55 protein-coding genes (1 of these 55 running past the window's edge) are annotated in these 56,954 nt (G+C 60.0%); 35 read left to right on the forward strand and 20 right to left on the reverse strand.

The window, feature by feature from the left end; translation table 11 throughout:
* The first annotated feature begins 269 nt into the window (after positions 1–269).
* The 4 genes from ATY80_RS16650 (at position 270) to ATY80_RS16665 (ending at position 4,151) form a co-directional block, all read left to right on the forward strand.
* Positions 270–1,307 (forward strand): IS110 family transposase, encoded by a 1,038-nt coding sequence (locus tag ATY80_RS16650; RefSeq protein ID WP_088693483.1) that lies wholly within the window; start codon positions 270–272, stop codon positions 1,305–1,307.
* Positions 1,308–1,692: 385 nt separating this feature from the next.
* Entirely contained in the window at positions 1,693–2,523 is an 831-nt protein-coding gene (locus ATY80_RS16655) for a polysaccharide deacetylase family protein (protein ID WP_088693484.1), read from the forward strand.
* 95 nt (positions 2,524–2,618) lie between these two features.
* On the forward strand, positions 2,619–3,545 hold the full coding sequence (locus ATY80_RS16660) for a Gfo/Idh/MocA family oxidoreductase (protein ID WP_088693485.1): 927 nt from the start codon (positions 2,619–2,621) through the stop codon (positions 3,543–3,545).
* 60 nt (positions 3,546–3,605) lie between these two features.
* The gene (locus ATY80_RS16665) at positions 3,606–4,151 is read left to right on the forward strand and encodes a GrpB family protein (RefSeq protein WP_088693486.1); all 546 of its coding nucleotides are present in this window, start codon (positions 3,606–3,608) and stop codon (positions 4,149–4,151) included.
* Between the two features lie 6 nt (positions 4,152–4,157).
* Here the strand turns inward: ATY80_RS16665 and ATY80_RS16670 are convergent, their stop codons facing one another.
* Together ATY80_RS16670 and ATY80_RS16675 are read right to left on the reverse strand one after the other, a co-directional pair.
* Complete coding sequence (locus ATY80_RS16670; protein ID WP_088693487.1) at positions 4,158–4,607, reverse strand: DNA polymerase III subunit chi; 450 nt, start codon at positions 4,605–4,607, stop codon at positions 4,158–4,160.
* The gene (locus tag ATY80_RS16675) at positions 4,604–6,097 is read right to left on the reverse strand and encodes a leucyl aminopeptidase (protein ID WP_088693488.1); all 1,494 of its coding nucleotides are present in this window, start codon (positions 6,095–6,097) and stop codon (positions 4,604–4,606) included. Before ATY80_RS16675 ends, ATY80_RS16670 begins: the two co-directional genes overlap by 4 nt.
* Positions 6,098–6,320: 223 nt before the next feature.
* Here ATY80_RS16675 and ATY80_RS16680 point away from each other — a divergent pair, with 223 nt between their 5' ends.
* The 7 genes from ATY80_RS16680 to rsmA all read left to right on the forward strand — a co-directional run bounded on the left by ATY80_RS16680 (position 6,321) and on the right by rsmA (position 14,769).
* Positions 6,321–7,052 carry a phosphatase PAP2 family protein gene (locus ATY80_RS16680; protein WP_088693541.1) on the forward strand — a complete coding sequence of 244 codons (732 nt, stop codon included), beginning with the start codon at positions 6,321–6,323 and terminating at the stop codon, positions 7,050–7,052.
* A gap of 100 nt (positions 7,053–7,152) precedes the next feature.
* The gene (gene lptF / locus ATY80_RS16685; RefSeq protein WP_088693489.1) at positions 7,153–8,331 is read left to right on the forward strand and encodes an LPS export ABC transporter permease LptF; all 1,179 of its coding nucleotides are present in this window, start codon (positions 7,153–7,155) and stop codon (positions 8,329–8,331) included.
* Entirely contained in the window at positions 8,328–9,416 is a 1,089-nt protein-coding gene (lptG, locus tag ATY80_RS16690) for an LPS export ABC transporter permease LptG (RefSeq protein WP_088693490.1), read from the forward strand. The genes lptF and lptG overlap by 4 nt, the downstream gene beginning before the upstream one ends.
* Entirely contained in the window at positions 9,416–11,773 is a 2,358-nt protein-coding gene (locus tag ATY80_RS16695) for an LPS-assembly protein LptD (RefSeq protein WP_088693491.1), read from the forward strand. The genes lptG and ATY80_RS16695 overlap by 1 nt, the downstream gene beginning before the upstream one ends.
* A 187-nt stretch (positions 11,774–11,960) precedes the next feature.
* The gene (locus ATY80_RS16700) at positions 11,961–12,911 is read left to right on the forward strand and encodes a peptidylprolyl isomerase (RefSeq protein WP_088693492.1); all 951 of its coding nucleotides are present in this window, start codon (positions 11,961–11,963) and stop codon (positions 12,909–12,911) included.
* A 5-nt stretch (positions 12,912–12,916) separates the two neighbouring features.
* A complete protein-coding gene (gene pdxA, locus ATY80_RS16705) occupies positions 12,917–13,942 on the forward strand; it encodes a 4-hydroxythreonine-4-phosphate dehydrogenase PdxA (protein WP_088693493.1) in 1,026 nt (341 codons plus the stop codon).
* Positions 13,942–14,769: a 16S rRNA (adenine(1518)-N(6)/adenine(1519)-N(6))-dimethyltransferase RsmA gene (gene rsmA / locus ATY80_RS16710; RefSeq protein WP_088693494.1), complete on the forward strand. Its 828-nt coding sequence runs from the start codon at positions 13,942–13,944 to the stop codon at positions 14,767–14,769. Before pdxA ends, rsmA begins: the two co-directional genes overlap by 1 nt.
* A 128-nt stretch (positions 14,770–14,897) precedes the next feature.
* On the opposite strand, the gene gmk is transcribed toward rsmA, so the two are convergent.
* From gmk to fabD, 7 genes are all read right to left on the reverse strand, one after another.
* Positions 14,898–15,563 carry a guanylate kinase gene (gmk, locus tag ATY80_RS16715; RefSeq protein ID WP_088693495.1) on the reverse strand — a complete coding sequence of 222 codons (666 nt, stop codon included), beginning with the start codon at positions 15,561–15,563 and terminating at the stop codon, positions 14,898–14,900.
* A gap of 3 nt (positions 15,564–15,566) precedes the next feature.
* Positions 15,567–16,454, reverse strand: a complete 888-nt coding sequence (locus tag ATY80_RS16720; RefSeq protein ID WP_088693496.1) for a YicC/YloC family endoribonuclease — start codon at positions 16,452–16,454, stop codon at positions 15,567–15,569.
* Positions 16,455–16,469: 15 nt separating this feature from the next.
* Positions 16,470–17,705 (reverse strand): endolytic transglycosylase MltG, encoded by a 1,236-nt coding sequence (mltG, locus tag ATY80_RS16725; RefSeq protein ID WP_088693542.1) that lies wholly within the window; start codon positions 17,703–17,705, stop codon positions 16,470–16,472.
* A gap of 113 nt (positions 17,706–17,818) precedes the next feature.
* On the reverse strand, positions 17,819–19,081 hold the full coding sequence (gene fabF, locus ATY80_RS16730; protein WP_088693497.1) for a beta-ketoacyl-ACP synthase II: 1,263 nt from the start codon (positions 19,079–19,081) through the stop codon (positions 17,819–17,821).
* A 93-nt stretch (positions 19,082–19,174) separates the two neighbouring features.
* Complete coding sequence (locus ATY80_RS16735) at positions 19,175–19,411, reverse strand: acyl carrier protein (protein ID WP_003547058.1); 237 nt, start codon at positions 19,409–19,411, stop codon at positions 19,175–19,177.
* 292 nt (positions 19,412–19,703) lie between these two features.
* The gene (gene fabG / locus ATY80_RS16740; RefSeq protein WP_088693498.1) at positions 19,704–20,441 is read right to left on the reverse strand and encodes a 3-oxoacyl-[acyl-carrier-protein] reductase; all 738 of its coding nucleotides are present in this window, start codon (positions 20,439–20,441) and stop codon (positions 19,704–19,706) included.
* Between the two features lie 29 nt (positions 20,442–20,470).
* A complete protein-coding gene (fabD, locus tag ATY80_RS16745) occupies positions 20,471–21,415 on the reverse strand; it encodes an ACP S-malonyltransferase (RefSeq protein WP_088693499.1) in 945 nt (314 codons plus the stop codon).
* Positions 21,416–21,621: 206 nt separating this feature from the next.
* On the opposite strand from fabD, the gene ATY80_RS16750 reads away from it, so the two are divergent.
* The 6 genes from ATY80_RS16750 to rplI all read left to right on the forward strand — a co-directional run bounded on the left by ATY80_RS16750 (position 21,622) and on the right by rplI (position 27,348).
* Positions 21,622–22,665 carry an aldo/keto reductase gene (locus ATY80_RS16750; RefSeq protein ID WP_088693500.1) on the forward strand — a complete coding sequence of 348 codons (1,044 nt, stop codon included), beginning with the start codon at positions 21,622–21,624 and terminating at the stop codon, positions 22,663–22,665.
* A 197-nt stretch (positions 22,666–22,862) separates the two neighbouring features.
* The gene (locus tag ATY80_RS16755) at positions 22,863–24,638 is read left to right on the forward strand and encodes an adenylate/guanylate cyclase domain-containing protein (protein WP_088693501.1); all 1,776 of its coding nucleotides are present in this window, start codon (positions 22,863–22,865) and stop codon (positions 24,636–24,638) included.
* Between the two features lie 255 nt (positions 24,639–24,893).
* Positions 24,894–25,352 carry a 30S ribosomal protein S6 gene (gene rpsF / locus ATY80_RS16760; protein WP_088693543.1) on the forward strand — a complete coding sequence of 153 codons (459 nt, stop codon included), beginning with the start codon at positions 24,894–24,896 and terminating at the stop codon, positions 25,350–25,352.
* A gap of 12 nt (positions 25,353–25,364) precedes the next feature.
* Positions 25,365–25,613 (forward strand): 30S ribosomal protein S18, encoded by a 249-nt coding sequence (gene rpsR, locus ATY80_RS16765; protein ID WP_004680498.1) that lies wholly within the window; start codon positions 25,365–25,367, stop codon positions 25,611–25,613.
* Positions 25,614–25,767: 154 nt separating this feature from the next.
* On the forward strand, positions 25,768–26,751 hold the full coding sequence (locus ATY80_RS16770; protein WP_088693502.1) for a DUF2232 domain-containing protein: 984 nt from the start codon (positions 25,768–25,770) through the stop codon (positions 26,749–26,751).
* 21 nt (positions 26,752–26,772) lie between these two features.
* Positions 26,773–27,348: a 50S ribosomal protein L9 gene (rplI, locus tag ATY80_RS16775; protein WP_088693503.1), complete on the forward strand. Its 576-nt coding sequence runs from the start codon at positions 26,773–26,775 to the stop codon at positions 27,346–27,348.
* A 60-nt stretch (positions 27,349–27,408) separates the two neighbouring features.
* Here the strand turns inward: rplI and ATY80_RS16780 are convergent, their stop codons facing one another.
* The 3 genes from ATY80_RS16780 to ATY80_RS16790 are packed head-to-tail and all read right to left on the reverse strand — an operon-like array spanning position 27,409 to position 30,620.
* Positions 27,409–28,473 (reverse strand): HlyD family secretion protein, encoded by a 1,065-nt coding sequence (locus ATY80_RS16780; protein ID WP_088693504.1) that lies wholly within the window; start codon positions 28,471–28,473, stop codon positions 27,409–27,411.
* Positions 28,474–28,489: 16 nt separating this feature from the next.
* Positions 28,490–30,166, reverse strand: coding sequence for an MFS transporter (locus tag ATY80_RS16785; protein ID WP_088693505.1), 1,677 nt, complete (start codon positions 30,164–30,166; stop codon positions 28,490–28,492).
* 10 nt (positions 30,167–30,176) lie between these two features.
* Complete coding sequence (locus ATY80_RS16790; RefSeq protein ID WP_088693506.1) at positions 30,177–30,620, reverse strand: MarR family transcriptional regulator; 444 nt, start codon at positions 30,618–30,620, stop codon at positions 30,177–30,179.
* Positions 30,621–30,961: 341 nt separating this feature from the next.
* On the opposite strand from ATY80_RS16790, the gene ATY80_RS16795 reads away from it, so the two are divergent.
* A complete protein-coding gene (locus tag ATY80_RS16795; RefSeq protein ID WP_088693507.1) occupies positions 30,962–32,458 on the forward strand; it encodes a replicative DNA helicase in 1,497 nt (498 codons plus the stop codon).
* Positions 32,459–32,489: 31 nt separating this feature from the next.
* On the opposite strand, the gene ATY80_RS16800 is transcribed toward ATY80_RS16795, so the two are convergent.
* The 3 genes from ATY80_RS16800 to ATY80_RS16810 form a co-directional block, all read right to left on the reverse strand.
* A complete protein-coding gene (locus ATY80_RS16800; RefSeq protein WP_088693508.1) occupies positions 32,490–32,792 on the reverse strand; it encodes an AzlD domain-containing protein in 303 nt (100 codons plus the stop codon).
* Positions 32,789–33,493 (reverse strand): AzlC family ABC transporter permease, encoded by a 705-nt coding sequence (locus tag ATY80_RS16805; RefSeq protein ID WP_088693509.1) that lies wholly within the window; start codon positions 33,491–33,493, stop codon positions 32,789–32,791. Before ATY80_RS16805 ends, ATY80_RS16800 begins: the two co-directional genes overlap by 4 nt.
* 70 nt (positions 33,494–33,563) lie before the next feature.
* Positions 33,564–34,385, reverse strand: a complete 822-nt coding sequence (locus ATY80_RS16810) for an AraC family transcriptional regulator (protein WP_088693544.1) — start codon at positions 34,383–34,385, stop codon at positions 33,564–33,566.
* Between the two features lie 179 nt (positions 34,386–34,564).
* Between ATY80_RS16810 and alr the strand changes: the two genes are divergently transcribed.
* Positions 34,565–35,731, forward strand: a complete 1,167-nt coding sequence (alr, locus tag ATY80_RS16815; protein WP_088693510.1) for an alanine racemase — start codon at positions 34,565–34,567, stop codon at positions 35,729–35,731.
* A 4-nt stretch (positions 35,732–35,735) separates the two neighbouring features.
* On the opposite strand, the gene ATY80_RS16820 is transcribed toward alr, so the two are convergent.
* Entirely contained in the window at positions 35,736–36,371 is a 636-nt protein-coding gene (locus tag ATY80_RS16820; protein WP_088693511.1) for a LysE family translocator, read from the reverse strand.
* Positions 36,372–36,521: 150 nt separating this feature from the next.
* Between ATY80_RS16820 and radA the strand changes: the two genes are divergently transcribed.
* From radA to ATY80_RS16840, 4 genes are all read left to right on the forward strand, one after another.
* Positions 36,522–37,925 (forward strand): DNA repair protein RadA, encoded by a 1,404-nt coding sequence (gene radA / locus ATY80_RS16825; RefSeq protein ID WP_088693512.1) that lies wholly within the window; start codon positions 36,522–36,524, stop codon positions 37,923–37,925.
* A 93-nt stretch (positions 37,926–38,018) separates the two neighbouring features.
* Positions 38,019–38,648, forward strand: a complete 630-nt coding sequence (locus tag ATY80_RS16830; protein ID WP_088693513.1) for a CvpA family protein — start codon at positions 38,019–38,021, stop codon at positions 38,646–38,648.
* A gap of 171 nt (positions 38,649–38,819) precedes the next feature.
* Entirely contained in the window at positions 38,820–40,310 is a 1,491-nt protein-coding gene (gene purF, locus ATY80_RS16835) for an amidophosphoribosyltransferase (protein WP_088693514.1), read from the forward strand.
* Between the two features lie 78 nt (positions 40,311–40,388).
* Positions 40,389–41,129 (forward strand): SDR family NAD(P)-dependent oxidoreductase, encoded by a 741-nt coding sequence (locus ATY80_RS16840; RefSeq protein ID WP_088693515.1) that lies wholly within the window; start codon positions 40,389–40,391, stop codon positions 41,127–41,129.
* A 7-nt stretch (positions 41,130–41,136) separates the two neighbouring features.
* Here the strand turns inward: ATY80_RS16840 and ATY80_RS16845 are convergent, their stop codons facing one another.
* The gene (locus tag ATY80_RS16845; RefSeq protein WP_245306851.1) at positions 41,137–41,886 is read right to left on the reverse strand and encodes a GH25 family lysozyme; all 750 of its coding nucleotides are present in this window, start codon (positions 41,884–41,886) and stop codon (positions 41,137–41,139) included.
* A gap of 356 nt (positions 41,887–42,242) precedes the next feature.
* Between ATY80_RS16845 and cysS the strand changes: the two genes are divergently transcribed.
* The 6 genes from cysS to cimA are packed head-to-tail and all read left to right on the forward strand — an operon-like array spanning position 42,243 to position 47,667.
* The gene (gene cysS, locus ATY80_RS16855; RefSeq protein ID WP_088693516.1) at positions 42,243–43,634 is read left to right on the forward strand and encodes a cysteine--tRNA ligase; all 1,392 of its coding nucleotides are present in this window, start codon (positions 42,243–42,245) and stop codon (positions 43,632–43,634) included.
* Positions 43,631–44,107 carry a GFA family protein gene (locus ATY80_RS16860; protein ID WP_088693517.1) on the forward strand — a complete coding sequence of 159 codons (477 nt, stop codon included), beginning with the start codon at positions 43,631–43,633 and terminating at the stop codon, positions 44,105–44,107. Before cysS ends, ATY80_RS16860 begins: the two co-directional genes overlap by 4 nt.
* A complete protein-coding gene (locus ATY80_RS16865; protein ID WP_088693518.1) occupies positions 44,104–44,592 on the forward strand; it encodes a GFA family protein in 489 nt (162 codons plus the stop codon). Before ATY80_RS16860 ends, ATY80_RS16865 begins: the two co-directional genes overlap by 4 nt.
* Entirely contained in the window at positions 44,589–45,065 is a 477-nt protein-coding gene (locus tag ATY80_RS16870; RefSeq protein WP_088693519.1) for a GFA family protein, read from the forward strand. The genes ATY80_RS16865 and ATY80_RS16870 overlap by 4 nt, the downstream gene beginning before the upstream one ends.
* The gene (gene pip / locus ATY80_RS16875; RefSeq protein ID WP_088693520.1) at positions 45,062–46,021 is read left to right on the forward strand and encodes a prolyl aminopeptidase; all 960 of its coding nucleotides are present in this window, start codon (positions 45,062–45,064) and stop codon (positions 46,019–46,021) included. Before ATY80_RS16870 ends, pip begins: the two co-directional genes overlap by 4 nt.
* A 29-nt stretch (positions 46,022–46,050) precedes the next feature.
* Positions 46,051–47,667 (forward strand): citramalate synthase, encoded by a 1,617-nt coding sequence (gene cimA, locus ATY80_RS16880; protein ID WP_088693521.1) that lies wholly within the window; start codon positions 46,051–46,053, stop codon positions 47,665–47,667.
* 3 nt (positions 47,668–47,670) lie between these two features.
* On the opposite strand, the gene ATY80_RS16885 is transcribed toward cimA, so the two are convergent.
* Positions 47,671–48,534: a methyltransferase domain-containing protein gene (locus ATY80_RS16885; protein WP_088693522.1), complete on the reverse strand. Its 864-nt coding sequence runs from the start codon at positions 48,532–48,534 to the stop codon at positions 47,671–47,673.
* Positions 48,535–48,642: 108 nt separating this feature from the next.
* Between ATY80_RS16885 and rarD the strand changes: the two genes are divergently transcribed.
* The gene (gene rarD / locus ATY80_RS16890; protein ID WP_088693523.1) at positions 48,643–49,557 is read left to right on the forward strand and encodes an EamA family transporter RarD; all 915 of its coding nucleotides are present in this window, start codon (positions 48,643–48,645) and stop codon (positions 49,555–49,557) included.
* A 9-nt stretch (positions 49,558–49,566) separates the two neighbouring features.
* On the opposite strand, the gene ATY80_RS16895 is transcribed toward rarD, so the two are convergent.
* A complete protein-coding gene (locus ATY80_RS16895) occupies positions 49,567–50,193 on the reverse strand; it encodes a TIGR00730 family Rossman fold protein (protein ID WP_088693524.1) in 627 nt (208 codons plus the stop codon).
* Between the two features lie 155 nt (positions 50,194–50,348).
* Between ATY80_RS16895 and ATY80_RS16900 the strand changes: the two genes are divergently transcribed.
* From ATY80_RS16900 to ATY80_RS29000, 5 genes are all read left to right on the forward strand, one after another.
* A complete protein-coding gene (locus ATY80_RS16900) occupies positions 50,349–52,328 on the forward strand; it encodes a LysM peptidoglycan-binding domain-containing protein (protein WP_088693525.1) in 1,980 nt (659 codons plus the stop codon).
* A 203-nt stretch (positions 52,329–52,531) separates the two neighbouring features.
* Positions 52,532–54,409, forward strand: coding sequence for an ABC transporter ATP-binding protein/permease (locus ATY80_RS16905; RefSeq protein ID WP_088693526.1), 1,878 nt, complete (start codon positions 52,532–52,534; stop codon positions 54,407–54,409).
* A 240-nt stretch (positions 54,410–54,649) separates the two neighbouring features.
* The gene (locus ATY80_RS16910) at positions 54,650–55,348 is read left to right on the forward strand and encodes a phosphatidylserine decarboxylase (protein ID WP_088693527.1); all 699 of its coding nucleotides are present in this window, start codon (positions 54,650–54,652) and stop codon (positions 55,346–55,348) included.
* Between the two features lie 17 nt (positions 55,349–55,365).
* Positions 55,366–56,214 carry a CDP-diacylglycerol--serine O-phosphatidyltransferase gene (gene pssA, locus ATY80_RS16915; RefSeq protein ID WP_088693528.1) on the forward strand — a complete coding sequence of 283 codons (849 nt, stop codon included), beginning with the start codon at positions 55,366–55,368 and terminating at the stop codon, positions 56,212–56,214.
* Between the two features lie 159 nt (positions 56,215–56,373).
* Positions 56,374–56,514: a hypothetical protein gene (locus ATY80_RS29000; protein ID WP_189637182.1), complete on the forward strand. Its 141-nt coding sequence runs from the start codon at positions 56,374–56,376 to the stop codon at positions 56,512–56,514.
* Here ATY80_RS29000 and ATY80_RS16920 read toward each other — a convergent pair.
* Positions 56,511–56,954 carry the 3' portion of a LysE/ArgO family amino acid transporter gene (locus ATY80_RS16920; protein WP_088693529.1) on the reverse strand. Its footprint extends 180 nt past the window's final position, so only the last 444 of its 624 coding nucleotides appear in the window; its start codon lies off the right edge, out of view — the gene reads right to left on this strand; the stop codon is at positions 56,511–56,513. The genes ATY80_RS29000 and ATY80_RS16920 overlap by 4 nt on opposite strands.

Raw genomic sequence — 56,954 nt, forward strand, 5'->3', positions numbered from 1 at the left:
TATATATTCGCTCATGGTTGTTCTCCAACTGATGTTTGGGCCCGGCATCCAGTCGTGAGCCCGTATTTCCATCTTATCGGGGAACAACCACCTTGCTATTCACTACCGTGACCAATCTGGCGCCCAGGGCGGCGGCTCGCTCCCGCGATTACCCCATGTAACGGGCGGAACCCAGCCAGCCAGGTTTGAAAGGCTGGTGGTCGTCCCTCACAATGATGGTGTCGCGGAGTCAGGAGTGGCCTGCTCCATAGCATCACGGAGAGACGACCATGAAGCAGTATGGCGGAATCGATGTCTCGTTGGAACACTCAAGTGTGTGCGTTGTGGATGCAGATGGCCGCATCGTGCGTGAAGCAAAAGTACTCAGCGAGCCCGATGCACTGATCGCCTGGTTTGGCGAGCACGACGTGGCCATGGAGCGGATCGGTCTTGAGGCCGGCCCTTTGTCGCAATGGCTTTACGCGGCAATGACAAAGGCGGGTCTGGCGGTCGAACTGATCGAGACGCGGCACGTGCGTGCCGCGTTCAAGACGATGCCGGTGAAGACCGACAAGAAGGATGCGCGAGGCATCGCGCAGTTGATGCGGCTTGGCTGGTTCAGACCGGTCCACTGCAAATCTCTTCCGGCCCAGGAGGTGCGCGCCCTGCTGACCGCCCGCAAGCTCATCCAGGGAAAGCTTCACGACATCGAGATGAGCATCCGGGGCATACTGCGCGGCTTCGGCCTCAAGGTAGGGCCGACGACGCAGCGCACCTATGCGGCACGTATCCGCGACCTGATTGAAGGACATCCGACCTTGGAGGCGATTGCCGCGTCGTTGTTGAAGGTCCGCGACGCACTTGCAAACGAATTTGCCGGGTTTGAGCGAAAGCTGCGTGCCATGGCCCGGCAGGACGATAACGCACGGCGGCTGATGACGACGCCCGGCGTTGGCGTCTTGGTGGCGCTGACATTCGCATCGGCGGTTGATGCGCCGGAGCGTTTCCGATCATCACGAGCGGTGGGGCCGCATTTCGGACTGACGCCGAAGAAGTACCAATCGGGCGAGACCGACTATAGCGGTCGCATCTCGAAGATTGGCGATGTGGGCGTACGAACCGCGCTCTACGAGGCGGCCAACGTCATCCTCACGCGACCGGTCAAAGGCTCGGATCTCAAAAGCTGGGCACTGGCGGTCGCCAGACGTGCGGGCCCCAGAAAGGCGCGTGTCGCGCTGGCCCGTAAGCTGGCGGTGGTGTTGCACCATATGCTCAGGGATGGAACCAACTTCATTCCCCACAAGGCTCAGGCAGCCATGGCCGCCTGAGCCGGAAGGAGACAACAGGACAGGTTTCGGGCGGGCACTGCCATCAGCCCCCCAGAGCAAGATCCCTTCGCCGGGACGAGGGATGGGCTAGGCCGCAGCTGTGGCAGCAACACTACGTGATTGCGCGTCGCTAGATTGGCCAGCCGGTCCTCAGCAGACCCCATAAAGCAGCGGCCAAGTGCCGACTGCGGACAGAAGCAAGCACTCGGCGAGGGATTAAGCTCACAAGGGATTGACTTAAGGCCCGTTACAGAAGCCACAGCTCTGAACGAGAGCCAATCGCACACCGTACTATTCGGTGCATTCCCGAACGATCGAAACCGATCGTTAACCATAATCATCAAGGTTGTCTCAACATTCATTACTGATTTGTTGAGCCCCTTTTATGCATCGCCTTGCTGTATTTTCCGGTCTCATCTTGAGCGTGGCCCTGGCCGGCTGCCAATCCACCAAACGGCCTGCGCCCGATAGCACGATCAAAACCTCTTCGATCGTCGCCCCGGAAGGCCGCCAGATTTCGGAGAGCGACAGTCGCCCGCTCCAAATGTCTCACGAGACCCGTCCGCATCACCTTGCCGGCCGAACACTGACGGTCGCGTCCATTCATGACCTGCATCTTGAGGACAAAGAAGTCATTCTCAGCTTTGACGACGGTCCAATTCCCGGCCGGACGGATCGCGTTCTCGCGACGCTGGACCAGTTCGGCGTCAAGGGCGCCTTCATGATGGTCGGCGAAATGGCGGAGTTGCATCCGGAGCTTGCACGCAAGGTTGCGATGGACGGCAACGCGATCGGCAGCCACACCTACCGGCACGAAAACCTGGCGACGCTGACCTTCGATGTGGCGATGAAGGAGATCACACGGGGAGAAGCTGCCGTGACCAAGGCGACCGGCGTTGATGTCAACTTCTTCCGCTTTCCATACCTTGCCGACAGCCAAAAGCTGCGCGCTGCCGTTGCAATGCGGGAGATGGTCGTGATGGATGTCGATGTGGACAGCAGGGATTACTTCACAACATCGCCAGCAGCCGTGACCAAGCGGACGATGGACCTGCTGCATGAGCGGGGCCGCGGTATCATTCTCATGCACGACATCCACAATCGCACGGCGACGATGCTGCCAACACTCCTTTCAAGGCTCGAGGCAGAGGGGTATAAGGTCGTGACGCTGCAGTTCAAGAAGCCGACTGCGCCCGCCGAGATGGCGTCTCTTTGATGGACTATCGACGCTTGCCCCCCGGTTTCTTTCTGCTAAAACAGGCGCAAAATAAATCATACTTTTGAGCGAAACACCGAACGCGAGCCAGCAGCATGTCACCTATTAACCTCGCCATCGTCGGCGTCGGCAAGATCGTCCGCGACCAGCACCTTCCCTCGATCGCCAAGAATCCCGACTTCAAGCTCATTGCGACGGCCAGCCGCCATGGCACCGTTGAAGGCATCCCGAGCTTCACGACGATCGATGCGATGCTCGACGCCGTGCCAGCGATCGATGCGGTTTCGCTGTGCATGCCGCCGCAATATCGCTACGAAGCAGCACATAAGGCGCTTTCCGCCGGCAAGCATGTGTTCCTCGAAAAGCCTCCGGGCGCGACACTCAGCGAAGTTGCCGATCTCGAAAGCCTCGCGGCGAGCAAGGGCGTCTCGCTGTTTGCAAGCTGGCATTCGCGCTATGCGGCCGCCGTTGAAGCCACGAAGTCCTTTCTCGCATCGACCACGATCAAGAGCGTTCACGTCATCTGGAAGGAAGACGTTCGCCACTGGCATCCGAACCAGGACTGGATCTGGCAGGCCGGCGGCCTCGGTGTCTTCGACCCGGGCATCAACGCCCTGTCGATCGTCACCCATATCTTGCCGGAGGCGATCTTCCTGACGGGCGCAACCCTCGAATTCCCGGAAAATCGGGATGCCCCCATTGCGGCGGATCTGCACTTCAAGAATGCTGACAACGTACCTGTTCATGCCGAATTCGATTGGCGACAGACCGGCAAGCAGAGCTGGGACATCCTCGCGGAAACCGAAGCCGGGCATGTGGAACTTGCTGAAGGCGGATCCAAGTTGTCGATCAATGGCGAACTGAAGTTCTCCGCCCCGGAAGAGGAATACCCGGCGCTTTACCGTCGCTTCGCGGAAATTGTCAAAGCCGGCAAGTCCGATGTCGACCTAGCGCCGCTTCGCCACGTCGCCGATGCCTTCATGCTCGGCAAACGCAAATTCGTCGACGCGTTTCACGATTGATACAAACGTGCCGAGCCTCATACTATTGTGAAGTCTCACGGTCTTCAAGGAAGGTTCGGCATGCGAGACGATCCGGCTTACGGTCTTGGCTTGAAGAATCTAACGGTTTCGCTCGCTGAGCCCAACGCCTTTTGGGAGCGTGCCTATGCCACCGAAGCGCAGGCCATCGGCCAAGCGCTCGGGGACATGGCAATCGACATTCAGCACGTCGGCAGCACAGCTATTCCCGGCATCAAGGCAAAGCCGATCATCGACATCGTTGTCGGCGTCAAACACTTCGATGACGGTCCGCGCTGCATTCCCGCCATGGAAGCAATCGGTTATGACTATGCCGGCAGCGACATTGTCCTCGACGACCACATTTTCGGCCGCGGCATAAAGGATGAGAGCCGCACCCATCTGGTCCATGTCGTGGAGTATCGCGGCGATAACTGGAACCGCATGATCGCCTTTCGCGACGCTCTGCGCGCCGATGCCCGGCTCGCACGCGCCTACGAGCAACTGAAGGTTGGATTGGCCAGCGAGCATGCGGAGAGGCGCGCGGAATATACGATGGCAAAGCGGGACTTCATCGACAACGTCCTGATGGCTTCCGGCCTGAACTAGTCAAATTCAGGCCTTCTTCTCCCATCGCCGTTCGGGCGTCTGCTGCCAGTATGTCAGGCTGTGCCCCTCGCCTTTCAGCTTCTTCCACTGCGCGCGGGCGCCCTCAAGCTGCTCCTGGTCGTATCCATCGAACATGAAGACAATCCGCTCGTAAGGATCGACAGCAGGCGGCTCTGCGCCATCGACGATAAATCGCACCGTCGCAGCATTCGCGTTTCCTTCGGAGATCGTGAGGAGAACTGGCTGATTTTCGGCCAGTTCTCCCTCATCCGTGCCATGCGGCAAGAAACTATCCTCGCGAAATGTCCAGAGATGCTGATCAAGCAAGTCGCGCCGCGCAGCATCCCTCAACTGCACAGAGACCCGCCAGCCGCGCTCGACGCTTTTTTCGAGCAGCGGCGGCAGGGCATCCTCCAGCTTGGATTCCGTCAGATGATAGAACAGGACTTCGGTCATGACTCGTAATTGTCGCGCACCAACTGGTCGAGCAGCCGTACGCCGTAACCGGATCCCCAAGACTGATTGATCTCATCCTGCGGCGAACCCATGGCCGTTCCCGCAATGTCGAGATGCGCCCACGGCGTCTCCTGCACGAATCGTTTAAGGAAATGCGCAGCGGTGATCGAACCCGCATGACGGCCGCCGGTGTTCTTCATGTCGGCGAACTTGCTGTCGATCATCTTGTCGTATTCCTTGCCGAGCGGCATGCGCCAAAGCTTCTCGCTGGTCGTCAGCCCAGCGGCGGCCAGCTGCTCAGAGAGCTCGTCATCATTCGAGAACAAACCGGCATGGACGTTGCCAAGCGCAACGAGAATGGCACCGGTCAACGTTGCCAGATTGATCATGAACTTCGGTTTGAAGCGGTCGTTGCAATACCAGAGCGCATCACAGAGCACGAGACGTCCCTCTGCGTCGGTGTTGATGACCTCGATCGTCTGCCCCGACATCGAAGTAACGATGTCGCCGGGACGCTGAGCGTTTCCGTCGGGCATGTTCTCAACCAGACCGATGATGCCAACCGCGTTCACCGCCGCCTTGCGGGCAGCGAGAACATGCATCAGGCCGGTGACGGCCGCGGCACCGCCCATATCGCCCTTCATTTCCTCCATGCCGGCAGCGGGCTTGATCGAGATGCCGCCGGTGTCGAAGACGACGCCCTTGCCGATGAAGGCGATTGGGCTTTCCCCGCTCTTGCCGCCCTTCCACTGCATGACCGCCAGCCGCGGAGGCCTAACCGAGCCTTGAGCCACACCCAAGAGGGCGCCCATGCCAAGCTTCCGCATGTCCTTCTCGGTGAGGATTTCCACCTCGACGCCAAGCTTTTGCAGGTCGCTTGCCTTGGCGGCAAATTCCACCGGACCCAGAACGTTCGGCGGCTCATTCACGAGATCGCGGGCTAAGTTGACGCCTGCTGCAACGGCTTCGGAGACTTTAAGGGCTTCTGCGGCATCGGTCGCATTTGCGGTAACGATCGTCACTGCCACCCGTCCATTACGGCTATTGCCCTCCTCGTCCTTCTTCTTGGTCTTGTAAGTGTCGAAGCTGTAGGCGCGCAAAAGCATTCCAAGCGCAAAATCCGCCGCCTCTTTCGCTCCGACACTGGCACCCGGCGCATCGACGAAGATCACGACCTTTTCGGCTTTCTTGATCTTAGACGCGGCAACGCCACCGGCTTTGAGCCAATCATGAGCGGTCAACTCCTCCGGCTTGCCAAGGCCGACAACGATAAGCCGTTCGGCCAGTGAACCCTCCGGAGCAACAAGATCCAATACAGTCGTCGCCTTGGCGGAGAAGCCCGCGATGTTTGCCGCTCTCGAGATCACCCCAACGGGGTCCGCGACCTTGGCCCCGGCGGCAAGATCTGCGCCGCCTGTCTGCAGCAGGATCGCGTAGCCACCGGCGATCTCGGCGGAGGTTGCAAATGAAATATCGAACTTGGCTGACATATCTTCTCCAGTGGGATTTTCCTAAATCCGCTCTATCCGATCATTTCGGGTTTCGCCCCCGAAAACAAGCCTTGGGCACTGTGATCTGGCGGCGACTATGAGTTGAGCCATTAACAGGATGTCATACTTGGTGCATATTCATCCCTGGAAGTCGACTTAACAGGAATTGACAATGATTTCCGCAGCGAGAGCGTCCCGCGAAGCCTCACTTTGGCGCGCACTTATGCCTAAGAGCCCCGCAGGTCGCGCGTTCGCCGCCGTGTTCTTTATATGGTGGGCGTTGCTTTTCCTGTTTAACGTGTTTCCGCAGATCGACATCTACGCGTCGACACATTTTTTTGTTCGGCAAACTTGCCAATATAAGGCAGCATTTAACGACAGTTGTGGATATTTCCCTTATCGCGACGATACCTACCTAGAGCTACTGAGAACATTCTGCTTCCGCCTGCCGTACGCAGTCGCGGCTGTGATGTTGTGGCGACTTGCTGTGTACTACAGTCAGTATGGCGCAACCTTCAACATGGAGCATGCGCGCGCGTACAAGGTGGCCTTGGGTTCGCTGATTATCGGCCCCGTGATCCTCACGAATCTCATTCTCAAGACATACTGGGGCAGACCGCGCCCGTCCCAAACGCTGGACTTTGGGGGCCATCTCGATTTCGTGCCGGCGGGCTCCATGGTCGGACGATGCGTATCGAACTGCTCCTTCATTTCCGGTGAAGCGGCTGGCGCCGGCTGGGTCTTCTGCCTTATCCTGCTGATACCGCAGCCGATGCGTTCGGCACTTGCATTGCCGCTTGCCGCGATCTCGTTTCTGGCGCCTACCATGCGGGTTGCATTCGGCGCGCACTATCTTTCGGACGTGGTCCTCGGATGGCTTTCGTCCGTTGTGGTGTTCACAGGTCTTCTTGCCCTTACCGATTCGCAACAGGGCGAAAAAAAAACTGAAATTTGAATGAATTTTCGACACCGGCTTGTCGCAAAAGCGAACCAAAGAGCGTAGATGGATTTCGCTGCGTAGCGGCATCGGTTCGCAATGGCGTTCAAGGGCATGAATGAAACTGCTTGAAACATATATACTCCGGCGTGTTGGCCAGATGTTTCTCGTTGCCCTGTTGCCGGTGCTCGCGATCATTTGGACAACTCAGGTTCTGCAGCGCGTTAATCTGGTGACCGATAGTGGCCAGTCGATGGGATCGTTTGCCAAGCTGGCAACGTTGATCCTTCCGTCGATCATTCCGATCGTGCTGCCGTTCGCGCTTGTCATCGGCGTCACGCAGACGCTGACGACGATGAACAACGATTCGGAACTGACCGTCATCGATGCGGCAGGTGCCAAGCGTGGCATCATTCTGCGCCCGATTCTTATCCTTGCCGCCGTCATCAGCGCCTTTTCGTTTCTGGTGGACAACGTCGTCGAGCCAAAAGCGAAGACCGGCGTTCGCCAGATGGTGGCAGCTGCCTATGCGGATCTGCTCTCCTCCGTTATTGAGGAGAAGAACTTCCGCCGTATCGATACTGGACTTTACGTGCAGATATCCGAGCGATTGGCCGGGCGCGTGCTCAAGGGCTTGTTCGTCGTGGACGAGCGCGATCCCGCATTCGAGCTCATCTACTATGCGCGCGAGGGCGCCGTTGACGAAAAGGGCACCTCACTCATCATGCATGATGGCGAGGTTCACCGCAAAACGCAGACCGGCGAAGTCTCTGTCATCCGCTTCGATTCTTATTCCTTCGATCTGTCCGATCTGACGCAGAATCGTGGCCAGGCAACGCTTCGTGCATCCGACCGCGAGCTTCCGTTCCTGCTCAATCCGGACCCGAACGACAAGGACTACATCTCTAAGCCCGGCAGTTATCGCGCCGAATTGCACCGCCGTCTGACGGATTGGGTTCTGCCGATGGTGTTTGCCCTGATTTCGCTTGCGATTGCCGGTGATGCGCGCTCCCATCGCGAGGCGCGACTGCATCCGATGGTGGCGGCGCTCATCTTTGCTTTTGCGATTCGTTGGGCGTCGTTCTACGCGGCCAATCAGATCGACACGAATCCGGAGTATATCGGCGTACTCTATGCGATTCCCGTCATCACCAGCCTCCTGGCAATCGCGTCTCTGTCGCATCACAAGCGCCTGTCGGTCCTCTCCGCAATGAGCGACCGCATCGCCGCAGCTTGGCAGAGATTGCAGACGCGCTTTGGCCGGTCGGCAGATCCCTCTGCGGGAGGCAGTGCATGATTTTTGGGACGCTCAGCCGCTACTTCTTCCGTCGCTATCTGCTGACCACAATGTGGTTCTTTCTCGGTGTGATCGGCATCGTTTATCTCGTGGATTTCAGTGAGACGGCCGGCCGCCTCTCCGGTCTTCCTGGCTACACCGTAACCGGCGGTCTGGTGATGACAGCCGTGCGCCTGCCGCTCATCCTCCAACAGACCGTTCCCTTCATCGCCCTCTTTGTGGGCATGACGGTTTTGATCGCCCTCAACAGAAAATACGAACTGGTCGTGACGCGCGCTGCCGGCATCTCGGTTTGGCAGTTCATGTCACCCTTCCTTGCCGGCGCGTTTTTGTTGGGCGTGCTGGTCATGACCGTTCTCAATCCGCTCGCAGCGTGGGGGCAACGCCAGGCTGCGATCGTCGAGAGCAACTGGCGGGGAGAAGGGTCAGCGCCGAATACCGCCCTGCAGGTTCCATGGATTCGGCAGATCAGCGGTGGTGACGATGCGATCATTGGAGCGCATACAGTTCTCGAGGACGGTACGCTGCTTATGGACGCGGTGTTCGTGCATTTCGATTCGACCAACCACATCATCCTGAGGCAGGACGCCGCGTCTGCAAAATTGGAAGATGGTTACTGGCTCCTTAAGAATGTTGTGGAGCGCCGTCCGGGTGAAGTCGCTACGCGCAAGGACGAGGTGCGTGTCCGCACCAATTTGAAACAAGATTTCGTCCAACAGAGGCTGACAGCCCCTGAAACTATTGGTTTTTTTGATCTTTCGAGCCGGATTGACGCCGCGAAATCCTTCGGGATTCCGACCAAGGCTCTCGAGACGCAATTTCATTCATTGTTGTCCCAACCACTGCTGCTTGTCGCCATGACTCTCATTGCTGCAACAGTGTCCCTAAAATTTAGCCGGTTCAACCAGTCGAGGTCGGTGATTCTGGGTGGAATCCTGTCAGGCTTCGTGCTTTATGTGGTCACCGTGCTTGTGAAAGCATTCGGAAGCAGTGGGGTTGTCCCGCCTTTCGTGGCGACGTGGATTCCGGTCACCGTTGCCTTGGCTTTGGGTGCAACAATTCTGCTTCATCAGGAGGATGGCTAGTGGCGGCAGGCGACCGCAAGACTCTTAGTAAACAGTTGGTTGCCCTGCTCGTAGGCGTGGCCCTGTCTACCTATTCCAACGGCTTTCCTGCCGCTTTCGCTCAGGACGCCCTACAAGGTTTCAAGCCAACCGTATCGAACGACCAGAAGCTGATTCTGTCGGCAAACGAACTCGTCTACAACAAGGACGCGCAGATCGTTTCCGCCATCGGCGGCGTGCAAATTAACTACGCCGGCTACAAGATGGTGGCGCAGCGCGTCGAGTATAATCAGCAAACCGGGCGCCTGATGGCGCTTGGCAACGTCGAACTCATTGGCCCCGACGGCAACCGCATGTACGCCGACAAGCTTGACGTCACTGACGACTTTGCCGACGGCTTCGTAAACGCGCTCAGAATCGAGACCGCCGACAATACGCGCCTGGTTGCGGAAACCGGCGAGCGTGTTGGCGGCACGCAGATGATCCTGAACAAGGGCGTCTATACTGCCTGTTTGCCTTGCGCCGAGAGACCGGAACGGCCTCCTTTCTGGCAGGTCAAGGCTGAACGCGTCATTCAGGACGGCGTCAAGCACACGATTCGCCTCGAGAAGGCGCGCTTTGAACTTCTTGGTCATCCGCTTGCCTACGTGCCGTGGATTGAAGTCCCCGACAACACCGTGAAGCGGAAGTCCGGCTTCCTCTTTCCTAGCTTTGTCACTGCGCAAAATCTCGGATTCGGCCTGTCCGTCCCTTATTACTACGTTATTTCGCCGAGCAGCGACCTAACGGTAACGGGCACGGGCTATACGACCCAAGGTTTCCTGCTGGACGCGGAATATCGCCAGAGATTCGAAAACGGCACGCATACATTGCGGGTGGCTGGTATCGACCAGCTCAGCCCGGGGACCTTCACGTCCGGCACCAGCGATGCCGAAAATGACTTCCGAGGCGTTCTAGCGTCCAAGGGAGATTTCAGGATCAATCCTCGCTGGGCGTTCGGCTGGGACGTTATGGCGCAGAGCGACAATAACTTTTCCCGAACCTATAGCCTTAAAGGGTTGGACAATTCGACACAAACGAACCAAGTCTACCTGACCGGTCTCGGCAAACGGAATTACTTCGATCTGCGTTCGTTCTACTTCGACGTTCAGGACGCCGACCCGAACGACGTCAAAGAGAAGCAGCAGGCGATCGTCTATCCGGTGATGGACTATCACTTTGTGGCACCGCAGCCGCTCGCCGGAGGTGAACTCTCTGCCGACGTCAACTTCACGAACCTGTCGCGTACCCATGACGACTTCTACAGCGTGGCGGGGTTCGACCGGTTCCGTGGTCTTGACGGCCAGACGTCCCGTCTGACGGGCGAGCTGGAATGGAAGCGCACGTTTGTCACGCCTGAGGGCTTCCTGATTACGCCGTTGCTCGCCGCGCGCGGCGACGCGTTGGCGCTGAACATGACGCCGCCGCCGACCTCTGGCACGTTTGTCTATGACGGCAATTACGACGACAGTAATGCAGCGACGCGTTCGATGTTTACCGCCGGCCTTGAAATGCGCTACCCAATCCTTGGTACGACCGCAAACAGCACGCACCTGTTTGAACCCATCGTTCAAGTCTACGCGCGGCCTGACGAACGCCTTGCCGGCTCTTTGCCGAACGAGGATGCGCAGAGCTTTGTGTTCGATGCGACCAATCTTTTCGAACGTGACAAGTTCTCCGGCTACGATCGCATCGAGGGCGGTACGCGCGCCAACGTCGGCTTCCAGTACACCGGTACGTTTGACAATGGCTACAAGCTGCACGGCATATTCGGCCAATCCTACCAGCTGGGCGGCCAGAACTCATTCGATACAGATGATCTGGTGAATGTCGGCGCGGATTCCGGTCTGGAGAGCGACGTATCCGACTTCGTCGGTCTCGGCGGCATCGAGACGCCGCAGGGCATTGCTCTTGCAGCATCCTACCGACTTGACGAAAAGAGTCTGGCTTTCCGTCGAGGCGATTTTACGGCCGGTTTCCAGAACGACAATCTCCAAAGCCAGTTGATCTACACGCACGTCTCGGCGCAGCCAGAATATGGCTTTGCTGAGGACAATGATGAGATCCAGGCCAAGGGAACTGTTAAATTCAAGGATTATTGGTCGGTATTTGGTGGCATAGCCTGGGATCTTCAGGATAACAGCATCGTCAGGAAGACATTCGGTCTGACTTATGAGGACGAATGCACGATCTTTACGATCGCATATAGCGAAAAGCGCGATACGACCGCCGAAACCGCTAGCGACTGGAGCATTGGTGCCAGGTTGACCTTCCGGACGCTGGGCGACATCAAGCTCGGTGGCACGGTAGACACCAATACCACCATCTACCAGAATTGATGGAGTGTTCAGTTGTACGGCGGAAGAAAGGGCCTTTCTTTCGCCGTAAGGCTATGCAGGACATTGTCACCAGTTGATATCTGGGGCATGTGCTGAACTTTCAGTTTAGAGCGGCAATGCCCGTTTGTCTCGAGAAGGTATGCGCGCCGCGACGTGAATGCGCGGCGTCAATGGGAAGGGTCGATAGATGTTTGGCGCCAAAAAAACCGTCAAAACGATGATTGCCGGGGCGGCTTTCGCAATGCTAGCAGCGTTTGTCTCACCTCAGGCGGGCGCAGTCTTTGCCGCAAGCGAAGTCAGAGTGGTCGTGAATGGCACGGCGATTACCAGCGGTGATGTCGCCAAGCGTCAGGCATTCCTTAAGCTCCAGCACCAGAACGCCGATGCCAAGGCCGCTGAAGAACAACTGATCGACCAGACGCTGAAGCAGCAGGAAATCGCGCGCGTGCGCATGTCGGTTTCCAAGGACGAAGTTGATGCATCGTTCGCGCGGTTTGCGACCGGCAACAAGCTGACAACCGATCAGATGACGCAAATTCTCGAACGCGCCGGCGTCGGTGTCGCGCATTTCAAGGCCTTCATCGCCGTGCAGATGAGTTGGCCGCGCCTCGTCAATGCGCGTTATGGCGCGAACTCCCGAATGTCGAATTCCGACCTCGTTGCCCGCATGATGGAGAACAAGCAGAAGCCGGAGACCACGGAGTATATTCTGCAGCAGATGATCTTCGTCGTTCCCGCCAACAAGAAGGGCATCGTCGGCAAGCGCAAGAGCGAGGCCGAGGCATCGCGTTCGAAGTATCCAGGTTGCGACCAGGCGAAGGTGTTTGCCGCAACGATGCGCGACGTCTCTGTGCGTGACCTCGGTCGCGTTCTCGCACCGGAACTTCCGACCGAATGGAAGCCGCTTGTTGAGCAGGCCAAAGGGAATACGACGGCCACACGCGTGACCGACAGAGGCGTCGAATACATTGCCATCTGCAGCCAGCGCCAGGTGTCCGATGACCAGGCTGCCGAAATGGTGTTCCGTCAGGAAGATCTCGACAAGGCGAAGGCAGGGAAGAACGCGCCTGCTGAGAATCCAAACGCCCAGAAATACATGGAAGAGCTGCGCAAGAAGGCGCAGATCATGCGTCCCTGAGCAAAATGACGATCTCATTCTCGCGCCCGCTCGCTCTCAGTCAAGGGGATCCGGCTGGTGTCGGCCCCGACATTACACTGCTGGCCTGGATGCGGCGTAGAGAGCTTGGCCTCCCTCCGTTCGTCTTTATTGGCGATCCTGATGTTTTGGCGTTGCGTGCCAATCTGCTTGGGCTGACGGTTGCTATTCGCGAAACCGACTGCGCCAACGCCAATGACGTCTTTGCCGATGCCCTCCCCGTGCTTCCGATACCTGCAGGCATCGAGGTTGTTGCAGGCGAGCCCCATGTCGCAACGGCGAAGGCCACCATCGCCGCAATCGAGAAAGCCGTATCGCTGACGATGTCGGGGGAAGCCCTTGGCGTCGTTACCAACCCAATCGCCAAGTCAGTGCTCTATGAGTCCGGCTTCCCCTTCCCTGGGCACACCGAGTTTCTTGCAGATCTTTCCGCACGGACAACAGGCCAAGTGGCCATGCCGGTGATGATGCTCGCCGGTCCGAAGCTCCGTACCATTCCGGTCACAATCCATATTCCTCTCAAGGATGTGCCTCAGGCGCTCACTGCGGAACTCATCATCGCGACCTGCCGAATTGCTGATGCCGATCTCAGGAATCGCTTCGGGATCGAAAATCCGCGCCTCGCTGTTGCAGGTCTCAATCCGCACGCGGGGGAAGACGGTACCATCGGCAAAGAGGATGAAGCGGTCATCAAGCCGGCCATTCAATTTCTGAGATCCGAGGGGATCAACGCAATCGGGCCGCTGCCTGCCGACACAATGTTTCACGACGAAGCCAGGGCGCGCTACGACGTTGCAATCTGCATGTACCACGACCAGGCCTTGATACCGGCCAAGGCGCTTGGTTTCGACGACTCTGTCAACGTGACGCTTGGATTGCCCTTCGTGCGTACGTCGCCCGATCACGGCACCGCATTCGGCATTGCCGGCAAGGGACTTGCGCGGGAAAGTAGCCTCGTCGCGGCACTGAAGCTCGCCGGTCACCTCGGACGCACCGCAGAGGGGCGCATTTGATGGCTGCCTTGGACGGGCTTCCGCCGCTTCGCGACGTCATTCAACGCCATGGTCTCGATGCACGGAAGGCCCTCGGCCAGAACTTTCTGCTCGACCTCAACCTGACGCAGAAGGTTGTCCGGACAGCCGGCTCACTGGAAGGTGTCACTGTTTTTGAAGTCGGCCCAGGTCCCGGCGGTCTGACGCGCGCCATCCTCGCACTGGGCGCGAAGAAGGTGATCGCCGTCGAGCGCGATTCTCGCTGCTTGCCCGCGCTTTCAGAAATCGCAGAGCACTATCCGGGGCGGCTCGAGGTCATCGAGGGCGACGCGTTGAAGACGGACTTCGAAGCTTTGGCGACCGAGGGACCGGTGAAGATCATCGCCAACCTGCCCTACAACGTCGGGACGCAGTTGCTGGTCAATTGGATCCTGCCGAAGCAGTGGCCGCCTTTCTGGGAATCGCTGACGCTGATGTTCCAGAAGGAAGTGGGCGAGCGCGTTGTCGCGGCTGAAGACGATGACCACTATGGACGTCTTGGCGTGCTCTGCGGATGGCGTACGAACGCGCGTATGGCGTTTGATATACCGCCGCAGGCATTTACGCCGCCACCGAAAGTCACGTCGACGGTCGTCCATCTGACACCGAACGAGAACCCGATCCCCTGCTCAGTCGCCGATTTGGAAAAGGTCACTCACGCGGCCTTCGGCCAGCGCCGCAAAATGCTGCGGCAAAGCCTCAAACCCCTAGGCGGCGAAGCCCTACTCAACAAGGCGGACATAGATCCTCAGCGACGCGCAGAGACACTTTCGGTTGCCGAATTCGTTCGGCTGGCAAATTGCCTCTAGGCTACGTGTCGGCCATCCCGCATCCAGAGCGATAGGTTAGACCTTCGGAGATAAGTGGATTCGCGCGACAGTTACTGGTCGGCCCGCCGACCTCGCCCGTAAGCATCATCGCTTCAAACCTGCTGATCTTAAAGCTTCGGCTCTTCCGTCAGCAGGCCGTTGACGAAGTCGAACAGGCCATGGCGGCGGTCGCGGCGGACGCGCTCCGCATTGACGATGCAGCTCACGTTGCGAAACGCCTCGTCCAGATCGTCGTTGACGATGACGTAGTCATACTCGCGCCAGCGTTCGATCTCGGCGCGGGAATTCAGAAGGCGCGTGCGAATAACCTCTTCCGAATCCTCAGCGCGACGGTGCAAGCGCGACTGCAGTTCGGTCATGGTTGGCGGCAGCACGAAGATCGAGACAATGTCGGCCTTCATCTTGTCCTGAAGCTGCAGCGCGCCTTGCCAGTCGATATCGAACAGCATGTCGCGACCTTCGGCCATTGCAGATTCTACTGGCTCCCGCGGTGTGCCATAGAAATTACCATGCACCTCCGCCCACTCGAGCAGATCGCCCGCGTCGCGCATCCTCTCGAACTGTGGGACGGTGATGAAGTGGTAGTGCTTACCCGCGATTTCGCTCGGCCGCTTCGCCCTGGTCGTGACGCTAACAGAGATTTCCAGGCTATGGTCGTCCCTGAGAAGGTTGCCGGCAATCGTCGATTTGCCTGCGCCAGACGGTGAGGACAGGACAAGCATCAGCCCACGCCGGGCGATTTTGGTGGGTGTGTTCGACTGGGCCGGGCTCATGTATCACTCCAGATTCTGGACCTGCTCGCGGAACTGGTCGATGACGACTTTCAGCTCGATACCGGCGGCGGTAACCGCCGCGGCATTCGACTTCGAGCAGATGGTATTCGATTCTCGGTTAAATTCCTGTGCAAGGAAATCGAGCTTACGCCCGATCGGGCCGCCCTTGGCAAGCAGGTCGCGAGCAGCAACCACATGCGCCTTCAGGCGATCGATCTCTTCACGCAGATCCGCCTTCGTGGCGAGCAGAGCGGCTTCCGCATGCAGCCTGTCGCGATCCAGCTTTGCCGACCCATCCATAAGCATTGCGACCTGCGCGGCCAACCGACCGGCGATTTCTTGCGGAGAGCGGGAGGGATCACGCTCGATCACCTGTGTCAGCCCCTCGATTGTCGAGACGTGGTCTAGCAGTATGCGCGACAATGCGGCACCTTCCAGCTCCCGCATCTGACGCAGATCGGCAAGGGCCGCAATCAGGCCTTCGACAATGTCGGAATCGCGCGCTGCGATGGCTTCGTCGCCGTCCTCACCATCCCGGAATTCGATGATGCCTCGGATGGCGAGCAAAGTATCGAGCTGCAATGGCGCCGGATCGATGATGCCGCCAAGCTGATCACGCAAGGCGAGCACGGCAGAGAGTGCTTCCTGGTTCAGGACCGTTTCGACGCGGCTCTCACCAGCAGAGATGGAGAGCGACGCCTGCATATTGCCACGGCTAAAACGCTCGCCCGCAAAGCGACGCACGTCATTCTCCATGCGCTCCAGCCCCGGCGGGAGGCGCAAGCGGAGATCAAGGCCTTTGCCATTGACCGAACGCAACTCCCAAGCCCAACGCCAGCGGCCGCTCGTGCCCTCACGCCGTGCAAAACCGGTCATGGACTGCAAAGCCATGCGAGCCTCCCAAAGTCAGTTGGTTTTCTTTTTCTTTTGGGCAGCGGGCGCAGCAGGCGTTTCCGGCTGCGTCTGGCTCTCGGGCTGCCCGTCTACTACGATATTCGGATCGGCGCCCTTGGCGGCCTCCAGTTGGCGCCAGCGCTTGACGTTGGCGTTGTGCTCCTCAAGGGTGGCCGCGAAAACATGACCGCCGGAACCATCGGCAACGAAGTAGAGATCCTGGGTCTTCCATGGATTGGCGACCGCCTCCAGCGCATCTCGGCCCGGATTGGCGATCGGTGTCGGAGGAAGCCCCTTGATGACGTAGGTGTTATAGGGCGTTTCCTTCTTGAGGTCCGATTGATAGATCGGGCGATCTGTCGGCTTTCCATCGCCACCGAACAGTCCGTAGATGATCGTCGGGTCGGATTGAAGGCGCATCCCCTTGCCCAGCCGGTTGAGGAAGACGGAAGCCACGTGCGCGCGCTCGTCGGGAACACCCGTCTCCTTTTCGACGATCGAAGCGAGGATGATCAATTCGTCTTTTGATTTGAGCTGCAGCGACGGGTCGCGCTTTTCCCAAACCTGATCGACCAGCTTCTGCTGTGCCGCTGCCATCTGCTCGATGATCTCAGCCCGCTTCGTGCCACGTGAGAACTTGTAAGTATCCGGACGCAAGCTTCCTTCGGCGGGGACAACTGCTGGCAGGTCGCCTTCCAGCACAGCATCCTCGTTCAGGCGGTTGAACATCTGGCGGACGGTGAGCCCCTCCGGAAACGCGACGGAATACAGGATCGACTTTCCGGATTTCAGCAGTTCCATGATGTCGTTCATGGAAGCATGTGCCTTGATCTCGTACTCGCCCGCCTTGAGGCTCTCGCCGTCACCCAGATGCGTCGCGGTAAGGTACCGGAAGATACGCGCGTCCGAGACGATGTTGTTGCGTTCGAGGCTTGCGGCGATCTCAGCAGCGCCGGCGCCGTTCCGCACGATGAAATTCGTGTTCGTCTCCAAGGGACCGGGATTCTGATAGGCGGAGATCGCATAATAATAAAGGAAGACGGCCGCCACGCAGCCAAGCACGACCAGCGTCATCAGGAAGTTCAGAAAAATGATAACCTGGCTGCGCGCCTTCTTCGAGCGCTTAGGTGGCTCGGGCACGCGCTCGGGTCGAAGCGCCTCGCTCGGCGACTTGGGAATGATCGGCCCGCTCTGTGTCTGCTGGCTCTCCTCGCCGATCGTCCCGTTGTTCTGGTTCGTATCGTTCACCGGCAATCCTCTAAACTTGGCCTCAAGTCCCGCTTCTTGCTAAGCAATGCGGCAAAATGCAGGTGGGGCCGCGCAAGGGTGCAGCCCCACTGCCAGAACGTCAACGCCTAAACTCAGGCGACGTAGCGGCGCAGCACCAGCGAGGCATTCGTACCGCCGAATCCGAATGAATTCGACAGTGCGACGTTGATCTCCCGCTGGCGCGCCTTGTGCGGAACGAGATCGATTGCGGTCTCACGCTCAGGATTGTCGAGATTGAGCGTCGGAGGCGCAACGTTGTCGCGGATCGCGAGCGTTGCGAAGATCGCCTCAATCGCGCCGGCAGCGCCAAGCAGGTGGCCGGTGGCAGACTTCGTCGACGACATTGAGATCTTGGAGGCGGCATTGCCAACCAGGCGCTCCACGGCACCGAGTTCGATCGTATCGGCCATCGTCGATGTACCATGCGCGTTGATGTAGTCGACATCAGCTGGCGTCAGGCCGGCGCGCTTCAACGCCATCGTCATGCAACGCTGCGCACCCTCACCGTCCTCGGACGGAGCAGTGATGTGATAAGCATCGCCCGAGAGACCGTAGCCGACAACCTCGGCATAGATCTTGGCGCCGCGAGCCTTGGCATGCTCCAACTCTTCGAGAACAACGATGCCTGCACCCTCACCCATGACGAAGCCGTCACGATCCTTGTCGTACGGTCGCGATGCCTTGGTCGGATCGTCGTTGTGCTGGGTGGAGAGGGCCTTGCAGGCGGCGAAGCCGGCCAGAGAGATACGGCTGACAGGAGATTCTGTGCCGCCAGCGACCATCACGTCGGCATCGCCGAACGCAATGAGACGGGCAGCGTCGCCGATCGCGTGAGCGCCGGTCGAGCATGCCGTGACCACCGAATGGTTCGGACCGCGCAACTTGTGGCGAATTGATACCTGGCCGGAAACGAGGTTGATCAGGCGACCGGGAATAAAGAACGGAGAGATGCGGCGGGGGCCCTTGTCGCGCAGCGTGTAGCCAGCCTCAACGATGCCTTCGATGCCACCAATGCCTGAGCCGATCAAAACACCGGTCGCAACCTGGTCCTCGTCGCTCTCGGGGTGCCAGTTCGCATCATCAAGCGCCATGTCGGCGGCTGCCATGCCGTAGATGATAAAAGGATCGACCTTGCGCTGTTCCTTGGGCTCCATCCAGTCGTCGACATTAAAAGTGCCGTCGGTGCCGTCGCCAACCGGAATACGGCAAGCAATCTTTGCGGGAAGATCGTCGACTTCGAACTCGGTGACCAGGCGGGCGCCGTTTTTTCCCGCAAGCAAGCGGGACCACGTCACTTCCGTTCCGCACCCCAAGGGCGATACCATACCGGTACCTGTTATAACGACCCGCCTCATCGACTGCATTCCCCCGCCTTTTATGTTTTTGGAGAACCATGCCAGAAATAAAAAGGGCGGACTCCGGGTCCGCCCTTTTTGAAACGCTCAGGATTAAGCCTGAGCCTTTTCGATAAACTTCACGGCATCGCCGACCGTCAGGATCGAGTCAGCAGCGTCGTCCGGAATTTCAACGCCGAATTCTTCTTCGAATGCCATGACCAGTTCGACGGTGTCGAGCGAGTCAGCGCCCAGATCGTCGATAAAGCTGGCGCTTTCGACAACCTTGTCGGCATCGACGCCAAGATGATCAATAACAATTTTCTTTACGCGTTCTGCGATATCGCTCATGTCGGTTTCCTCGACCTTATGTCCTGATCAGAATGCCTTGTGACATCCCTACCCTGTTTCAGCCTGCGGCGCGCCTTTAAAGCCACCCTCGGCAAACTCTTTGAACCCGGCTACCAGAAATGTCCCAGGCTTGCACAAAAGCCCGCCGGTCCGTCTGCTTTCTCGGGAGACTGTTCACAGTCATGGCCCGCTTAACACGGTTTAAGTCTGCCGCAAAGCCAGAAAATCAACCCCATCGGGTTGGTCAACACGCTATTGCGGGGAAAACGGCCTCGAAAGGCAGTTTCCCGTTTCAGATCATGGCCATGCCGCCGTTTACGTGCAACGTCTGGCCTGTCATATAAGCGGCTTCCGACGAGGCAAGATAGGCGACTGCGGAAGCAACTTCCGCACCCGTGCCCATGCGCTTCATCGGGATCGCTCCCATGATCGCTTCCTTCTGCTTGTCGTTCAGCTTGCCGGTCATGGCGGACTCGATGAAGCCCGGCGCCACGCAGTTGACGGTGACGTTGCGGGTCGCAATCTCCTGTGCCAGCGACTTCGTGAAGCCGATCATGCCTGCCTTGGAGGCGCAGTAGTTGGCCTGGCCCGGATTGCCGGTGACGCCGACGACCGAGGTGATGTTGATGATGCGGCCATAGCGGCGGCGCATCATCGGATGCGTCAACTCGCGCGTCAGGCGGAACATCGCCGTCAGATTCACCTCGATGACGCTGTCCCAGTCCTCGTCGCTCATGCGCACGAACAGGCCGTCCTTGGTGATGCCGGCATTGTTGACGAGGATGTCGACGCCTTCGAGATCAGCTTCGGCCTTGACGCCGAGAGCCTTGACTTCATCGCGGTCCGCGAGGTTGGCCGGGAAGATCTTTACACGATCACCAAGTTCGTTTGCCAGCGCCTCGAGCTTCTCGACGCGAGTGCCGTGGAGGCCGACGATGGCGCCCTGTCTGTGCAGGATACGGGCGATTTCTTCGCCAATGCCGCCGGAGGCACCAGTAACCAGAGCCTTGCGGCCGGAAAGATCGAGCATGGAAGTGTTCCTTGTAATCGTTAAATCTATCAGGCCATCAGGGCGGCAACAGCCGCATCGATATCTGCAGGCGTGTTGACGGCAATGCCGTTCACAGTCTTGTCGATACGGCGGGCGAGGCCGGTCAGGACCTTGCCGGAGCCGATCTCATAAAGCGTCGTCGCGCCGTTGGCCGCGAACCATTCGACCGTCTCGCGCCAACGGACCTGGCCCGTCACCTGCTCCACGAGCAACTTGGCGATCTCGTCGGCGTCGGTCACCGGTGCAGCGCGCACGTTGGCGATAAGAGGCACGACCGGGCTTGACTTCTTCACACCGGACAGAGCTTCGCGCATAGCGTCCGCAGCGGGCGCCATCAGAGAAGAATGGAAGGGGGCGGAGACCGGGAGCAAGATCGCGCGCTTGGCGCCCTTCTCGGTTGCTATCGCGGCACCCTTTTCGACGGCTGCCTTCTCGCCCGAAATGACGATCTGGCCGCCGCCATTGTCGTTGGCGATCTGGCAGGAGCCGACGGCAGAGGCTTCCTCGCAAACGGCGACGACATCGGCATGTTCAAGGCCGATGATGGCGGCCATGGCGCCAACACCGACAGGTACGGCGGCCTGCATGGCATTGCCGCGAATGCGCAGCAGGCGCGCGGTGTCGGTCAGCGAGAAGGTACCGGCAGCGCATAGAGCGGAGTATTCGCCAAGCGAATGACCGGCAACGTAGGACACCTTCGCCTTCAGATCGACGCCCTTGGCTTCGAGGACACGGATGACCGCCATCGAGACCGCCATCAGGGCCGGCTGCGCGTTGGCCGTCAGGGTCAGCGTGTCTTCAGGACCGTTAAACATGGTCTCGGACAGCTTTTCGCCCAGAGCTTCGTCGACTTCTTGGAAGACGGCGCGCGCCTCGGCGTAATTCTCGGCAAGATCCTTGCCCATGCCGACAGCCTGGCTGCCCTGACCCGGGAATGTAAAAGCAATGGTCATGCTATGTCCCTTTTATACGGACCTCTGGTTATTTCGCCTCCAATTGACATTCTTTCCTGCAGAGTCAAGTGCCGGATGCCCGCGTTCCAAGGCTTTTGCGGCTGCGAGTGGGGCCGGTTTTACCTCTTGCGCTTGCTCAATTCCGGTCTAGATTTGCGCCGTCCTTCCAGACCATTTCCTTTCCAGATCACCTTCAGGGCTTTCAGATGAAGTACAAGACACTTGGCCGCACGGATATTTCCGTGTCCGAAATCTGCCTCGGCACCATGACCTGGGGCACGCAAAACACGGAGGCCGAAGCGCATGAGCAGATGGACTATTCCGTCGAGAAAGGCGTGAACTTCTTCGACACAGCCGAGCTTTACCCGACCACGCCGGTCTCCGCGGAGACGCAAGGCCTGACCGAAGATTACATCGGCAGCTGGTTTCAGAAGACGGGCAAGCGCAAGGACATCGTGCTCGCCACGAAGGTCGCGGGTCCTGGCCGTTCGTATATCCGCAATGGCGACGGCGCCGACGCGAAGAACATTCGCCTGGCGATCGAGGCAAGCCTGGGCCGGTTGAAGACCGACTATATCGACCTCTATCAGATTCACTGGCCGAGCCGAGGGCATTTCCATTTCCGGCAAGCCTGGCACTACGATCCTTTCAAGCAGGACCACGCCAAGGCCATCGGCAATATCACCGAAATATTGGAAACAACGGGCGCCCTTGTCAAAGAGGGCAAGATTCGTGCGTTCGGACTCTCCAACGAAACGACCTGGGGCACCCAGAAGTATCTTACGCTTGCCGAACAGCTCGACCTGCCGCGCGTCGCCACGATCCAGAACGAATACAATCTGCTCTACCGCCACTACGATCTCGACATGGCGGAGCTGTCGCATCATGAGAATGTCGGCCTGCTCGCCTATTCCCCCCTCGCCGGCGGCATTCTGAGCGGCAAATATCTTGACGGCGCCAAGCCCGACGGCTCGCGCGGATCGATCAACGGCGATCTCGGCGGTCGCCTGCAGCCCTTGCAGGAAGCACCGACGAAGGCCTATCTCGACATCGCCGAACGGCACGGCCTCGACCCTTGCGCGATGGCGCTCGCCTTCTGCCTCAGCCGCCGCTTCATGACGTCGGTGATCATCGGCGCTACCACGATGAAACAGCTTGAAACAGACCTGGGTTCGGTCAGTCTCAAGCTGTCGCACGAGGTCTTGGCCGAAATCGAGGCTGTTCATCGCCAGTACCCGATGCCGATCTAAGGCGACAGGTGACGCGTCACGATCTGGCCTACGAGGGCCAGATCGCTTACTGAATTCCTATCGAGGCACGTCTCCCGCAAAGCGTCCACAACGAGAAGTTTCGGCAACTTTGCAGTCGCGGCAATTTCCGCTTCTCGGTCCTGCGCAATTCAGCTAGGCTTAAAAGGCTCTGTGCAGGGCCGCGGGGAGCTCATTCCGTGGAACGGAAGCTCGCAGTCATACTTGCCGGCGACGTTGCCGGTTACAGCCGCCTTGTTGCAACCAACGAGGAGGATGCGCTTGCGACACTGAGCGTCTACAGCACCACGATTGGTGACCTCGTGTGCGAGCACGGCGGGCGGATTTTCGGCAGCGCTGGAGACAGCGTAGTGGCCGAATTCCACAGCGCAGTGCAAGGCGTCCGTGCAGCGGTCGCCATCCAGCGCGCCCTCAATCGCCGAAATGCGGACCTGCCGGTGGATCGACGGATGGAATTCCGCCTCGGGCTCAATCTCGGTGACGTCGTCGTCTCGGGAGACAATCTGCTCGGTGACGGCGTGAATGTCGCCGCCCGCCTTCAGGAGGTGGCGCTGCCTTCCGGCATCTGCATTTCCGGTGCGTTGCGCGAGCAGATCGAGGGCAAGCTGGACTTTCCTCTCGTTCCGATGGGCGACCGTACGCTTAAGAACATTCCGCGGCCGGTGCCTGTGCATCGGGTACACTGGAGCCGTGAGGACCCCGTCGAGGCAGGAGCGCTCAGCGGGCCCCTCAGACTGCCCGACAAGCCCTCGATCGCAGTGTTGCCCTTCGTGAACATGTCTGACGATCCCGAGCAGGAATTCTTTGCGGATGGACTGACCGAAGACATCATCACTGCGCTTTCGCTTTACCGCTGGTTTTTCGTCATCGCCCAGAACTCATCCTTCGCGTATAAGGGGCGCGCGGTCGATGTGAAGCAAATCGGGCGCGATCTCGGCGTGCGCTATGTCGTGGAAGGCAGTGTGCGCAGGGCCGGGACACGGGTTCGCGTCACAGGCCAGCTGATCGAAGCCGAGAGCGGCGTTCACCTCTGGGCACAGCGCTACGACCGCGAAATCGCGAATATCTTCGCCATTCAGGACGAGCTCACCCAAAATGTCGTTGGCGCCATCGAGCCGGAAATCCTGATAGGTGAGAGCCGCCGGGCACTGCTCAGAACGACAGACAATCTCGATGCTTATGAAAGCCACATGCGCGGCACTTGGCTGCATAATGCGCAGGATACCGCCGAGCATTTCATCGAATCCATAGCCTGGCATCGCCGAGCCATCGAGCTCGATCCCGATTTCGCACGCGCCCACATGATGCTGGCTCGTTCGCTCTACGCGCGCTGTTTCCACGGCTTCAGCGACGATGTCGACAGGGACAGCACCGAACTTCGAGCAGAGGCAGAGCGCGCAGTCGCGCTTGATCCGCGCGATCCCTACTCTCACTACGCGATGTGCCTTGGCCATTTCGTTGCCCACAACGCCCCGGCCGCCGTCGAAGAAGCGCAGCAAGCTATCGATCTCAATCCCAATTTCGCCCTGGCGCATATGGGGCTCGGATGGGCCAGAATCTTCACCGGCTATTTCGCGGAAGCTTACGATCCTCTCCACATGGCCCTACGGCTTAGCCCACATGATCCCCTAGCCTATCTCATCCACGACCGGCTCGCGTTGTCGAACTATCATCTCGGCAACTACGAGGAAGCGATTCACTATTCCGAACGTGGGCTGTCGCTCCGCCGTGCCTACTTCAACCGAGTCGTGCTTCTTGCAAGCTTGGGGCAGCTCGGCCGTCATGACGAAGCCCGGCGGCTGATACCAGAGATCCTGGCAAACGTACCGGCAGACCTCGAGCACTATTGGAAGATCCTGACGCCCTACGTTGACCCGGGCCACTACGACCATTTCGTCGACGGGTTGCGCAAAGCGGGGCTGCCCTCGTTGAACTCGCAGCGAGAACATTGCTGACGTCCCTTGCGTTTCCGCGAAAAATCCGTATAAGCCGCCCTGTTCGCAAACCCGGTCTTCTGGCTGGTGGCTGAACGGAGGGCCGGTTTTCGTGAAGAAAATCGTCGGAACGGAAGCGTTCCAGCCTCCCGTGTCTCCGCTCTCGACCGTCTCGGAACGCTTTTCTTGCTTGGCGCTTGCCGCCTCTCAGGAGCAGTCGTTGAGGCTTAGCCGCCGAATATCGGGTTGATCAAACGCAAGAAAGGCAAAGCTGTCATGGCTCTTTATGAACATGTATTCCTTGCCCGACAGGATATTTCCGCTCAGCAGGTTGATGCCCTCGTAGAACAGTACAAGGGCGTACTCGAAGCTAACGGCGGCAAGGTCGGGCGCGTAGAAAACTGGGGCCTCAAGTCCCTCACCTACCGCATCAAGAAGAACCGCAAGGCTCACTATGTTCTCGTCGACATCGACGCGCCGGCTGCTGCCGTGCAGGAAATGGAACGTCAGATGCGCATCAGCGAAGACGTCCTGCGCTACATGACGATCGCTGTTGAAAAGCACGAAGAAGGCCCGTCTGCCATGATGCAGAAGCGCGACCGCGACGACCGCGGCCCGCGTGATGGCGCCGACCGTGGCCCGCGCCGCGAATTCGGTGACCGTCCGCCGCGCCGTGACGGCGACTTCCAGCGTGGCCCGCGTCCGGACCGTGCTCCCCGCGAAGACCGTGCATAAGGAGATCTGAGAATGTCTGAAGCTTCCTCCGCACCGGTTCGTCGCCCGTTCCACCGTCGTCGCAAGACTTGCCCGTTCTCCGGCGCAAACGCTCCGCGCATCGACTACAAGGACGTTCGTCTCCTGCAGCGCTACATTTCCGAGCGCGGCAAGATCGTCCCTTCCCGTATCACGGCTGTTTCTCAGAAGAAGCAGCGCGAACTCGCTCAGGCGATCAAGCGCGCTCGTTTCCTCGGCCTGCTGCCGTACGTCGTCGCTTAATCGGCTGACGGGACCAAATCGAGGGAAGACAGCAATGCCTTCCCTTCTCCCTTTCGCGATGGGCGCGGATCGGAACTCTTAAAACCCATGTTGAGGCATTCTGAAATCGATTCAGGAGAACCCTCTAACTGCTTGATGAAGCAGGACAGCGACCGTGAACCAACTGAACACAAAAACGCTAGGCATCGGCGCGCTCGCCGGATTGACCGCCGCACTTCTGGTGCTCGGCGCGAGCCTGCAGCCGTCGTTCAGTGCGGTCCTCTACGCTGCTTCGGCACTTCCCATTCTTCTCGTCGGCCTCGGCTGGGGCAACATGGCGGCAATCGCCGCCGTCGTCACCGCCGCTGCAGTCGGCGCGATCGCCATCTCGCCGTCCTTCGCGCTGATGATGACGCTGGTCACGCTGCTGCCGGCCGGGTGGCTGAGCCACCTTGCAAACCTTGCCCGCCCGGCCTCCGAACTCGGCGGCCCCGAGCATCTGATGGCTTGGTATCCGCTTTCGGATATCCTGCTGCACCTCTGCGGCCTCGTTACGATCGCGGTGATCGTCGTCGGCGTGATGATCGGCTACGGTCCTGAACTCATCGATCGCCTGGTCGATGTCCTGTTCGGGTCGCTTGCACAGCAGCAGCCCGAGTTTTCGCCCGATCCGGCAGTGACGACGCAAACCAAGTCGCTCGTTCTGCTCATGCTACCTGCCATTCAGGGCGGCATGTGGGTGGTCATGCTGTTTGCCGCCTACTACGTCGCGACCCGGATCGTCAGCGCATCCGGCCGCAGCCTGCGTCCCCGCGAGGATATCCCCTCGGCGCTGCGCATGAACCGCAACTCGATCTTCGTATTTCTTGTCGGTCTTGCCGCCACCTTTTTCGGCGGCATGCCGGCGATGATCGGAGCAACCGTCGTCGGCACGTTCGGCGCCGGCTTCCTGCTCTCCGGCTTCGCCGCGCTGCACTTTCGCACGCGCGGCAAGGATTGGCGCCTTCCGGCGCTCATCCTCTGCTACCTGGCATCGCTCGTCCTGATGGTGCCAGCCTTTTTCATCCTCGTGGTGGGCTTGAGCGATACCCGCAAGGCGATCGCTCTGACCCCGAACAAGGATGCCGATGCCCCCAAACAGACAGATTCGAAAATCTAGAGACACGAAAGGAACACGAACATGGAAGTCATTCTTCTTGAACGCATCTCCAAGCTCGGCCAGATGGGCGAAACCGTAAAGGTTCGCGACGGCTTCGCTCGTAACTACCTCCTGCCGCTCGGCAAGGCGCTTCGCGCCAATGAAGCCAACAAGAAGCGTTTCGAGTCCGAGCGCGCAACGCTCGAAGCTCGTAACCTCGAGCGCAAGTCGGAAGCGCAGAAGGTCGCCGACGTTCTCGACGGCAAGTCCTTCATCGTCGTTCGCTCCGCCGGCGAAACCGGCCAGCTGTACGGCTCGGTTGCTGCTCGCGATGTCGTAGACATCCTCGCTGCTGAAGGCTTCAACATCGGCCGCAACCAAGTTCACCTGAACACGCCGATCAAGGCCATTGGCCTGCATAAGGTTGAGCTGCAGCTCCACGCTGAAGTCGAAATCCACGTCGAACTCAACGTTGCTCGTTCGGCTGAAGAAGCTGGCCGTCAGGCCAAGGGCGAAACCCTCACCTCCGTCGATGCCATCTACGGTGTTGACGAAGACGCCCTGCGTCCGGAAGACTTCTTCGATCCCGAAGCCGACCTCGAAGGCGACGAAGCTTAATTTTTCCGAGAGATCCTCTCTGGAAATGAACGAAAGCCCGGTTCGCGCCGGGCTTTCTGCTTATTTGGCGGCTGTGTTCTGCTGTGGTGGAGCGCTCTTGTCGACGTCGACGACGACGGAAAGCCCCGGCCCCAGATCCTTGACGACCGGCTGGTCGGAATCAAAACCGATGCGCACGCCGACGCGCTGTGCAATCTTCACGAAATTCCCTGTCGCATTGTCGGCCTTGATGACCGCGAACTCCGACCCGGCTGCGGGCGAGAAGCGCTCGATGTATCCCCTCAGTTTCTGCTTACCGAGCGCATCGACCGTGATCGTCACCGGCTGCCCGACCTGCATACCGTACAGCTGCGTCTCCTTGAAATTCGCGACAACCCAGACATCCTCCGGCACAACCGCCATGAGCTGCGTTCCCGCCGTCACATATTGCCCAACACGTACACCGACTTCGCCGAGATGACCGTCACGCGGCGCGACAATCCTGGTGTTCTGCAGGTCGATTTCCGCGAGATGCACCGCGGCTTCCGCGCTTGCGACATTGGCTTCCAGAAGCGAGCGATTGACGATGATTGTTGCAAGATTTTGCTTGGAAACCTCAAGCGCAGCCTTTGCCTGGTTCACGGCCGCCTTGGCCTGGTCAAGCGTCGCCTGCGCGGCCTCTGTCTCACTCTGCGATGCAATGCCGCGGTTGCTGAGGTTGTTGACGCGATCCCATGCCTGCTGCGCGCGCGTCAGCGCTGCGTTTGCGCTGTCGATCTGTGCCTCGCTGGAGGCGATGCTCGCCTTTGCCGCAAGCTCGGACTGGCGGGAATTCTCCAGCGACGCCTTCTGCCCGTCGAGCGCCGCACGCGCTTGGGCAAGCTTCTGAGCGTAGATGCGGTCGTCGATCTGGACAAGCGTATCGCCCTGCTTGACCTGCTGATAGTCCTTCACGAGCACATCGACGACATAACCGCTGACCTGTGGGCTCATGATCGTGACATAGCCCCGAACATAGGCGTTGTCAGTCGTTTCAACCGACGTGACAAACGGCGGCAAGCGCCATGCATAGAGAACGAGAAGGACACCGGCGATGCCGGCGAGGACTGCGATGATAGTCGAGGGAGACCGAAGGAACTTCAACATGCTGGGACCCCTGAGATCACGATTGAGCGGGCGTTGCATCGGGCTGGCTTGTCCGTGGCCAAGGTAGCCGGCGCCACGCTTGATGCAGAAGAATGACCATCAGGCCGAAGACGGAGGAGAAGCCGATGACCAGGAAAGTGTCGTTGTAGGCGAGAATATAAGCTTCGCGGCTGACCTGCTGAGCGAGCAGCACCAGACCTTCGGCGTTGAGCAGCATCTTGTCGCCGAGGACCTTGCCATACACCGCGCTCAACTGAGAGATGCGCTGCGCCACGATCGGGTCCTGCAGCAGGATATGCTCGACGAGCACATTCGAGTGGAACTTCTCCCGGATTGTCACGAACGTTCCGAGCATCGCGGAGGCGAAGAGCGAGCCAATGCTCTGCGTGAATACGAAGATTACCAGGAAGTTGACGATGTATTGCCCGCCCCGGGAGATGGCGGCCTTAAAGCCGTTCGCCATGACAGGCGGCAGGAACATCGCCGCGCCCGCGGCAACCATCGCCTGGCTCAGATACATCTGAGGCGGTCGCGTCAGGCTCGTCGACTGGCTGTCCAGAAAGGCGCCGCCAGCAATGAGGGCGAGCGCCAGCACATGGGCAGTCTCGACATAGCGTGTCGTCATCAGAAACGCGCAAAAAAGCCCACCAACCAAAGAGGCGAAAAGGATGATCGCATAAAGGGTCACTGTCTGATCGTTCAGAAGCCCGAGCTGCTGATAGAAGTTGGCGGCCGTTGACGACTGCTCCGAGGAGACGAAGCGGAAAAGAAGCAGGACGCCCGCCATGCGCATATTGGCGCCCGAGAACAGCCAGCGGAAATCGATCAGGGGACTGGTGCGCGGCAGCTCCATGGCCAGCATGAGTGCAAGCGAGCCGACCGATACCGCCAACAAGACGCCGATCCAGGGTGCCTCGAACCACCAATAGAGCCGGCCCAGCGTCAGTACAACGGCAAGACAGCCGAAGCCGACCGCCAGCAGGAGATAGCTCAGTATGTCGTGTCGTTGAATGACGTTTGCCCGAGGCGGCGCCGTGAGCGGCAGTAGGTAGATGATAGGAAAGACAATGAGCGCGAGCCCCATCTCGAACATATAGAGCGCCTGATACCCGCCGAAGTGCAGCAGCGAGGGTGAGACGATGCGCGCGATGGGAGACGCAAACAGCGTGCTCATCAATGCGAAGCTGATCCCGAGCGAGAGCTTCTTTTCCTGAGGGAACGGTTCCAGCATGTACAGGAAGCCGAGCGTCGAAAGAGGTGCAGCTGCCATGCCGCTCAGGGCGCGCACGACGATCGCGGAATGCAGGTCAGTGATGAGGAGATTGAGCACCGCCGCAACGATGAAACAGATAATGCCGAGTTCCGCGAAACGCCTAAGACCGTACTGGGTACGGATCTTGAAGAGTGCGATCGACATGCTGGCGTAAGGTGCCATATAGGCCGCCGAGAGCCAGGATATTTCAGTAGTGGTCGCGGAAAACGAGCCTTGCAGCTGATAGATGTTGGCGGTCAGCAGGTTCATGCCAAGGCCCTGCGTCAGAAAAAGCAGAACCGAGGCCCCCATGTAGAGCGGCATCTTCCAGGCCGGCATCGGCACGCCCGCTGCCGGTGGCGGTTGCTGTTGCGCGTCCGGCTTCGCCGCCTCGGCGGGCCTTGGCGCCACATTGTCGTTGGCGGTCTCGGCGAGGCTCATTGGCAGGACCTCAAATTCCGCGAATGCCCTGCAGGTTGGCTTGCATGGCCCGTATCACGTCCAAAGTAGTCTTCAGATCATTTTCGGGAATACCGGCGATGACCTGAGCCCGCACTTTCACGGCGATGTCATCGATCTCGCCGGCCACGACCTTGCCGGTTTCCGTGATGTAGATTTCCTTGGCGCGTCGATCGGAGCCGGCTACGCGCCGCTGGACGAAGCCCTGCCCTTCCATCGCATCGAGAATCCTGACGAGCGTTGGCGTCTCGAGCTCCAGCCTGTCGGCCAGTTCTCGCTGGTTGATCCCGTCCTTCTTGTTGAGCGTGAAAAAGACGCGGGCGCGCGGCAACGTCATATTGCGCTCCCGCACTATCTTGTCGAAGACGGCCCTGAGCTTGCGATTGAACGCTGCAAGATCTTCGATGAGCTCACGTCCGAGAACGGGATTTCCCATATATTTCAGTCCTATTTTGTTAGTGTACTAATTATATCTTTGCTATCTATATTGTTTTCCGATCTTTTTCAAGAGGCGGCGGCCTCTGTTCGGGTGCAAGTCTCGCCCGGCGGGCTTACACTACCACGTGAGGCACGATGGAAGTGAGTCGTTTCTGGCCGTGTTCCGCAGGTGACACTTTCGGTATTTTTGTACCGACAGCAAGTGCGGCTGTGGAGAAGTCGAACAACGGGCAAAGCCTCCCGGTATCGACGGTGGCGTGGAAGGGACCTCGCTTCCTCACTTGATTTTGTCGCCTGCGCGCGCCACACCCGAAGCTGAAGAAGACAGAACGGATTACGATGAACGACGTCGCTCGAAAGATTGCCGCCGTTGCTCCCGCGGAGCAGCACTACCGGGAAGCACCCAACAATATCGAAGCCGAACAGGCGCTTCTCGGCGCGATCCTGATGAACAACGACGCCTATTACCGGGTGTCGGACTTCCTGAAGCCGATCCATCTTTACGAACCGCTGCACCGCAAGATCTTCGAAGTCGCGGGCGACATCATCCGCATGGGCAAGATCGCCAATCCGGTGACGATCAAGACCTTCCTGAAGGCCGACGAGAAGGTCGGCGACATGACGGTCTCCGAATACCTCGCACGCCTTGCCCGTGAAGCGGTCACCATCATCAACGCCGAGGACTACGGCCGGGCGATCTACGACCTGGCACTGCGCCGCGCGCTGATCACGATCGGCGAAGATGTTGTCAATATCGCCTATGACGCGCCGCTCGACATGCCGCCGCAGGCGCAGATCGAGGATACCGAGCGTCGTCTATTCGAACTCGCAGAAAACGGCCGCTATGACGGTGGCTTCCAGTCGTTCAACGACGCGGTGGCGCTGGCGATCGACATGGCCGCCGTCGCCAAGGAACGCGATGGCGGTCTTTCGGGCATCTCGACCGGCATTCTTTCGCTAGACGGCAAGATGGGCGGCCTGCAGCGCTCCGACTTGATCGTGCTTGCCGGACGTCCTGGTATGGGCAAGACCTCGCTCGCCACCAACATCGCCTACAACATCGCCGCCGCCTACGAGGGCGAGGTGCAGCCGGACGGCAGCACGAAGGCAAGGCAGGGCGGCGTCGTCGGCTTCTACTCGCTTGAAATGTCGTCCGAACAGCTCGCCACCCGTATCATCTCCGAGCAGACGGAAGTCTCCTCCTCGAAGATCCGCCGCGGCGACATCAACGATGCCGATTTCGAAAAGCTCGTCGCCTGCTCGATGATGATGCAGAAGGTGCCGCTCTACATTGACCAGACCGGCGGTATTTCGATCGCCCAGTTATCGGCACGCGCCCGCCGGCTGAAGCGCCAGCGCGGTCTCGACTGCCTGGTGGTCGACTACATCCAGCTGATGACCGGCTCGGGTAAGTCGGGCGAAAACCGCGTGCAGGAAATCACCCAGATCACGACCGGCCTGAAGGCGCTCGGCAAGGAGCTGAACGTCCCGATCATCGCGCTCTCCCAGCTTTCGCGTCAGGTGGAAAGCCGCGACGACAAGCGCCCGCAGCTCTCCGACCTTCGTGAATCGGGCTCGATCGAGCAGGACGCCGACGTGGTGCTCTTCGTGTTTCGTGAAGAATATTACGTCAAGAACCTCGAGCCTCGTGATCCCAACGATCCGAAGTATGCGGAATGGGAAGCCCTCTTCGACAAGGTGAAGGGCACAGCCGATGTCATTATCGCCAAGCAGCGCCACGGACCGACCGGCACCGTAAAGCTCGCCTTCCAGTCGGAGTTCACGCGCTTTGCGGATCTCGCCGACCCCTCCTTCATCCAGTACGAAGAGCACTGACGGGACCCTTCCCGTCAGCACAATACTCAATCTACAAGCCGACAGCTCGCAGGATGGCAACGCTAGCCACGCCGACGGCAACACTTGCGAGCATCGGCAGGCGGCGCGCTGCGAGCGCCGTCACGAGGCAAGCAGCCGTTTCGGCCCAGCCCGTCGCAAAGGCCGTGGGCGCGATCACCGCCATCAGGACTGCCGGCGGTATAGCCTCGATGGCCGTTCGGGTCTGTTCGGTCATGGCGACGTGGCGAATGAGGAGCAGGCCGCTCATGCGGGTCAGCACCGTTGCCACCGCCATGGCGAGGATCGCCAGAAGCGTATTTATCTCCAGGGTCATGCCGCAACCGCCTTTGTCTTGACCGTCCACAGCGCCGCAGCAAATCCGGCGAGCGCACCGGCTGCGATGTACCAGACACCTGGCACGAACTGGTGAACCAGGACGGCCGCTAAAGCGCTCGCAGCCAATACCGAACCCGTCTCGCGGCCCTTCCAGAACCCCATCGCCAACACGACAAAGACCGCGGGAAAGGCGAAGTCGAGCCCGATGGCGGCGGGGTCGCCTAGGAACGCACCGAGAGAGGCGCCGATCAGCGTGGAGGCGACCCAAGCCAGATAGAACGGCATGGCGATGCCTGCGAACCTTGAAGGCGTCAAGCGCGCAACGCCTGCTCGGAATTCCGCGATCGCCCATATCTCATCGGCGAGGAACAGCATGGCCGCATATCTTCGCCAGCCCGAGAAGGCCTGCATCTTCGTCCCGAGGGATGCGCTCATCAGGACGTGGCGGATATTGACGAGCAGTGCGGCAAAGCCGACGCCTGCCCAGCTAGCCGGGTACGTCCATATGTCCATCGCGACGAACTGCGAACCACCAGCGAATACGAGCGCGCTCATCAAAGTCGCCTCCAGCGCCGACAGGCCTTTCGTGACCGAAACCGCGCCGAAGACGAGACCGATCGGAACAACGGCGACGACGAGCGGCAGAATTGCCTTCGCGCCGTCAAGAAAGTCCCCGATGGGTCGTCTTTGAGTGAGCATTGGAACCTCCAGAACTGCCAGAGCCCGGAGCTGTAAGCCGCCACACCGCGACCGTCTTGAACGAAAGTGATCAGCCCGCGCGATATTGCCCCGGGGTAACACCGGTGCGCACCTTGAAATGTCGGGTGAAATGCGCCTGGTCGGCGAATCCGCACTGGATCGCCACATCGGCGGGCGCCTGTCCCGCCTGCAACAATTTGCGCGCCTCGCGCACCCGCTTGTCGGTCAGGAACGCATGCGGGGTGATGTGATATTCGCGACGGAACGCCCGGATGAGATGCGCGCGGCTCAATCCTGCGACATCGGCCAATTCGTCAAGCCCGATGTCACTGTCGAAATTGTCGGTCAGGTAGTCGCGAGCGCGACCAACCGCGGTGCGCTCCTTCGTATCCACCGGCACGACGATCGTGCTGCCGTAACGCTGGAAGATTGCCGCAAGCACGCGAAACATCCCTTCCTCCGATTCCAGGGCTCCGGCGCCGCTCTCCAGCACGCTATGGGCCGCATGGAAGGCCGCGGCCATCTCGGGATCGTTGAGAAGCTCCTTCGGGAAGGACGGCGTGGCGTTGAAGGCCTTGCCGGTCACGTCTTCGAGGATATCGACGAAGAGCGTGGTATCGGGATAGATCATTCGATAGCGATACCCTTCGCCGCCCGGGACGCCGTCATGCACGACGCCTGGGTCGATGAGATACAGGTCGCCTGCGCCCGTCTCCTCCCGGACTCCCTTCATCGTCGCGATCTGCGTGCCGCTTTCGATCGCGCCGATCGAGAAAGTGTCATGGGCATGAGGCGCATATTCATGCGTCAGAAAGCTTGCGCTCAGGCATTCCATGTTGCGGAATCTGCGGTCGCGCCAGAAGCGCGCCCGTTCGAGACCGGCCAGCGGCATCGCGTCGGCCGCCTCTTTCTGCGATACATTCTCCATCGAACCAGCCTACTTCAGGCGCGCCTCTGCGTCTTGAACAAAAGTGATCGCAAGATCGATATCTCCTTGGCTTGCGTTTACTTTGCCTTATTGATCTCTAGACTGCCACGCGACGAGTACCCTCCCTACCTTTGTGAAGCACGATGACTGATTTTGTTGATAGTTTCGAAGATGAAGATCCATTCGACTCCGCCGGCCTGCGGCTGACCGTCGACCTGACGGCACTGACGGAAAACTGGAAAGACATGGCGCGACGCTCCGGCAAGGCCCGGGCCGCCGCGGTCGTGAAGGCGGACGCGTACGGCACCGGCATCGAAGACGCCGGCGAAGCGCTGTTTATGGCGGGCGCGCGCGATTTCTTCGTCGCCACCGTCGATGAAGGCGTGACGCTACGGCCCTATGCCCCCGATGCGCGCATCTTCGTCCTCTCCGGCATCTGGCCGGGCACGGAGCGGCGCTTCTTCGAAAACGATCTCGTGCCGGTGATCTCGTCGGAAGAACAACTCGCTTTCTGGATGGCGGTGCTCGCCGAATACGGCGACTATCCCTGCGCGCTCCACGTCGACACGGGCTTCAACCGGCTGGGCCTTTCCGTGGACGAGGCGATCGCGCTTGCCGACGACGTCTCGCGTCCGGCAAGTTTTGCACCGGTGCTCGTCATGAGTCATCTCGCCTGCAGCGATGACGATTCCTCGGAAATGAACCGGCAACAGCTTGAATCATTCCGGCAGATTAGCGCCGCCTATGAAGGTATCGATTCAAGCCTTGCGGCTTCCGCCGGCATCTTCCTCGGCAGCGATTACCACTTTGACCTGACGCGCCCCGGCATCGCGATCTACGGCGGCGAAGCCGTCAACGGCATGGCGAACCCCATGCGGCCGGTGGTGACCGCCGAGGCCCGGGTCCTTCAGGTTCGCACGGCCAAGGCGGACGAGTCCGTGGGCTACGGCCGCGCCATGCGATTGACCCGCGACAGCAAGCTCGCCATCGTGTCGGCCGGCTATGCCGATGGATATCTGCGAAGTCAGTCGAGCGGTGGTGTCCCCTTGCGCCAGGTCGTACCGCAGGGAGGTTACGGCTTCGTGGCTGGCCGGAAGATTCCCGTTGCCGGCCGCGTCACCATGGACCTGACGATTTTCGATATCACCGACCTTCCGGAAAACGCAGTGCGCGCAGGCGATTACGTGGAACTGTTCGGAAAGAACGTACTCGTCGACGATGTCGCTAGGTCGGCGGGTACGATCGGCTACGAAATCCTGACCAGCATCGGCCTTCGGCACGAACGGCGTTACCTGTACGAGGAAGACTAAGGACCTAGCGCGTCGTTAGCGCCAGCCGCACGCCGAGTGCCACCAGCAGCGCCCCAAGGCCGCGATCGAGCCAGAGGCCGATGCTCTTTCTGCGTTTGATGAGATCGGCGAGGCGCCCTCCCGCCAGGATGAGCGGCGGCTCGATGAAGGCTGCAACGACAATGATGAGTACGCCGTGGACCGCCAGCTGTAGCCAGGTCGGTCCAGCGCCCTCGACCACGAATTGCGGCAGGAAGGCGAGGAAGAAGATCGCGACCTTCGGGTTCAAAAGCGAAACGAGGATGCCCTGCCTGTAGACACGGCTCCAGGGCAGGACGTCTTTCGCCGCATTGACCAGACCGCCCTCGCCCTTCGAGCGCAATGCCTGAATGCCGAGCCAGACGAGGTAGATCGCGCCGACCCACTTGACCACCGAAAAGGCCAGCGCGGAGGCGGCGAGGATCGCGGAAAGGCCGAATGCCGCCATGGCCACATGCAGGCAGGCGCCGGTCCAGATGCCGAAGAGCGCGGCAAAGCCGGTCTTCGTCCCGCTCTTGACGGTGTGGCCGAGAATGAAAGCCATGTCAGGGCCTGGCGACAGGTTCAGCAGAACCGCTGCGGTCAAGAACGCAATCCAGTGCGCGAGCGAATAGTCCAGCATCTCGTGGCCTCCAAGATAGTGGAGAACAAGTGCCACCGCAGCCCCTGATAGGGAAATCATTAGTTTTGATCGGTGCCGCGAATGATTATTTGAGCAGTCCAACTGATTCGATGCGACGCGCTAGCTACCATCCAACCGAAAGCATGATTGATGGCGAAGGCCAGGACACAATTCATCTGCCAGAGCTGCGGCGCGGTTCATAATCGCTGGGCGGGCAAGTGCGATAACTGCGGCGAGTGGAACACCATCGTCGAGGAAGACCCAATGGGCGGCATCGGAGGTGGACCGGCAAAGACGCCGAAAAAGGGCCGCCCGGTCACGCTGACGACGCTGTCAGGAGAAATCGAGGAAGCGCCGCGCATCCACACAGGCATCTCCGAACTGGATCGGGCGCTTGGTGGCGGCTTCGTGCGCGGCTCGGCTGTGCTGATCGGCGGCGATCCCGGCATCGGCAAATCGACGCTGCTGATGCAGGGGGCGGCGGCCCTTTCGCGCCGCGGCCATCGGATCATCTATGTCTCGGGTGAAGAGGCAGTCGCGCAGGTACGGCTGCGGGCGCAGCGTCTGCAGGCCGCCGATACCGATGTGCTGCTCGCCGCGGAAACCAACGTGGAGGACATTCTGGCAACTGTGGCGGAAGGCAAGCGGCCGGATCTTGTGATCATCGACTCCATCCAGACGCTCTGGAGTGAACTTGCCGAATCCGCTCCCGGAACCGTGACCCAGGTGCGCACCGGCGTTCAGTCGATGATCCGCTTCGCCAAGCAGACTGGTGCTGCGATGGTTCTCGTCGGTCACGTCACCAAGGACGGCCAGATCGCAGGCCCGCGTGTCGTCGAGCACATGGTCGATGCCGTCCTCTATTTCGAAGGCGATCGCGGCCATCACTACCGTATCCTGCGCACGGTCAAGAACCGTTTCGGGCCGACCGACGAGATTGGCGTCTTTGAAATGTCGGACAAGGGGCTCCGAGAGGTCGCCAATCCCTCCGAACTGTTCCTTGGTGAACGCAACGAGAAATCGCCGGGCGCTGCCGTCTTTGCCGGAATGGAGGGCACGCGCCCGATCCTGGTCGAAGTGCAGGCGCTCGTCGCGCCGACATCGCTCGGCACCCCTCGCCGCGCCGTCGTCGGCTGGGATTCGGCGCGGCTGTCGATGATCCTTGCCGTACTCGAGGCCCATTGCGGCGTGCGGCTTGGCCAGCACGACGTCTATCTGAACATCGCGGGCGGCTATCGCATCTCGGAGCCGGCCGCCGATCTCGCAGTCGCCTCGGCACTGGTTTCGTCGCTTGCCGGTATTGCCCTGCCGGCCAATTGTGTCTATTTCGGCGAAGTCAGCCTGTCGGGCGCCGTCCGGCCGGTTTCACATACGTCCCAGCGCCTCAAAGAAGCCGAGAAGCTGGGCTTTTCTGCCGCGCTGCTTCCCTCGGCGTCAGCCGACCTGCCGAAGGGTTCCGGCGGTCGCTGGAGCGAGATCGAGAGCCTTCCGGACCTGGTTGCACGTATTGCCGGGTCGAAAGGTGCTCTGCGACGTGTGGAAGAAGAGGTTTGATCCTTTCATCGCCAGCATCGGTGATGTTATAGGATGCACGCAATGAGGCGCGACCAAGCCGTAGATAAACGGCGGTCCTGGAGTTGAATTTATATGCCCATTACGATTTTCGACGGTATTGTCATCGGCGTCGTTCTTTTCTCCGCCGTACTTGCAATGGTACGCGGCTTCTCCCGCGAAGTTCTTTCGATCGCAAGCTGGGGCGGCTCCGCAGCCGCCGCATACTATTTTTATCCCTACCTCGTGCCTTACGCGAAGAAGTACACGGATGACGACCGTATCGCGATCGTCGGCTCGGCCGCGGTGGTGTTCCTGATCGCGCTGATCGTGATCTCCTTCATCACCATGAAGATCGCAGACTTCATCATCGACAGCCGGATCGGCGCTCTGGACCGCACTTTGGGCTTTCTCTTCGGCGCGGCTAGGGGCATACTTCTTCTCGTCGTCGCCGTCGCTTTCTGGAACTGGCTCGTGGACGTGGATCACCGCCCGGCCTGGGTGAACAACGCCAAGTCGAAGCCGTTCCTGGACTCGATGGTGGTCAAGTTGCAGTCCGTACTGCCGGCAGAATTCGCGCAGATGGTGCGGGCGAGCGTGATGGACAAAATTCAGCCGCAGGGCGGCAATACTGAGAGCGGCAGCGCGCCGGCATCCGACCAGGCGGCGCCAGCCGAAGATGCAGCGCCCGCCCCTGCAACCGGTGCACAGCAGCCGTCTAATTGACGCAGTGTTCAACAGCTTGACCCGCCACCTGGCAATTGCCATTTGAGCGGAACGTGAATAAAGGTCCGGCCGGGCATCCGCTCTGCCGGGCCTCAGCCGTTTAAAACGCATGATTACGGCATCATGCTATGGAAAGCCGATCCATTCTTGTGAGAGCAAAGGCCCGCATCGATGAACCAGTCTCATTCCTTGACGCTCAATGATGAATTCGATGGAGACACCCTCCACGAAGAATGCGGCGTCTTCGGCATTCTTGGCCATGATGATGCGTCTACCTTGACGGCGCTCGGCCTGCATGCCCTCCAGCATCGCGGGCAGGAAGCAGCCGGTATCGTCTCCTTCGACGGACTGCGCTTCCACTCCGAACGACATATGGGCCTGGTCGGCGATCACTATACCGACCCGACCACCCTCGCCCGCCTTCCCGGCAACATCTCGATCGGCCACAATCGCTATTCAACGACCGGCGAAGTAGCGCTCCGCAACGTGCAGCCGCTCTTCGCGGAACTTGAAGTCGGTGGCATCGCCATCGCCCACAACGGCAACTTCACGAACGGCCTGACGCTTCGTCGCCAGCTCATCGCCGGTGGCGCTATCTGTCAGTCCACCTCCGATACGGAAGTCGTTCTCCACCTCATTGCGCGCTCGCGCTACACCTCTACCGCCGACCGCTTCATCGACGCCATCCGCCAGATGGAGGGCGGTTATTCGATGCTCGCCATAACGCGCACGAAGCTCATCGCGGCGCGTGATCCCACCGGCATTCGTCCCCTCGTCATGGGTGAACTCGACGGCAAGCCGATCTTCTGCTCGGAGACCTGCGCGCTCGACATCATCGGCGCGAAGTTCGTTCGCGACGTCGAGAACGGCGAAGTCATTATCTGCGAAATCCAGCCTGATGGTTCGATCTCGATCGACGCTCGCAAGGCTGGCAACGGCCAGCCGGAGCGTCTCTGCCTGTTTGAGTATGTCTACTTCGCCCGTCCGGATTCCGTCGTCGGCGGCCGCAGCGTCTATGTCGCCCGCAAAAACATGGGCATCAACCTAGCCAAGGAATCTCCTGTCGAGGCTGATGTCGTCGTTCCCGTTCCGGATGGCGGCACGCCTGCTGCGCTTGGCTATGCACAGGAGAGCGGCATCCCGTTCGAATACGGCATTATCCGTAACCACTATGTCGGCCGTACCTTCATCGAACCGACGCAGCAGATCCGCGCCTTTGGCGTGAAGCTTAAGCATTCCGCCAACCGGGCGATGATCGAAGGCAAGCGCGTCGTGCTCGTCGACGATTCGATCGTGCGCGGCACTACCTCCCTGAAGATCGTGCAGATGATCCGCGACGCCGGCGCTAAGGAAGTGCATATCCGCGTCGCCAGCCCGATGATCTACTATCCCGATTTCTACGGCATCGACACGCCGGACCGCGAGAAACTGTTGGCGAACCAGTACGACAGCCTCGAAGCCATGTGCAAATATATCGGCGCCGACTCCCTGCAGTTCCTGTCGATCAACGGCCTTTATCGCGCCGTCGGCGGGGAGGACCGTAACGACGCCCGCCCGCAGTTCACCGACCACTACTTCACCGGCGATTATCCGACCCGCCTTCTCGACAAGGACGGCGAAACGATGGGCCGCAAGGTTTCCTTGTTGGCGACCAACGGCTGACAGCCATTCGCTTTGACATTTGACCAAGGGGCGCTTATTGCGCCCCTTACTTTTTCCGCTACGGGGGAACCGGGGACCATGACTATCAACCTTGAAGGCAAGATCGCGCTCGTCACCGGCGCATCCCGCGGCATCGGGTATTTCACGGCGCTGGAACTGGCCAAGGCCGGGGCACATGTGATTGCCTGCGCCCGTACCGTCGGCGGCCTCGAGGATCTCGATGATGCTATCAAGGCAGCCGGCGGCTCAGCCACCCTCGTACCGTTCGACCTCGCCGACATGAACGCGCTCGACGCGCTCGGCGCCTCGATCTTCGAGCGCTGGGGCAAGCTCGACATTCTCGTGGCCAATGCCGGCATACTCGGCGTGATTTCGCCGATCGGGCATATCGAGGCAAAGACCTTCGAGAAGGTGATGACCATCAATGTTACCGCGACGTGGCGGCTGATCCGCTCCGTCGATCCGCTGCTGTCGCGCTCCGAGGCCGGCCGCGCCGTCATTCTTTCGTCCGGTGCTGCGCACAAGTGTCGCCCATTCTGGGGCCCCTACTCCGCCTCCAAGGCTGCCGTCGAGGCGCTGGCCCGCACCTGGGCCGGCGAAACGCAACGCACGCCGCTTCGCATCACCAGTGTCGATCCGGGTGCGACGCGCACGGCCATGCGCGCCCAGGCCGTTCCGGGCGAAGATCCCGAGACGCTGCCGCATCCCTCCGAAGTCGCCAAGGCAATCCTGCCGCTGGTCGGTCCCGACGTAACCGAGACCGGCAAGCTCTTCCTCGTCCGCGAAAACAAACTGGTCGATTACCGGCTGCCGGAGTAAGCGCGCTTTACTTCGCCGCCACGGCCGGGAACAGATGCGCGAAACCTGTTTCCGATGGGCAAAGCGCGTTGAGGTCGACAGGACCTTGAATGCCGTCCAGCGTGCCGTTGTCGGCGAACTGCCAGATTGACCAATCGCCGCAATCGGTCCGGCGAGGCTCTTTGAACACGCTTCGAAGCCACAGGTAGTGTTCGGGGAATCGGGATTCGTTGCCCCTGAGATATTGATCAAAGAACTCCTGGGTGACGTAGAATATCGGTTTCTCCGGAAAGGTGCTTTTCAGTTCAGCAAAGAACGCGTTCACCTCCGCTGCCATCTCCTCCAGCGTCGGGACCTTGTTGCAATTTCCGACAAACTCCAGATCGACGGCGATTGGCAGAGTTCCCTGTTCTCTAGGTACGGTTGCCAAAACATTCCGTGCCTGATCCTTGCCTGGGCGGCAGAAGGTGAAGAAATGGTATGCGCCACGTACCAAGCCCGCATCTTTCGCGAATTGCCAGTTCACGGCGAACTGGGAATCTTGGTGGTCCCCGCCTTCGGTCGCCTTCATGATCGCAAAACGGACGTTCGACTGCGCCGCGACCCTGTTCCAATCGATGTCGCCTTGGTGATGACTGACGTCGATACCCTGGATTGGATATTTACTAAGGGATGGATTGTTGAAGCGAACCATGCCGAAATCGTATGCGAAGTATGTAGCAGATACGACAAGGAAAATTGCTGCCGCACCGATTATTCCGTATGTCAACCTGTGCACTATTTCCCCCGTTCTTCAGCGGCGTCGCAATTTTCTAAATGAGATTTGCGCTCCGAAAATGGCGCAGGAATCTCGATTCATCCTCGGAGACGGGCCAGAGGTTCGGCGCTGCAATCGATTCACTGGATCGATTGCTCCGGCTCGCGCCGGGTCGCTTCTCACCCCCTTGACCAAACCCGGTTCCCGCGCCATAAAACCCGCCATGAAAACGGTTATCTGCATTATCTGCCGGAAGATTATTCGCTAGCGCGTTCGCTGGCCTGGCCGTTTTCGTCTCCTGAAAAGTCCAAGATGAGAAACGCCCCGGCCCGCCGGTGGCAGATTTTTTTCGGATCATTGCATTTGGGAGAGTAGATATGGCCGGCGCGCCAGACACTAAGAAGCCGGAACTGAAGCTTTACAACACGCTGACACGCGAAAAGATGGCCTTTGCGCCGATCGATCCGCAGAACGTCCGCATGTATGTCTGCGGCCCGACCGTCTATGATTTCGCTCACATCGGCAATGCGCGCCCGGTCATCGTCTTCGACGTGCTCTTCCGATTGTTGAACCATGTCTATGGGGCTGAGCACGTCACCTATGCGCGCAACATCACCGATGTTGACGACAAGATCAACGCGCGTGCTTTGCGCGACTATCCCGGCCTGCCGCTCAATGATGCCATCCGCGCCGTGACGCAGAAGACCGAGACCCAGTTCCTCGATGACGCCAAGGCGCTCGGCTGCCTTGAGCCGTCGGTCCAGCCGCGCGCCACCGACAATATTGCCAAAATGATCGAGATCATCGAAAAGCTGATCGCCAACGGCCATGCCTACCAGGCATCAGGTGAAGTGCTGTTCGACACGAAGTCGATGGTGGATTACGGCCAGCTCTCGAAGCGCAATCTCGACGAACAGCAGGCCGGTGCCCGTATCGCCGTCGACGCGCACAAGAAGAATCCCGGCGACTTCGTCCTGTGGAAGCTCTCGAGCGACAGCGAGCCCGGCTGGGAGAGCCCCTGGGGCCGCGGCCGCCCGGGCTGGCATATCGAATGCTCGGCCATGAGCGAGCGCTACCTCGGTGAGGTCTTCGACATCCACGGCGGCGGCCTCGACCTGATCTTCCCGCACCACGAGAACGAGATCGCGCAGTCGCGTTGCGCCCATGGCACCAAGGTCATGGCCAACGTCTGGATGCACAACGGCTTCCTGCAGGTCGAAGGCCGCAAGATGTCGAAGTCCGAAGGCAACTTCGTCACCATCTACGAACTGCTGCACACCGAAAAGTTCGGTGGCCGGCAATGGCCGGGCGACGTGCTGCGCCTTGCGATGTTGATGACCCATTATCGCGAGCCGATCGATTTTTCGGTCAAGCGTCTGGAGGAGGCCGAGCGCCTGCTCGCAAAGTGGCCGGCAGCGGATGCTGCGGGTGTGCAGCCCGACGCGGCAGTCGTCAATGCCCTGGCCGACGACCTCAACACGGTAGCGGCAATCCAGGCACTGCATGCGCTTGCCCAGTCCGGCGATCACGCGACGTTCGCCGCGAGTGCCGCCCTGCTCGGTGTCCTGCCCGAGAAGACTGAGATCGACGAAGCGATCGCCATCGAAATCGACCGGCGGGTCAAGGTGCGGCTGGAACTGCTCAAGGCGAAGAACTTCGCCGAGGCCGACAAGATCCGTGAGACGCTGCTTGCCGAGGGCATCCAGCTCAAGGACGGCAAGGATCCGGCCACGGGCGAACGAGTGACCAAGTGGGAGCTGAAGAGATGAACACCTACACAGGCGGATGCCAGTGCGGCGCGGTCCGCTTCCGGGTTCGCGGAACGTTGAAGGATTCTTCCATCTGTCATTGCCGCATGTGCCAGAAGGCATTCGGCGCCTACTACGCACCTCTGGTTTCCGTGCCCGGCGCCGAATTCGAATGGACGCGCGGCGAGCGCAAGCGCTTCCGTTCGTCCAACCTGGTCGAGCGTGGCTTCTGTGCCGATTGCGGCACGCCGCTGACCTACGAGGCGCCGGATGGAATGGCGGTCGCAGCCGGCGCCTTCGATGATCCATCTGCCCTGCCGCCGGTCATCCAATATGGCACCGAACGCAAGATCGGTTTCGTCGATCACCTGCATGAGTTGCCGGTTCGCCAGACCGAAGAGGACGCCGAAGCAGCACCGTTCGTGCTCGACATCGTCTCCTACCAGCACCCGGATCACGACACGAGCACATGGCCTGAGGAGAAAAATCCGTGACAACGGCTGTGGCTCTGTGCGGAGGTTGCCAGTGCGGCGCGGTTCGTTACCGTGCCGTAGGCGAACTCGGCTATCCGCACCTTTGCCACTGCCGCATGTGCCAGAAAGCAGCCGGGAACTATTTCATGCCGCTGGCGGCCGCAAAGCGAAGGGATTTTGCCGTGACGCGCGGTGAGCCCAAATGGTTTCACTCGTCCGATATCGTGCGCCGCGGCTTTTGCGCCGACTGCGGGACACCGCTTTTCTATGATGTTCCGGATGCGGACTTCATCAACATCGTGCTCGGTTCATTGGACGATCCCGATAGCGTCAAGCCGGTGATGCAATCGAACACCGGACGCAAGATGAGCTGGTTTCACGAGCTCGACACCCTGCCTGTCGAGCCGGAACAAGAAACGCCCGAGCGTGAAAACGCGATTGCCGCGAGCAATCATCAGCACCCTGATCACGACACAACCCATTGGCCAAGCGGAGCCTTAGCATGAGCGAACCCATTCGAACCGGCGGCTGCCAGTGCGGCGCAGTCAGATTCCGCATCAGCGGCAAGCTAGGCCGCCCTTCGATCTGCCACTGCCGCATGTGCCAGAAGCAATTCGGCGGCTTCTTCTCCGCGCTTGTGACCGCACCTGACGAAGGCATGGAGTGGACGCGTGGCGAGCCCAGCTATTTCCAGTCTTCCATCAACATCGAGCGCGGCTTCTGCAAGAATTGCGGCACACCGATGACCTACCGCCACCCGGGCGGCCTCGAGCTCGCGATTGGCACGTTCGACGACCGCAGTGATCTGGCGCCGCAGATCCAGGTCAACCACGACGCACGCATTCCCTGGGTCGAGACGATCTTCGACCAACCCGTTCACAAGGACCCGGACTTCTATGCACGGCAGGAGGCAATCATCTCCTTCCAGCACCCCGATCACGATACTGCAATCTGGCCAGCCGAAGGCGTCAAAATATGACTGAAGTGCTCCGTACCCTCTATCCCAAAATCGAACCCTATGCTTCCGGCCACCTCGACGTCGGCGATGGCCACAGGATTTATTGGGAGCGTTCGGGCACACCGGGAGCAAAGCCGGCGGTGTTCCTGCACGGCGGACCTGGTGGCGGTTTCTCGCCGAGCCACCGCCGCCTCTTCGATCCCGCGCTCTACGACGTGCTGCTGTTCGACCAGCGCGGCTGTGGCAAGTCCACGCCGCACGCCAATCTCAACGCCAACACGACCTGGCATCTGGTCGCGGACATCGAGCGGCTGCGCGAGATGGCAGGCGTGGAAAAGTGGCAGGTCTTCGGTGGCTCGTGGGGCTCGACGTTGGCGCTTGCCTATGCCGAGACGCATCCGCAGCGCGTTTCCGAGCTGGTCGTGCGTGGCATCTATACGCTCACCAAGGCCGAGCTCGACTGGTATTATCAGTTCGGCGTGTCAGCAATGTTCCCCGACAAGTGGGAGCGCTTCATTGCGCCGATCCCGCCGGAAGAACGCCATGAAATGATGCTGGCCTACAATCGCCGGCTCACCGGGGCGGACCGGGCTGTCGCCCTTGAGGCCGCCCAAGCCTGGAGCATATGGGAGGGCGAAACCATCACGCTGCTGCCGGAGAAGTCGACCAGCGGCAAGTTCGAGGACGCCGACTTCGCCTATGCCTTTGCCCGGATCGAGAACCACTTCTTCGTCCATGCCGGCTGGATGGACGAAGGCCAACTGCTGCGGGATGCTTACAAGTTGAAGGACATTCCCGGTGTCATCGTGCACGGCCGCTACGATATGCCATGCCCGGCGAAATATGCCTGGCTGCTGCACAAGGCATGGCCGACGGCGGAGTTTCATCTGATCGAGGGCGCCGGACACGCCTATTCGGAGCCAGGCATTCTCGACAAGCTGATCCGCGCCACGGACAAATTCGCCGGAAAGCAATAACGAGCCACAAGGCCGACAGGACGACCATCATGACACGCGAAAAGATCTACCTCTTCGACACGACGCTCCGCGACGGGCAGCAGACCCCCGGCATCGACTTCTCCGTCGAGGACAAGATTGCGATCGCAAGCATGCTCGACGAGTTCGGTCTTGATTACGTCGAAGGCGGCTATCCCGGCGCAAATCCGACGGACACCGCCTTCTTCAGCGAGAAGCGCACGACGCAGGCCCGTTTCGTTGCCTTCGGGATGACGAAGCGCGCCGGCATTTCAGCCTCGAACGATCCCGGCTTGGCAAGCCTGCTGCAGGCTAAGAGCGACGCGATCTGTTTTGTCGCCAAGAGCTGGGACTACCACGTGAAGGTCGCGCTCGGCTGTACCAACGAGGAAAATCTCGAGAGCATTGCCGAAAGCGTCAAGGCCGCCGTCGCCGCCGGCAAGGAGGCGATGGTCGATTGCGAGCATTTCTTCGACGGCTACAAGGCAAATCCAGCCTATGCCATCGCCTGTGCAAAGACAGCCTACGATGCCGGCGCCCGCTGGGTCGTGCTCTGCGACACCAATGGCGGCACGCAGCCGCCGGAAATCCGCGCCATCGTCGAGGCCCTAATTGCTGCGGGCGTTCCGGGGAACTGTCTTGGGATCCATGCCCACAACGATACCGGCCAAGCAGTCGCCAACTCGCTGGCAGCCGTCGAGGCAGGGGTTCGTCAGATCCAGGGCACGCTGAACGGCATCGGTGAGCGCTGCGGGAATGCCAATCTCGTGACGTTGATCCCGACTCTGGCGCTGAAGGAGACCTATGCACAACGCTTCGAGACGACCATCGACAACGAGCGGCTGACCAACCTGACACGCCTGTCGCATGCGTTCGACGAGCTTCTGAACCGCTCACCCGATCACCAGATGCCTTACGTTGGCGCCTCGGCCTTCGCGACCAAGGCGGGCATCCATGCCTCCGCACTACTCAAAGATCCCCGCACCTACGAGCACGTGACGCCTGATAGCGTCGGCAATTTCCGCAAGGTCATGGTCTCAGATCAGGGTGGAAAGGCGAACTTCATCAACGCGCTGAAGCGGCGCGGCATAAAAGTCGGCAAGGATGACCCCAAGCTCGACCGCCTGATCGCACTGGTCAAGGAGCGAGAGGCTTCCGGCTACGCCTATGAGGGCGCCGATGCGAGCTTCGAACTGTTGGCGCGCCGCACCCTCGGAACCATCCCGGAATTCTTCTCGATCGAGGGCTTCCGCATCATGGTCGAGCGCCGTTTCGATTCCCATGGCCGCGTGAAGATCGTCTCGGAAGCCGTCGTGAAAATCGTCATCGACGGGCAGACGATCATGTCGGTCGCGGAAGGCGACGGTCCGGTCAATGCTCTCGACCTCGCACTGCGCAAGGATTTCGGCAAATACCAGCACGAGATAGACGATCTGGTTCTGGCCGACTTCAAGGTGCGTATCCTCAACGGCGGCACCGAGGCCATCACCCGCGTCCTCATCGAATCCACGGATAGCGACGGCGTTCGCTGGTGGACGGTCGGCGTATCTGAGAACATCATCGACGCCTCATTCCAGGCGCTGATGGACTCGGTGATCTACAAGCTGATGAAGAATCGGCAGCTAGCCGGCAAGATCGCTGCCGAATAGGTTTCACCCACCGAGGACGAGGCCCCAATCCGCCTCCGAATACCATTCCTTGCCCTGCCGCGCGGTCTTCCAGCGCAGGGCGCGGACCTGCTCCATGCTGCCCTTGTAGAAGGCGGCCTCCAGCCGCCTGTAGCTATCGAACCCACCCTTTACGGCATCCGCCCAGACAAACGCGACAGGTCCCAGATATTCGGCCGCGTAACCATGGTCTTCGCGGCGGAACAGGAAGAAGCCAGCGTAGGAAGCAAGCCCGGTCGGCCCCGCCGCGTCGACGTCAGGGACACCCAGCGGCAGAATCAGCCGACCGCCGACGCTCAACCGCTCCACCCAGGCTTCAGCTGGAAAGTGAATGGCAAAATTCACATAGACGGCATCTGTCGGCTCACGCGGCCACTCGATCCCATTGCCGTGGACGACATGAACGTTCGGGTAGTCGCGGAGATTCTCTTCTGCCCGTCTCGCCAGTTCGCCGTCGAATTCAACGGCGGTAACGTGGCCGCTGCTGCCAACAAGCAGGGAGATGATCGCCGTGTAGTAGCCGCTGCCGGCGCCCACATGACAGACGGTGCCCCCCTGGCGGAGCGCCAGCTTGTGGATCCCCCGGGCGTGGAGGCTCGGGCTGCCATTGTTGATATGCCGTTCGTGCTGAAGCGCAAACAGTACGTCCTGATAGACGACGGAGGGATCTCCCGAGGCATCGACATAGCCGCCCCACCCCGCCATCTTCCACGGCGGCGGCCCGAGGAACCGCTCGCGCGGCACCGTCGCGAAGGCCCGCAGCAGAGCGTCGTCGCCCTGCACGCCCTCCTTAGCCAGCACGCGGAAGGCAAACTCTCTGCGGCAATTCGCAAGAGCCTCTTCGTCCATGGTCTTCACCGTCGCGATCGGCCAGCATCCGTTCACCGAAATGAATTGGCCTATTCACGTCCGTTAGGTTAAGCGGGTCGATAACAAGACCAAATATGGAAACACTCGATGTCCGCCAATGCAAGCGTTCCTGTTATCAAGAACGAAGACAGTCCGCGTGGTTTCGCCTTTGCGCTGACGGCCTATCTCCTTTGGGGTTTCCTGCCGATCTACATGAAGGCCGTCGCTCATATTTCGCCGGCAGAAGTCATTGCCCACCGTATCGTCTGGTCCCTGCCGCTGGCAGGGCTTGTGCTGATCGTCCTCGGTCGCACGCAGGATATCCGCACGGCCTTGCGCTCACCACGCATGATGGCGATGGCGGCTCTCACCGCATCGCTGATCACCGTCAACTGGGGCACCTATGTCTGGGCGATTGGCAGCGGTCATTCGCTTGACGCGGCACTCGGCTATTTCATCAATCCGCTGTTCAGCATCTTCCTCGGCGCCGTGGTCTTGAAGGAACGGCTGCACCGCATTCAGATCGCGGCGATTGCGCTGGCCGGCCTTGCCGTCGTGGTGCTGGCGTTCGACGGCGGCGGCGTTCCTTGGGTATCGCTGACGCTGACGATTTCCTGGGGTCTCTATGCGCTGTTCCGCAAGACGTTGCCACTCGGCCCAAACCAGGGCTTCTTTCTCGAAGTGCTGATCCTTAGCATCCCGGCGTTCTTCTACATTCTCTATCTCGAACTCGGCAGCGGCGAAGGGCACTTCTATCGCACCGGCTGGGCCGATACGGGCCTGCTGCTCGGTTGCGGTGTCGTCACCGCCGTCCCGCTGATGATCTATGCCAATGGTGCCAAGCTGCTACGGCTTTCGACCATCGGCATCATGCAGTACATCGCGCCGACGATGATCTTCCTGATAGCGATCTTCGTGTTCCACGAACCTCTTGGCACAGCACGCATGATCGCCTTCCCGCTGATCTGGGCAGGCCTGTTCCTCTACAGCTGGGCGATGCTCAAAGGGAGCCGGGAGGGCTAAGTCCGGCTTTTACATCTTCGAGATCACGGCATCTTCACCGTCACGGTCGGCCGATGCAATTTCGGCCGCCTGCGCCATGATACCAGGGATGATTTCGGAGATGTCGTCGATGACGAGCGGCTGGACGCGATGGGCCGTGTGGACGAAGCCCTCGTCCGTCATATGCCGCATGAGCTCCATCATCGGATCCCAGAAACCATTGACGTTGGCAAACACCATCGGCTTTTCGTGACGGCCGAGTTGCGCCCAGGTCATGATCTCGACGATCTCCTCCAGCGTACCGATGCCACCAGGAAGAGCTACGAACGCATCGGAGCGCTCGAACATCGCGTGTTTGCGCGTATGCATGTCAGGCGTTACAATTAATTCATTGAGCTGGCCGAGGGAATGGCGCGTAGCCTCCATGTCGATCAGGAACTCGGGGATGATGCCGGTTACCTGACCACCGTTCGAAAGCACGCCGCTCGCCACAGCCCCCATGATGCCCTTGGTGCCTCCACCATAGATGAGGCGCAGGCCGTACTCGGCGATTTCCTTACCCAGCGCGCGGCCGGCTGCCATATGGCGGGGATCGCTGCCCGGTCGCGAACCGCAGTAAACACAAATGGAGCGGATGGAATGAGATTGATCTGTCATAGGGGCAAACAACTATTCTCTCTGCCCTCAGTCAAGAAAAATGACGGAAAACCTGCGTCTTACATTTGCTCGGCTACTTTGACTGCTTGTGCAAAGCGGCGGGAATCGCTAGCAATTTTAGGAAGTCCGGCAAGATTGCCGCCTGGGGAGACGTGATGATGAGAAACCGTGCCGGCTTGCTGGCTCTTGCAGTGCTTGTAGTCGCAATTCTTTTGATGGTCTTTTTCGTCATGCCCCGCATCGGCGGAGACGCTGCCAAAGTTGGTGACGCGATAAACCAAGCCAGCTCCGAAGTGAAGAAGACGGTCACCGAATCCGCAAAGACTTCACGCCCGTCGGCCCCAGATGACGCCGAAACAACCCAGAAAGTTGGTCGCCTTGCTTCAGAGGCAGGCCAAGCCATATCGGAACTTCAGGCGCTCTTTGCAGACGGCAAGGGCCCGACCCAGGAGGTTTTCGAAGCGGCCAAGTTGAAGGCCACGACCTCGCTTCAGGCGCTCGCGGACTTTGCGATCCCGGATGGCACGAACCCGGTTACAGCGGCCGCCGCCACGAAGGCCAAGGATGGCGCAGCGAATGCACTGACGACCATCAAGGCCCTGCCCGAAAACATTGCAGATGCTGCAGCGGCAATTGCGAAGGCTGAAGCGGCGCTGACCGGCTCCCCTGATTCGACATCGCCGGCCGGCCAAGCGTCAGCGGCCGCCTCCCCCGCGGAAGGCGCCAACAACCTCCCAACCTTCGACGTGCTGCGCGTAGAGCCGGATGGCTCGACGGTTATCGCCGGTTCGGCCGAACCGAACAGCAAGCTTGAAATCATGGATGGGGACAAAGTCGTGACCACGACGGACGTCGGTCCGACCGGTGATTTTGTCGCGGTGCTCGACAATCCGCTTGTCCCTGGCGATCACCAGCTCGTCCTGCGAGCCACCGGCAAGGATGGCAAAGCCACGACATCGGAAGAAGTCGCAACCGTATCCGTCCCCAAGAATGGCAAGGGTTCCGAGTTGCTGGCGATGGTCTCCAAGCCCGGTACGGCAAGCCGGATCATCACCGCACCCAAGCCGAATGCCGAAGTTGCCTCCACTGCGCCTTCGGGCCAACCTGCAACCAATACCAACCAAGCGCCGAGCTCGACGGATGTGGCGAGCGCGCCCGCAGCCGCTGGAGCGCAGCCTGGTACTGCCGCCGACGTCGCGGTCAGCGCCGTTGAGATCGAAGGCGACAAGATCTTTGTCGCGGGCACGGCGAAGCCCTTGGCGAATGTCGTCGCCTATGCAGATGACACGTTGATCGGGAAAGCGAAAGCTGGTCCCGATGGTCATTTCGTTGTCGACGGCGTGATGCCGCTTGCAGTTGGCGACCACAAGATCCGCGTCGACGTTCTCGACGACGCCGACAAGGTCGCCGTTCGTGCCTCGGTGAACTTCAACCGTCCGGCAGGAAATCAGGTGACGGTTGCCGCACAGGGCGCGACCCCGCAGACCGGAAGCCCGGCGGCGATGGTGCCACTTGATGAGGGTGCGCTCGGAAAGCTGAAAAATGATGCCGCGAAGGCCTTTGCTCTGCTCAGCGGGCTCTTTGCCGACGGCAAGGTGCCGGGAGCAGAACAGCTCGCCGCAGCCCGCTCCGCCAACGAATTTGCCCTCAGGGCCATCGTGGACTTCCGCACCGCGGTCGACGCCACAGCCGACGTCAAGCATCAGGCTTCGACGGTAGCAGAAGCCGCAGCGGGTGCACTGAAGACGCTGCAGGCGTTGCCTACGGATGCGAAGTCCGTCGGCGAGGCGCTGGGCAAACTCGGCGGCGAGATAGCCCAGCTGACGGGTCCTGCGCCGAGTGCACCGGCGACAAACGAAATCGCAGGAACTCAAAGCGGGCCGACGACGATCGAGCAGGCACCGCTTGCCCCGAGCAACGAGACGGTCATCATTCGCCGCGGCGATACGCTCTGGCAGATTTCGCGACGCATCTACGGCGCCGGCGTCCGCTACACCACGATCTATGTCGCCAACGAGGACAAGATCACGAACCCGGACCGCATCTTGCCAGGCCAGATTTTCGGTCTTCCCAAGGATGCCCTGCCGAACGCTGAAGAGCTTCACCGCAAGCGGCTTTCGGGTGGGCACCTCTAAGGCGATCATGCCCTAATCGAGCGGCTGGACAGAGATCATGTCCGGCCGCTCTTTTCCTGCAGCGTCCATTTGTTGTATTGCTCCCGCCAACCCCTATATGGCGGTGACGACGATCATGTTCGGCGAGGCCGTTTCGGCATTTCCGCCGCTCCCAAATCTGTCGGCAACGCAGCGCCATCAGCGCCTTTCGGCGGGAGATTCGCATGGCAAACAACAAGACAGTCTCTGATTCCAGCCTCCTGCAGACACTGTTCAATCTCTGGCCCTACATGTGGCCGGCCGGTCGAACGGATCTCAAGATGCGAGTGGTCTGGGCTTCGGTGTATCTGCTTGTCTCCAAGTTCGTGCTGCTGCTCGTCCCCTATTTCTTCAAGTGGTCGACCGACGCGCTGAACGGGAAGATGGACCTGGCCGGCAAAGTGCCGGACCTGCTTGCAGGCGCGATCGCCTTGGTGATCGCCTACAACCTCACCCGTCTCATCCAACTCGGCTTGAACCAGTTGCGCGACGCACTGTTCGCCAGCGTCGGGCAGCACGCAGTTCGGCAGCTGGCCTACAAGACCTTCGTGCATATGCATGAACTGTCGCTGCGTTTTCATCTGGAGAGAAAGACCGGAGGTCTATCCCGTATCATCGAGCGCGGTACCAAAGGCATCGAGACCATAGTGCGGTTTACGATCCTCAACTCGGTTCCGACGCTGATCGAGTTTCTGCTGACCGCCATCATCTTCTGGTGGGGTTACGGCTTTTCCTATCTTGCCGTCACCGCCTTCACCGTCTGGGCCTATATCTGGTTCACGATCCGCGCCAGCGACTGGCGCATCGCCATCCGCCGCGCGATGAACGACAGCGATACCGACGCCAATACCAAGGCGATTGACTCGCTCCTCAACTTCGAAACGGTCAAATATTTCGGCAACGAGGAGATGGAGGCCCGGCGCTTTGACAGGTCGATGGAACGCTACGAAAAAGCGGCCACGGATGTCTGGACCTCGCTCGGCTGGCTCAACTTCGGCCAGGGCGTGATTTTCGGACTGGGCACGACGGTGATGCTCATCCTGTCGGCGCTTGCTGTCCAACGCGGCGAGCAGACGGTTGGCGACTTCGTCTTCGTCAACGCTATGCTTCTGCAGCTTTCCGTCCCGTTGAACTTCATCGGCTTCGTCTATCGCGAAATCCGCCAGGGGCTGACGGATATCGAACAGATGTTCGATCTCCTTGAGGTCAAGGCGGAAGTGAGGGATGCCCCCGATGCAACGCCTCTCGATATCAAGCAAGGCGCCATCTCCTTCAAGGACGTGCATTTTTCCTATGACCCTGCCCGTCCGATTCTGAAGGGCATTTCCTTCGAAGTGCCTGCCGGCAAGACCGTCGCAGTGGTTGGCCCTTCAGGTGCCGGTAAATCGACCTTGTCGCGTCTCCTCTACCGCTTCTACGACATTCAGAGCGGCTCGGTCTCGGTCGACGGCCAGGATATCCGGACAGTGACTCAGAAGAGCTTGCGGTCGGCCATCGGCATGGTTCCGCAAGACACCGTCCTTTTCAACGATACGGTTGCCTACAACATCCGTTACGGGCGTCCATCGGCCACCGATGCAGAGGTCAAAACTGCGGCCGAGATCGCCCAGATCGCGCATTTCATCGATCTGCTGCCCGAGGGCTTTGATACCAAGGTTGGCGAGCGTGGCCTGAAGCTCTCCGGTGGCGAGAAGCAGCGCGTTGCGATCGCCCGGACGGTCCTGAAGGCGCCGCCGATTCTGATCCTCGACGAAGCAACCTCGGCCCTCGACACCACCACCGAGCGCGACATCCAGACCGCACTCGATGTCGTATCCAAGAATCGCACGACGCTTGTTATTGCCCACCGCCTGTCCACCGTCATTGGCGCAGACGAGATCATTGTTCTGAAAAGCGGCGAGATCGCTGAACGCGGGACACATACCGCGCTTCTCCAGAAGAATGGTCTATATGCCTCGATGTGGAACCGCCAGCGCGAAGCCACGCAGGCTGAGGAGCACCTTAAGCAGGTCCGCGAGAGCGACGACATGGGCGTCGTGAACAGGCTTGCGCCGGCGAGCTAACCTCAATGCAGGGCACGTGGGCTGCTTTGCTGTTCAGAAGCCCGTCATAGATGTGAGGTCAGGGAGGCGCAGCATTGCCCCGGCGGCGGTTTCCCTGTAACCAGCGGTGAGAAAAGAACGCCGAAGCGCGGCGCGATCTTTCAGATTCGCCTGTCGCGCTTTAGTTCTTTGTTTTCACGCATGTCTTTGGCCGAAACCGGTTCCCGCTTTCGGGAGACATGCTTTAGGAGAGCGGTATAAATGAGCTTGTTCAATACGGTGCGCAACACGATCGTTCCGGTGCACAAGGAAGGTTACCCCTTCATCGCCGCCTTCTTCGTCGCATCACTGATCCTGGGCTGGATCTTCAAGCCGTTGTTCTGGATCGGGCTGATCCTGACGCTGTGGTGCGCCTACTTCTTCCGTGACCCCGAGAGAATGACGCCCCAGGATGACGATCTCGTCATCTCACCCGCCGATGGCAAGGTGTCCTCCGTTCAGTTGGTCGTGCCACCTGCCGAACTGAACCTCGGCAGCGAGCCGATGCTGCGCATCTCGGTGTTCATGAATGTCTTCAACTGCCACGTGAACCGCTCCCCGGTGCGCGGACGCATTGTCAGCGTCAACTACCGGTCGGGCAGCTTCGTGAACGCCGAACTCGACAAAGCAAGCGAGGACAACGAGCGCAACGGCCTGGTGATCGAAACCAAGCATGGCCAGATTGGCGTCGTTCAGATCGCCGGCCTCGTTGCACGGCGCATCCTGTGCTGGGCCAATACGGGCGAACCTCTGGACGCCGGCGAGCGCTTCGGCCTCATTCGCTTCGGGTCACGTCTTGACGTATTTCTCCCGGCAGGCGCGGCGCCCCGCGTGACGCTCGGCCAGACGGCGATCGCCGGTGAAACCGTGCTGGCCGAGTTCGGCTCAGCCAAGGGCCCGATCGTCAGCCGCCGAAGCTAATAGCACTGGAGAGCGACATGGAAACGCCCTTCCCGCCCTTCGAACCCAACGGCCCTCCTGATGATTCGGGGCGTGGACCGCGGCTTCGCGAGATTCCGCTTCGCCTCATCATTCCTAATCTCATCACGATTTTGGCGATCTGCGCGGGTCTCACCGGCATTCGCCTGGCTTTCGAGAACCGGTACGAACTTGCAGTCGGCATGGTTCTTCTCGCCGCATTCCTTGACGGGATCGACGGCCGCGTTGCGCGGCTGATGAAGGCGACGTCGAAGTTCGGCGCACAAATGGATTCGCTGGCGGATATCGTGAACTTCGGCGTCGCGCCCGCTCTTGTCGTCTACGTCTTTGCGCTGGATCAGGCCCGCTCGATCGGCTGGATCGCCGCCCTGATCTATTCCATTGCGGCGGGCCTTCGCCTGGCGCGCTTCAATGTCATGGCCGAGCGCGAGAACAAGGCAACGTGGCAGTCGGAATATTTCGTCGGCGTGCCCGCACCGGCCGGCGCGATGCTGGTTCTGCTGCCCGTCTATCTCGGCTTCCTCGGCCTGACGACGGATCGCACCTTCGCCTATTTCTCCTCTGCCTACACGGTTCTGATTGCATTTCTGCTCATCAGCCGCCTGCCCGTCTGGTCCGGCAAATCCGAGGGCAGCAGGCTGCGGCGTGATCTGGTCCTGCCGGTGATGCTCGGCGTTGTCCTCTATGTCGCGCTGCTGTCGAGTTTCACCTGGGAAGTCATGGTCGTGACCGCCGTGATATACCTCCTCACGCTGCCCTTTGGCGCCCGTAAATGGAAGCGCAAATACGGCACCCTGACGATCGAGGAACCCGGTGTCGGCGAAGACGATATCGGCCGCCACATCTGATATTTCTCGACCTTCCTTGCCGAAGAATGCCTGACTCAAGCCTCGCGAATTATGCATCGGATACATAATTCCTGATATGCGGTGCCTCGATTTTGTCGCTATTGCAGGCAAAAGAGCAATAAATATAAGAGTCTAGGGACAGCACGTGAGGAGAGTATTGTGACCCCGAAGAAGACAGGCGTCGAACAGCCGGCAAAGTCCGACCTCAGCGCTAACTACCGCCCGCTCGGCCTGAAGGCCGTCCTTGCGGCGGCACTGATGCTCAAGAGCAAGCCCCCGCTGATCAAGAAGCCGGCCTAAGCCCCTCCGAAAAAGCGGACGATCAGGCTGATTGCCAGCAGTGCCATCACAATGCCGATGATGACGTCGAGAACCCGCCAAGCGGCGTGTTTTTCAAAGACCGGCTGCAGCAGCCGAGCGCCGTACCCCAAACCAAAAAACCAAACGAACGACGCGGTAGCCGCACCGAGGCCGTAGGCCACACGGTCCGCGCCGCTATAAGCGGCGGACAGGCTGCCGAGCAGAACGACCGTGTCCAGATAGACATGCGGGTTCAGGAAGGTGAAGGCCAGACAGGTTGCCACAGCGGCTTTCAGGCCCACTGCCTGTGGAGAGCCGGCCTGCATCGCGCCTGGATGAAGGGCGCGGCGAAATGCCATCACCGCATATGAGCCAAGGAAGATAGCGCCCCCCAGCGTCACGACCGAAATGAGCGTCGGCGACTGGGCGACGAGCGTTCC

The organism is Rhizobium sp. R711 (assembly GCF_002211365.1).
GTDB lineage: Bacteria > Pseudomonadota > Alphaproteobacteria > Rhizobiales > Rhizobiaceae > Rhizobium.

Excerpts from the sequence above, each read along its gene's own strand:
- ATY80_RS16650 (WP_088693483.1), top strand. The coding sequence starts at position 270 with ATGAAGCAGTATGGCGGAATCGATGTCTCGTTGGAACACTCAAGTGTG.
- ATY80_RS16840 (WP_088693515.1), top strand. The coding sequence starts at position 40,389 with ATGACTATCAACCTTGAAGGCAAGATCGCGCTCGTCACCGGCGCATCC.
- ATY80_RS16820 (WP_088693511.1), bottom strand. The coding sequence starts at position 36,371 with ATGCTGGACTATTCGCTCGCGCACTGGATTGCGTTCTTGACCGCAGCG.
- lptG (WP_088693490.1), top strand. The coding sequence starts at position 8,328 with ATGATTTTTGGGACGCTCAGCCGCTACTTCTTCCGTCGCTATCTGCTG.
- ATY80_RS16885 (WP_088693522.1), bottom strand. The coding sequence starts at position 48,534 with ATGGACGAAGAGGCTCTTGCGAATTGCCGCAGAGAGTTTGCCTTCCGC.
- ATY80_RS16750 (WP_088693500.1), top strand. The coding sequence starts at position 21,622 with ATGAAGTACAAGACACTTGGCCGCACGGATATTTCCGTGTCCGAAATC.
- ATY80_RS16785 (WP_088693505.1), bottom strand. The coding sequence starts at position 30,166 with ATGAGCCTCGCCGAGACCGCCAACGACAATGTGGCGCCAAGGCCCGCC.
- ATY80_RS16675 (WP_088693488.1), bottom strand. The coding sequence starts at position 6,097 with ATGTCAGCCAAGTTCGATATTTCATTTGCAACCTCCGCCGAGATCGCC.
- ATY80_RS16665 (WP_088693486.1), top strand. The coding sequence starts at position 3,606 with ATGCGAGACGATCCGGCTTACGGTCTTGGCTTGAAGAATCTAACGGTT.
- ATY80_RS16830 (WP_088693513.1), top strand. The coding sequence starts at position 38,019 with ATGCCCATTACGATTTTCGACGGTATTGTCATCGGCGTCGTTCTTTTC.
- rarD (WP_088693523.1), top strand. The coding sequence starts at position 48,643 with ATGTCCGCCAATGCAAGCGTTCCTGTTATCAAGAACGAAGACAGTCCG.
- pdxA (WP_088693493.1), top strand. The coding sequence starts at position 12,917 with ATGACGATCTCATTCTCGCGCCCGCTCGCTCTCAGTCAAGGGGATCCG.
- ATY80_RS16905 (WP_088693526.1), top strand. The coding sequence starts at position 52,532 with ATGGCAAACAACAAGACAGTCTCTGATTCCAGCCTCCTGCAGACACTG.
- ATY80_RS16680 (WP_088693541.1), top strand. The coding sequence starts at position 6,321 with ATGCCTAAGAGCCCCGCAGGTCGCGCGTTCGCCGCCGTGTTCTTTATA.
- ATY80_RS16805 (WP_088693509.1), bottom strand. The coding sequence starts at position 33,493 with ATGCTCACTCAAAGACGACCCATCGGGGACTTTCTTGACGGCGCGAAG.
- fabD (WP_088693499.1), bottom strand. The coding sequence starts at position 21,415 with ATGACCATTGCTTTTACATTCCCGGGTCAGGGCAGCCAGGCTGTCGGC.
- fabG (WP_088693498.1), bottom strand. The coding sequence starts at position 20,441 with ATGCTCGATCTTTCCGGCCGCAAGGCTCTGGTTACTGGTGCCTCCGGC.
- ATY80_RS16810 (WP_088693544.1), bottom strand. The coding sequence starts at position 34,385 with ATGCCGCTGGCCGGTCTCGAACGGGCGCGCTTCTGGCGCGACCGCAGA.
- ATY80_RS16700 (WP_088693492.1), top strand. The coding sequence starts at position 11,961 with ATGTTTGGCGCCAAAAAAACCGTCAAAACGATGATTGCCGGGGCGGCT.
- alr (WP_088693510.1), top strand. The coding sequence starts at position 34,565 with ATGACTGATTTTGTTGATAGTTTCGAAGATGAAGATCCATTCGACTCC.
- ATY80_RS16800 (WP_088693508.1), bottom strand. The coding sequence starts at position 32,792 with ATGACCCTGGAGATAAATACGCTTCTGGCGATCCTCGCCATGGCGGTG.
- ATY80_RS16795 (WP_088693507.1), top strand. The coding sequence starts at position 30,962 with ATGAACGACGTCGCTCGAAAGATTGCCGCCGTTGCTCCCGCGGAGCAG.
- ATY80_RS16870 (WP_088693519.1), top strand. The coding sequence starts at position 44,589 with ATGAGCGAACCCATTCGAACCGGCGGCTGCCAGTGCGGCGCAGTCAGA.
- ATY80_RS16895 (WP_088693524.1), bottom strand. The coding sequence starts at position 50,193 with ATGACAGATCAATCTCATTCCATCCGCTCCATTTGTGTTTACTGCGGT.
- radA (WP_088693512.1), top strand. The coding sequence starts at position 36,522 with ATGGCGAAGGCCAGGACACAATTCATCTGCCAGAGCTGCGGCGCGGTT.
- ATY80_RS16670 (WP_088693487.1), bottom strand. The coding sequence starts at position 4,607 with ATGACCGAAGTCCTGTTCTATCATCTGACGGAATCCAAGCTGGAGGAT.
- ATY80_RS16655 (WP_088693484.1), top strand. The coding sequence starts at position 1,693 with ATGCATCGCCTTGCTGTATTTTCCGGTCTCATCTTGAGCGTGGCCCTG.
- ATY80_RS16780 (WP_088693504.1), bottom strand. The coding sequence starts at position 28,473 with ATGTTGAAGTTCCTTCGGTCTCCCTCGACTATCATCGCAGTCCTCGCC.
- ATY80_RS16790 (WP_088693506.1), bottom strand. The coding sequence starts at position 30,620 with ATGGGAAATCCCGTTCTCGGACGTGAGCTCATCGAAGATCTTGCAGCG.
- ATY80_RS16660 (WP_088693485.1), top strand. The coding sequence starts at position 2,619 with ATGTCACCTATTAACCTCGCCATCGTCGGCGTCGGCAAGATCGTCCGC.
- ATY80_RS16900 (WP_088693525.1), top strand. The coding sequence starts at position 50,349 with ATGATGAGAAACCGTGCCGGCTTGCTGGCTCTTGCAGTGCTTGTAGTC.
- rpsR (WP_004680498.1), top strand. The coding sequence starts at position 25,365 with ATGTCTGAAGCTTCCTCCGCACCGGTTCGTCGCCCGTTCCACCGTCGT.
- fabF (WP_088693497.1), bottom strand. The coding sequence starts at position 19,081 with ATGAGGCGGGTCGTTATAACAGGTACCGGTATGGTATCGCCCTTGGGG.
- gmk (WP_088693495.1), bottom strand. The coding sequence starts at position 15,563 with ATGAGCCCGGCCCAGTCGAACACACCCACCAAAATCGCCCGGCGTGGG.
- pip (WP_088693520.1), top strand. The coding sequence starts at position 45,062 with ATGACTGAAGTGCTCCGTACCCTCTATCCCAAAATCGAACCCTATGCT.
- ATY80_RS16860 (WP_088693517.1), top strand. The coding sequence starts at position 43,631 with ATGAACACCTACACAGGCGGATGCCAGTGCGGCGCGGTCCGCTTCCGG.
- ATY80_RS16720 (WP_088693496.1), bottom strand. The coding sequence starts at position 16,454 with ATGGCTTTGCAGTCCATGACCGGTTTTGCACGGCGTGAGGGCACGAGC.
- rplI (WP_088693503.1), top strand. The coding sequence starts at position 26,773 with ATGGAAGTCATTCTTCTTGAACGCATCTCCAAGCTCGGCCAGATGGGC.
- pssA (WP_088693528.1), top strand. The coding sequence starts at position 55,366 with ATGGAAACGCCCTTCCCGCCCTTCGAACCCAACGGCCCTCCTGATGAT.
- lptF (WP_088693489.1), top strand. The coding sequence starts at position 7,153 with ATGAAACTGCTTGAAACATATATACTCCGGCGTGTTGGCCAGATGTTT.
- cysS (WP_088693516.1), top strand. The coding sequence starts at position 42,243 with ATGGCCGGCGCGCCAGACACTAAGAAGCCGGAACTGAAGCTTTACAAC.
- cimA (WP_088693521.1), top strand. The coding sequence starts at position 46,051 with ATGACACGCGAAAAGATCTACCTCTTCGACACGACGCTCCGCGACGGG.
- purF (WP_088693514.1), top strand. The coding sequence starts at position 38,820 with ATGAACCAGTCTCATTCCTTGACGCTCAATGATGAATTCGATGGAGAC.
- rsmA (WP_088693494.1), top strand. The coding sequence starts at position 13,942 with ATGGCTGCCTTGGACGGGCTTCCGCCGCTTCGCGACGTCATTCAACGC.
- ATY80_RS16910 (WP_088693527.1), top strand. The coding sequence starts at position 54,650 with ATGAGCTTGTTCAATACGGTGCGCAACACGATCGTTCCGGTGCACAAG.
- ATY80_RS16735 (WP_003547058.1), bottom strand. The coding sequence starts at position 19,411 with ATGAGCGATATCGCAGAACGCGTAAAGAAAATTGTTATTGATCATCTT.
- rpsF (WP_088693543.1), top strand. The coding sequence starts at position 24,894 with ATGGCTCTTTATGAACATGTATTCCTTGCCCGACAGGATATTTCCGCT.